General features: G+C 62.1%; 51 protein-coding genes and 2 pseudogenes (2 of these 53 only partly in view). 27 read left to right on the forward strand and 26 right to left on the reverse strand.

The features are described from left to right. The 3 genes in view from KVG91_RS26475 to KVG91_RS26485 are tightly spaced (at most 33 nt apart) and all read right to left on the reverse strand, a layout consistent with a single transcriptional unit that may run on beyond the window. Positions 1–292: the 5' end (the start) of an NAD(P)/FAD-dependent oxidoreductase gene (locus KVG91_RS26475; protein WP_169374771.1), read on the reverse strand. Its footprint begins 923 nt before the window's first position; only the first 292 of its 1215 coding nucleotides appear in the window; it begins with the start codon at positions 290–292; its stop codon lies beyond the left edge, outside the window. A 2-nt stretch (positions 293–294) separates the two neighbouring features. Further along, a complete protein-coding gene (locus KVG91_RS26480) occupies positions 295–615 on the reverse strand; it encodes a MocE family 2Fe-2S type ferredoxin (protein WP_169374770.1) in 321 nt (106 codons plus the stop codon). 33 nt (positions 616–648) lie between these two features. Beyond that, on the reverse strand, positions 649–1743 hold the full coding sequence (locus tag KVG91_RS26485; protein WP_169374769.1) for a fatty acid desaturase family protein: 1095 nt from the start codon (positions 1741–1743) through the stop codon (positions 649–651). 162 nt (positions 1744–1905) lie between these two features. Between KVG91_RS26485 and KVG91_RS26490 the strand changes: the two genes are divergently transcribed. Next, a complete protein-coding gene (locus KVG91_RS26490; protein WP_169374768.1) occupies positions 1906–2949 on the forward strand; it encodes a LacI family DNA-binding transcriptional regulator in 1044 nt (347 codons plus the stop codon). Here KVG91_RS26490 and rtcA read toward each other — a convergent pair. After that, positions 2946–3971, reverse strand: a complete 1026-nt coding sequence (gene rtcA / locus KVG91_RS26495) for an RNA 3'-terminal phosphate cyclase (protein ID WP_169374767.1) — start codon at positions 3969–3971, stop codon at positions 2946–2948. The genes KVG91_RS26490 and rtcA overlap by 4 nt on opposite strands. 51 nt (positions 3972–4022) lie before the next feature. Continuing rightward, a complete protein-coding gene (locus KVG91_RS26500) occupies positions 4023–5249 on the reverse strand; it encodes an RtcB family protein (RefSeq protein WP_169374766.1) in 1227 nt (408 codons plus the stop codon). Positions 5250–5463: 214 nt separating this feature from the next. On the opposite strand from KVG91_RS26500, the gene rtcR reads away from it, so the two are divergent. After that, positions 5464–7044, forward strand: coding sequence for an RNA repair transcriptional activator RtcR (gene rtcR, locus KVG91_RS26505; protein ID WP_169374765.1), 1581 nt, complete (start codon positions 5464–5466; stop codon positions 7042–7044). Positions 7045–7107: 63 nt separating this feature from the next. Here the strand turns inward: rtcR and KVG91_RS26510 are convergent, their stop codons facing one another. The 3 genes from KVG91_RS26510 to KVG91_RS26520 all read right to left on the reverse strand — a co-directional run bounded on the left by KVG91_RS26510 (position 7108) and on the right by KVG91_RS26520 (position 9784). Next, positions 7108–8034, reverse strand: coding sequence for a LysR family transcriptional regulator (locus tag KVG91_RS26510; protein WP_169374764.1), 927 nt, complete (start codon positions 8032–8034; stop codon positions 7108–7110). After that, positions 8034–8882 carry an EamA family transporter gene (locus KVG91_RS26515; protein ID WP_169374763.1) on the reverse strand — a complete coding sequence of 283 codons (849 nt, stop codon included), beginning with the start codon at positions 8880–8882 and terminating at the stop codon, positions 8034–8036. The genes KVG91_RS26510 and KVG91_RS26515 overlap by 1 nt, the downstream gene beginning before the upstream one ends. A 101-nt stretch (positions 8883–8983) precedes the next feature. Continuing rightward, positions 8984–9784: a TauD/TfdA family dioxygenase gene (locus KVG91_RS26520; RefSeq protein ID WP_225927057.1), complete on the reverse strand. Its 801-nt coding sequence runs from the start codon at positions 9782–9784 to the stop codon at positions 8984–8986. Between the two features lie 565 nt (positions 9785–10349). Between KVG91_RS26520 and KVG91_RS26525 the strand changes: the two genes are divergently transcribed. Then, positions 10350–10658: a DUF6124 family protein gene (locus tag KVG91_RS26525; protein ID WP_217894958.1), complete on the forward strand. Its 309-nt coding sequence runs from the start codon at positions 10350–10352 to the stop codon at positions 10656–10658. Between the two features lie 933 nt (positions 10659–11591). Here KVG91_RS26525 and KVG91_RS26530 read toward each other — a convergent pair. Beyond that, entirely contained in the window at positions 11592–12116 is a 525-nt protein-coding gene (locus KVG91_RS26530; RefSeq protein WP_169374743.1) for a DUF2867 domain-containing protein, read from the reverse strand. Positions 12117–12471: 355 nt separating this feature from the next. Next, complete coding sequence (locus KVG91_RS26535) at positions 12472–14433, reverse strand: sigma-54 interaction domain-containing protein (protein WP_169374744.1); 1962 nt, start codon at positions 14431–14433, stop codon at positions 12472–12474. Positions 14434–14619: 186 nt separating this feature from the next. Here KVG91_RS26535 and KVG91_RS26540 point away from each other — a divergent pair, with 186 nt between their 5' ends. From KVG91_RS26540 to KVG91_RS26550, 3 genes are read left to right on the forward strand one after another with little or no spacing between them, the layout of a single operon-like run. Next, complete coding sequence (locus KVG91_RS26540; RefSeq protein ID WP_169374742.1) at positions 14620–15639, forward strand: Gfo/Idh/MocA family oxidoreductase; 1020 nt, start codon at positions 14620–14622, stop codon at positions 15637–15639. Then, entirely contained in the window at positions 15636–16415 is a 780-nt protein-coding gene (locus KVG91_RS26545; RefSeq protein WP_169374741.1) for a TIM barrel protein, read from the forward strand. Before KVG91_RS26540 ends, KVG91_RS26545 begins: the two co-directional genes overlap by 4 nt. Positions 16416–16434: 19 nt before the next feature. Further along, positions 16435–17361, forward strand: a complete 927-nt coding sequence (locus KVG91_RS26550) for a sugar ABC transporter substrate-binding protein (RefSeq protein WP_169374740.1) — start codon at positions 16435–16437, stop codon at positions 17359–17361. 26 nt (positions 17362–17387) lie between these two features. Here KVG91_RS26550 and yghU read toward each other — a convergent pair whose 3' ends face one another. Both yghU and KVG91_RS26560 read right to left on the reverse strand, forming a co-directional pair. Beyond that, a complete protein-coding gene (gene yghU / locus KVG91_RS26555) occupies positions 17388–18221 on the reverse strand; it encodes a glutathione-dependent disulfide-bond oxidoreductase (RefSeq protein WP_169374739.1) in 834 nt (277 codons plus the stop codon). A 425-nt stretch (positions 18222–18646) separates the two neighbouring features. Continuing rightward, on the reverse strand, positions 18647–19414 hold the full coding sequence (locus KVG91_RS26560; protein ID WP_076954331.1) for an SDR family NAD(P)-dependent oxidoreductase: 768 nt from the start codon (positions 19412–19414) through the stop codon (positions 18647–18649). Between the two features lie 136 nt (positions 19415–19550). Between KVG91_RS26560 and KVG91_RS26565 the strand changes: the two genes are divergently transcribed. Then, positions 19551–20699, forward strand: a complete 1149-nt coding sequence (locus KVG91_RS26565) for an aldose epimerase family protein (protein ID WP_169376871.1) — start codon at positions 19551–19553, stop codon at positions 20697–20699. Between the two features lie 117 nt (positions 20700–20816). Here the strand turns inward: KVG91_RS26565 and araH are convergent, their stop codons facing one another. The 7 genes from araH to KVG91_RS26600 all read right to left on the reverse strand — a co-directional run bounded on the left by araH (position 20817) and on the right by KVG91_RS26600 (position 29271). Then, positions 20817–21785 carry an L-arabinose ABC transporter permease AraH gene (gene araH / locus KVG91_RS26570; RefSeq protein ID WP_169376870.1) on the reverse strand — a complete coding sequence of 323 codons (969 nt, stop codon included), beginning with the start codon at positions 21783–21785 and terminating at the stop codon, positions 20817–20819. Between the two features lie 9 nt (positions 21786–21794). Next, positions 21795–23297, reverse strand: coding sequence for an L-arabinose ABC transporter ATP-binding protein AraG (araG, locus tag KVG91_RS26575; protein WP_217894959.1), 1503 nt, complete (start codon positions 23295–23297; stop codon positions 21795–21797). Then, positions 23294–24298, reverse strand: a complete 1005-nt coding sequence (locus tag KVG91_RS26580) for a substrate-binding domain-containing protein (protein WP_057721983.1) — start codon at positions 24296–24298, stop codon at positions 23294–23296. Before KVG91_RS26580 ends, araG begins: the two co-directional genes overlap by 4 nt. Positions 24299–24451: 153 nt before the next feature. Further along, positions 24452–25315: an SMP-30/gluconolactonase/LRE family protein gene (locus tag KVG91_RS26585; protein ID WP_169378107.1), complete on the reverse strand. Its 864-nt coding sequence runs from the start codon at positions 25313–25315 to the stop codon at positions 24452–24454. A gap of 36 nt (positions 25316–25351) precedes the next feature. Then, positions 25352–26932 (reverse strand): aldehyde dehydrogenase (NADP(+)), encoded by a 1581-nt coding sequence (locus tag KVG91_RS26590; protein WP_169378108.1) that lies wholly within the window; start codon positions 26930–26932, stop codon positions 25352–25354. Positions 26933–26943: 11 nt separating this feature from the next. Further along, positions 26944–27933, reverse strand: a complete 990-nt coding sequence (araD1, locus tag KVG91_RS26595; RefSeq protein WP_169378109.1) for an AraD1 family protein — start codon at positions 27931–27933, stop codon at positions 26944–26946. A 15-nt stretch (positions 27934–27948) separates the two neighbouring features. Then, positions 27949–29271 (reverse strand): MFS transporter, encoded by a 1323-nt coding sequence (locus KVG91_RS26600; protein ID WP_217894960.1) that lies wholly within the window; start codon positions 29269–29271, stop codon positions 27949–27951. Positions 29272–29463: 192 nt separating this feature from the next. On the opposite strand from KVG91_RS26600, the gene KVG91_RS26605 reads away from it, so the two are divergent. Together KVG91_RS26605 and KVG91_RS26610 are read left to right on the forward strand one after the other, a co-directional pair. Further along, positions 29464–31200, forward strand: coding sequence for an IlvD/Edd family dehydratase (locus tag KVG91_RS26605; protein WP_169375664.1), 1737 nt, complete (start codon positions 29464–29466; stop codon positions 31198–31200). Between the two features lie 48 nt (positions 31201–31248). Further along, entirely contained in the window at positions 31249–31971 is a 723-nt protein-coding gene (locus KVG91_RS26610) for a FadR/GntR family transcriptional regulator (protein WP_169375665.1), read from the forward strand. A gap of 31 nt (positions 31972–32002) precedes the next feature. Here KVG91_RS26610 and KVG91_RS26615 read toward each other — a convergent pair whose 3' ends face one another. The 3 genes from KVG91_RS26615 to KVG91_RS26625 all read right to left on the reverse strand — a co-directional run bounded on the left by KVG91_RS26615 (position 32003) and on the right by KVG91_RS26625 (position 36981). Then, the gene (locus tag KVG91_RS26615; RefSeq protein WP_169375666.1) at positions 32003–33418 is read right to left on the reverse strand and encodes a hypothetical protein; all 1416 of its coding nucleotides are present in this window, start codon (positions 33416–33418) and stop codon (positions 32003–32005) included. Between the two features lie 149 nt (positions 33419–33567). Next, positions 33568–35700, reverse strand: a complete 2133-nt coding sequence (locus tag KVG91_RS26620; protein ID WP_169375667.1) for a TonB-dependent siderophore receptor — start codon at positions 35698–35700, stop codon at positions 33568–33570. A 189-nt stretch (positions 35701–35889) separates the two neighbouring features. Further along, on the reverse strand, positions 35890–36981 hold the full coding sequence (locus KVG91_RS26625; RefSeq protein ID WP_169375668.1) for an NADH:flavin oxidoreductase/NADH oxidase: 1092 nt from the start codon (positions 36979–36981) through the stop codon (positions 35890–35892). A 90-nt stretch (positions 36982–37071) separates the two neighbouring features. On the opposite strand from KVG91_RS26625, the gene KVG91_RS26630 reads away from it, so the two are divergent. After that, positions 37072–37371: an ArsR/SmtB family transcription factor gene (locus KVG91_RS26630; RefSeq protein WP_169375669.1), complete on the forward strand. Its 300-nt coding sequence runs from the start codon at positions 37072–37074 to the stop codon at positions 37369–37371. Between the two features lie 8 nt (positions 37372–37379). Here the strand turns inward: KVG91_RS26630 and KVG91_RS26635 are convergent, their stop codons facing one another. Continuing rightward, positions 37380–37838, reverse strand: coding sequence for a metallophosphoesterase family protein (locus KVG91_RS26635; RefSeq protein ID WP_169375670.1), 459 nt, complete (start codon positions 37836–37838; stop codon positions 37380–37382). Positions 37839–37975: 137 nt separating this feature from the next. Between KVG91_RS26635 and KVG91_RS26640 the strand changes: the two genes are divergently transcribed. From KVG91_RS26640 to KVG91_RS26680, 10 genes and pseudogenes are all read left to right on the forward strand, one after another. Beyond that, on the forward strand, positions 37976–38866 hold the full coding sequence (locus KVG91_RS26640; protein WP_169375671.1) for a bestrophin family protein: 891 nt from the start codon (positions 37976–37978) through the stop codon (positions 38864–38866). 297 nt (positions 38867–39163) lie between these two features. Further along, positions 39164–40090: pseudogene (locus KVG91_RS28190) on the forward strand (HAMP domain-containing protein); the annotation flags it as partial. A gap of 345 nt (positions 40091–40435) precedes the next feature. Continuing rightward, positions 40436–40951 (forward strand): annotated as a pseudogene (locus KVG91_RS28195) (methyl-accepting chemotaxis protein); the annotation flags it as partial. Positions 40952–41226: 275 nt separating this feature from the next. Continuing rightward, complete coding sequence (locus KVG91_RS26650; RefSeq protein WP_169375673.1) at positions 41227–41817, forward strand: amino acid synthesis family protein; 591 nt, start codon at positions 41227–41229, stop codon at positions 41815–41817. A 39-nt stretch (positions 41818–41856) separates the two neighbouring features. After that, positions 41857–42690: an alpha/beta fold hydrolase gene (locus KVG91_RS26655; RefSeq protein ID WP_169375674.1), complete on the forward strand. Its 834-nt coding sequence runs from the start codon at positions 41857–41859 to the stop codon at positions 42688–42690. Further along, the gene (locus KVG91_RS26660) at positions 42687–44168 is read left to right on the forward strand and encodes an aldehyde dehydrogenase (protein WP_169375675.1); all 1482 of its coding nucleotides are present in this window, start codon (positions 42687–42689) and stop codon (positions 44166–44168) included. The genes KVG91_RS26655 and KVG91_RS26660 overlap by 4 nt, the downstream gene beginning before the upstream one ends. A gap of 12 nt (positions 44169–44180) precedes the next feature. After that, a complete protein-coding gene (locus tag KVG91_RS26665) occupies positions 44181–44666 on the forward strand; it encodes a flavin reductase family protein (protein ID WP_169375676.1) in 486 nt (161 codons plus the stop codon). Between the two features lie 13 nt (positions 44667–44679). Then, on the forward strand, positions 44680–45069 hold the full coding sequence (locus KVG91_RS26670; protein WP_169375677.1) for a carboxymuconolactone decarboxylase family protein: 390 nt from the start codon (positions 44680–44682) through the stop codon (positions 45067–45069). Between the two features lie 23 nt (positions 45070–45092). Next, entirely contained in the window at positions 45093–45845 is a 753-nt protein-coding gene (locus tag KVG91_RS26675; protein ID WP_065952753.1) for a GntR family transcriptional regulator, read from the forward strand. A gap of 2 nt (positions 45846–45847) precedes the next feature. Further along, positions 45848–46411, forward strand: coding sequence for an NUDIX hydrolase (locus KVG91_RS26680; protein WP_169375678.1), 564 nt, complete (start codon positions 45848–45850; stop codon positions 46409–46411). A 173-nt stretch (positions 46412–46584) separates the two neighbouring features. Here the strand turns inward: KVG91_RS26680 and KVG91_RS26685 are convergent, their stop codons facing one another. Continuing rightward, positions 46585–46878, reverse strand: a complete 294-nt coding sequence (locus KVG91_RS26685) for a DUF1330 domain-containing protein (RefSeq protein WP_169375679.1) — start codon at positions 46876–46878, stop codon at positions 46585–46587. A 69-nt stretch (positions 46879–46947) separates the two neighbouring features. On the opposite strand from KVG91_RS26685, the gene ribBA reads away from it, so the two are divergent. The 5 genes from ribBA (at position 46948) to KVG91_RS26710 (ending at position 52158) form a co-directional block, all read left to right on the forward strand. Continuing rightward, a complete protein-coding gene (gene ribBA, locus KVG91_RS26690; RefSeq protein WP_169375680.1) occupies positions 46948–48054 on the forward strand; it encodes a bifunctional 3,4-dihydroxy-2-butanone-4-phosphate synthase/GTP cyclohydrolase II in 1107 nt (368 codons plus the stop codon). 179 nt (positions 48055–48233) lie between these two features. Beyond that, positions 48234–49259 carry an ABC transporter substrate-binding protein gene (locus KVG91_RS26695; protein WP_169375681.1) on the forward strand — a complete coding sequence of 342 codons (1026 nt, stop codon included), beginning with the start codon at positions 48234–48236 and terminating at the stop codon, positions 49257–49259. After that, entirely contained in the window at positions 49244–50173 is a 930-nt protein-coding gene (locus KVG91_RS26700) for an ABC transporter permease (protein WP_178115063.1), read from the forward strand. Before KVG91_RS26695 ends, KVG91_RS26700 begins: the two co-directional genes overlap by 16 nt. Positions 50174–50179: 6 nt before the next feature. Next, a complete protein-coding gene (locus KVG91_RS26705; protein WP_169375683.1) occupies positions 50180–50989 on the forward strand; it encodes an ABC transporter permease in 810 nt (269 codons plus the stop codon). A gap of 17 nt (positions 50990–51006) precedes the next feature. Beyond that, positions 51007–52158: an ABC transporter ATP-binding protein gene (locus KVG91_RS26710; RefSeq protein WP_169375684.1), complete on the forward strand. Its 1152-nt coding sequence runs from the start codon at positions 51007–51009 to the stop codon at positions 52156–52158. Positions 52159–52339: 181 nt separating this feature from the next. Here the strand turns inward: KVG91_RS26710 and KVG91_RS26715 are convergent, their stop codons facing one another. After that, positions 52340–53746 (reverse strand): purine-cytosine permease family protein, encoded by a 1407-nt coding sequence (locus KVG91_RS26715; protein WP_169375685.1) that lies wholly within the window; start codon positions 53744–53746, stop codon positions 52340–52342. Positions 53747–54064: 318 nt separating this feature from the next. Here KVG91_RS26715 and KVG91_RS26720 point away from each other — a divergent pair, with 318 nt between their 5' ends. After that, the gene (locus KVG91_RS26720; protein ID WP_169375686.1) at positions 54065–54550 is read left to right on the forward strand and encodes a flavin reductase family protein; all 486 of its coding nucleotides are present in this window, start codon (positions 54065–54067) and stop codon (positions 54548–54550) included. Between the two features lie 55 nt (positions 54551–54605). After that, positions 54606–55649 carry an LLM class flavin-dependent oxidoreductase gene (locus KVG91_RS26725; RefSeq protein WP_169375687.1) on the forward strand — a complete coding sequence of 348 codons (1044 nt, stop codon included), beginning with the start codon at positions 54606–54608 and terminating at the stop codon, positions 55647–55649. A gap of 51 nt (positions 55650–55700) precedes the next feature. Here the strand turns inward: KVG91_RS26725 and KVG91_RS26730 are convergent, their stop codons facing one another. Then, positions 55701–56588, reverse strand: the 3' portion of a protein-coding gene (locus KVG91_RS26730; protein ID WP_169375688.1) for an Nramp family divalent metal transporter. 414 nt of this gene lie beyond the right edge of the window; only the last 888 of its 1302 coding nucleotides appear in the window; the start codon falls outside the window, past its right edge; its stop codon occupies positions 55701–55703.

Below are 56588 nucleotides of genomic sequence, written 5' to 3' on the forward strand. Positions count from 1 at the left end.
GTTGCAGTCGATGGTGTTGCGGGTCCAGATGAATCACCGGCTTGCCTGCGATGTGCTCGATGCCCAGTTCGGCCAGCCGCGCGCTGTCGCACAAACTGCACCCAGCCAGGTCCGCGGTACCCTGCAACACGCCCTTGGACAGCGGCGGGCGCTCGTAGGGCAAGTGCGGTTCATCGCCGATCAGGATCAGCCGCCCGGCGTAGCCTTCTTCGCGCAAGGTCAGCGCCGCACGGCCACCGGCATGCCCGGCGCCGACGATGATCAAAGCTTGGTTTGCAAGCGCTTCGTTCATGGTCAGGCCGTGACAGCGAGCAACACCCGCCCCGCTTCGACCCGCACCGGGTAGGTCTTGAGGTTGACGCACACGGGCGCGCCCATGGCCTGGCCGTTGCGGTAATCGAAGCGCCCGTTGTGCTTGGGGCACTCGATGATGTGGTCCATCACCAGGCCGTCGGCCAGGTGGACGTTTTCGTGGGTGCACAGGCCAGCGGTAGCGAAAAACTGGTTGTCCGCCGAGCGATACACCGCATAGGTGTGCGCCCCGTGGTCGAAGCGCAGCACGTCTTCTTCGTCTATTTCGCCCACGGCGCAGACGTCGATCCATTGATCGTTCATGGCGTTTTCTCTTGTTATTTTATTGGGTGGGATTCAGCTGGCAGTGGCTTCTGCCCGCACCGCGGTATTGGCGGCCGGTTCGGCGCGCGCGCGGATCGGGCGCTGGATGAAATGGCTGGGGTCGCTGCGCTGTTTCCAGATCGTCGGCAGGATTTCCTTGTACGCCTCGAACAGGTTGGCGTACGGCGGCGGGCAATCGTCGCGGATTTCTTCGTGCAGTTGCGCCAGGGCGTGGTACGGCACCATCGGGTACATGTGGTGTTCGAGGTGGTAGTTCATGTTCATGTAGAGAAAGCGCAGCACGCGGTTCATGTAAATGGTGCGGCAGTTGCTGCGGTGGTCCAGCACGTCTTCGGCCAGGCCCACGTGCTGGGTCAGGCCGAACAGGTAGCCCAGCCAGGCGCCGTAGAGGCTGGGCAGGCCGACCAGCATCAGCGGCAACCAGCTGTGAACGTACAAGGCGGTGCCGATGAGCAGCGCATAGAGGCCGACCCAGATGCGCGCCGCGCGAAACACCTTGGGCCATTCGGAGGCGGGGATGAAGTCAGCCTCCTGGGCGCTCATCCGGCCGACGGCATGGCGCGCGACGCCGCTGAACGTCTTCCAGGCCAGGGGCAGGTTGAACAGGCTGAGAAACATCATCAGCAAGCTCGGCGGGCGCGGCTCGACGATCTCCGGGTCTCGCCCGACGACGATGGTGTCGGTGTGATGGCGGGCATGGCTCCAGCGCCAGACATGGGGTTCGAAGATGCACATGAAACTGGCGACCTGGTACAGCACATCGTTCATCCAGCGGGTCTTGAACGCCGTGCCGTGGCCGGTTTCGTGCCAGCGCGGGTTGGACGCGGTGCCGTACAACACGCCATAGGCCATGAAGAACGGCACGCAGGCCCAGGTGCCCCAGAACCAGTAGCCGCCAAAACCGCTGGCGAACAGGGCGATGACCCACAGGGCGGTGTCGAGCAAGGCCGGGGCATCGCGGCGTTGCATCAGTTCTTTCATGCGTTTGCGCGGGATGGGCGACTGGTACCACTGGGCCGAGACCAGGCCTTTATCGAAGGCGCGGGCGGCTTCGGGGCCTGTGAGGCTGTAGTCGCGCCGGGCGGTATGAGCGGTGTATTTAGACATTGTTATTGTTCTCCGCAAGCGGGTGATTTCTTGTGCTGTACGAAACAGACGATAGAGAACGGCTTATTCGCCTTCAAGGCCTTGAATCCATTCCCTATCAAGCTATCATCCAGGCCCAGCGAGGTTTGATAGTTTTCTATCAAGACGCTCAAAGGGCTTGTCATGAACAACAAAAAGCGCCCAACCATCGCCACCGTCGCCGCCCATGCCGGGCTCAGCGTGGCCACCGTCGACCGCGTATTGAATGCGCGTGCGCCGGTCAATCCGCAGACCGCCGAACAGGTGGTCCAGGCCGCCGAGGCCGTGGGTTATTTTGCGGCGCGGTTGATCGGCCAGCGCATCCGCGAACGCCGGCCGACCTATCGTTTCGGCATCCTGCTGCTGGCCACCGCCCAGGCGTTCTACGCGGGCCTGGCGCAGGCGATCAGCGAGGCCGCCGAGCAACATGCCGGCGCCAACCTGAGCTGCGAGTTCGAATACATCACTGATCGCACCCCCGCCGCCATCGTCGCGCAGATCGAACACCTGGCCGTGAAGTGCGACGGGCTCGCGGTGGTCAGCTTTGCCCATCCGCTGATCAACGCCTGCCTGGCGCAGATCCGCACGGCCGGCGTGCCGGTGGTGGCCTTGCTCTCGGACATTCACGAACGCGCCGATGAACCCTACGTAGGCCAGGACAACCATGTGGTCGGCCGCACCATGGGCTGGCTGCTCGCGCGCACCTGTGGCGCAAGCAAAGGCAGCGTGGGAATCCTGCTCGGCGGCCATCGTTTTCTCGGCCACCACGCGCGGGTCAAAGGCTTGCACGGCTACCTGGCGGAACACGCGCCCGGGCTCAAGCCGCTGGAGCCGTTGATCAACCTGGATAACTGCGACATCACCGAAGAGGCCACCCTCGACCTGATCAGCCGCCACCGCGACCTGCGCGGCCTGTGCGTGGTGGGCGGCGGCGGTGATGGCATCATCAGCGCCCTGGCGCAATTGCCCAAGCGCCCGGCGTTGTGTTGCATCCTGCAGGAGTCGACCGAGCTGTCGCGCCAGGCGCTGGGCCGAGGCCTGGTGGATGTGGTGATCGATTCCCAGCCAAGGCCCACCGCCACGGCGCTGGTGGCGTTGATGGTAGAACTGCAGAGCGCCGAAGCATTCGACCCGGCGCGGCATCGGGTATACATACCGCCGCACATCGTGACTTCGGAGAACCTCTAGCGGGCGCGGCACTCGATCAGCAAGCCGCCCTCTTCGCGCACGTGGCTGTCGATCACCACGGGCAGGAAGCGCTGGATCACGCGCATATTGCTGTGCAGATGGTCACTCATGTGCGACGTGGTGAAACGACCGCCACCGGCCAATGCCATCGGCAACAGCAATTGATCGGCCAGGTGCTCGCCCACCGCCGTGTCGGTTGCTTGCCACGCCATGGCCTGGTCGATCGCCTGGTCGGCCACGGTTTCGGCGCGCAGGTTGGTCAGGCCGAAGGCGCTGAACACTTCAGTGACATGGGCGTGGACGTATTCCAGCATCAGCACATTGCCAGGACCTTGAAGGGGGTCAATCTCGACCGGCAGGCACTGTGCGGCGTCGAATGGCAAACGCTGGCGCACACGCTTGAACTCGCGCTCGCCGACCTGGGCCGGCAACCCGGCGTTGAGCGTTATCGCACGGGCTTCGAGCAGGTTGCCGCGCTGCATCAGCTGTAACGGTGCCAGCACACTGGGCTGGATAAACGCCTCCAACTCACCGCCACCGGCGGGCACAAAGCCATAACGGTTCAGATTCAATTCGATCCGCGCGCCCATGCCTCGCAACAGCGGCAGCCAGGCACGCTGCAGGAAGTCCACGGGCGGCGCCAACGGGTTATGGGTGCCGCCGCAGATCGTCACGCGGCTGGTGTTGGGCGCACACAGTAAAGCCGGCAGCACGGTCTGCAACACCAGGGTGCAACTGCCGGCCGTGCCGATGGCGAAGCGGTAGTCACCGCCTTGAATCGGCCCAGGCGCGAATACCAACGCCTGCGAGCCCAATTGCGCACCGTACACCTTGGCCCCGCAGACTTGCGCCGCCGCCAGTACGGCGGTCAGGTGCTGGCGCATCAAGCCCGGCCGACTGCGCCTGGCGCGAATATTTTTGATACTCAGGGTCCGGCCGGTCACCATCGACAGACTCAGGCCACTGCGCAATACCTGGCCACCGCCGATGGCGCCGTCGAGTTCAATCACGTCCTGTTGCATAGTCATCCTTAAGCGGGTGGCGTTGTTCTTTGTTCATCTTCTGGTCCCCTTTTATCCTTTGACGCACACCACTTGGCGCAAGGTGTGCAGCACCTCCACCAGCTCGCGCTGGGCGTGCATGACTTGGTCGATGTCCTTGTAGGCCATCGGAATTTCATCGATCACATCGGCGTCCTTGCGGCATTCCACGTGGGCGGTGGCGCGGATCTGGTCGGCCACGGTGAAGGTGTTCTTCGCCTTGGTGCGGCTCATGATGCGGCCCGCGCCGTGGCTGCAGGAGCAGAACGATTCTTCGTTGCCCAGGCCGCGCACGATGAAGCTTTTGGCGCCCATGGAGCCCGGAATAATCCCCAGCTCGCCCTTCCTGGCCGATACCGCGCCTTTACGCGTGACCAGAATCTCTTCGCCGAAGTGCCGCTCTTTCTGCACATAGTTGTGATGGCAGTTCACCGCTTCCAGCGCCACGTCGAACGGTTTGCCGATCACCTGGCGCGTGGCCTGGACCACTGCGCGCATCATCAACTCGCGGTTCTGCCGGGCAAAATCCTGGGCCCAGCCCACTGCTTGCACGTAGTCATCGAAGTGCTGGCTGCCTTCTTCGAAATATGCCAGGTCGCGGTCCGGCAGGTTCGCCAGGTGCTGACGCATATCCGCCTGGGCCAACTGGATAAACAGGTTGCCGATGGCGTTGCCCACGCCACGCGAGCCGCTGTGCAACATGAACCAGACGCGGTTGGCTTCATCCAGGCACACCTCGACGAAGTGGTTGCCGGTACCCAGGGTGCCCAGGTGCTGGCGGTGGTTGCTGCGCTCCAGTTGCGGGTACTTGTCGGTGATCGCCTTGAAGCGCGGATGCAGCGCCGCCCACACCTGATCGGCCTGGGCCGGCACGTCTTCCCAGGCGCCTTTGTCACGGCCCTTACGGCTGCGCGTGCGGCCATGGGGCACGGCGGCTTCGATGGCGCAGCGCAGGCCGTGGAGGTTGTCGGGCAAGTCGCCGGCGGTCAGCGTGGTACGCGCGGCGATCATGCCGCAGCCGATGTCCACGCCCACCGCCGCCGGGATGATCGCGCCCACCGTAGGGATCACGCTGCCGATGGTCGAGCCCTTGCCCAGGTGCACATCCGGCATCACCGCCAGGTGCTTGAAGATGAACGGCATCTTAGCGGTGTTCATCAGTTGCTGGCGGGCCTCGGGTTCCACGGGCACGCCCTGGGTCCAGAGCTTGATCGGCTTGCCGTTGGCGACTTCCAGCAGTTGGTAGGTGGTGTCTTGCATGATCTCAATTCTTTTTTGAAAAGCCGGCGCTGCGGCGTTGGTGGGGATATAGCAGCGGGCGTGCCAGGTTTGCTGCTGCCTTGCTGAAAGTTCTTAACCTAATGTTTTAAAACGATATTTTCCATAAAACTGAGAGGAGCGCGTTGAAAACCGATGACAAGCCTATCCGCACATCCCTATCCTTGATTATCGTTATTTATATTTTGGTCCAGCCATGAAACACAAGCGTACAGTCGCCATCGGGTTTATCGGGTCCAAGCTGGATCGCGTCGGCAAGGGTGCCAGCCGCTGGAATCACTGGCGTCCCAGCGTCGGCCTGTGCCAGCAAGACAACCTGCAGATCGATCGCCTGGAACTGATCCACGACCTCGACGCCCGCGACGTCAGCCTGGCCGAGCGGGTGCGCGCCGACATCCAGCACATCTCGCCGACCACCGAGGTGCGCCTGCACCCGATGCCGCTGAGCAACCCCTGGGATTTCGAAGAGGTCTACGGCGCCCTGCACGACTTCACCAGCGCCTACACCTTCGACACCGAACGCGAGGACTACCTGGTCCACATCACCACCGGCACCCACGTGGCGCAGATCTGCTGGTTCCTGCTGACCGAGGCACGCACCCTGCCCGCCCGCCTGATCCAGACCGCGCCCAACCGCCGCCCCGACGACACCGCGCCCGCCACCGGCACCCACACCCTGATCGATCTTGACCTGTCGCGCTACGACCGTATCGCCTCGCGCTTCGCCCATCAGCGCCTGGAAGGCCTGGCGTTTCTGAAGTCGGGGATCGCCACGCGCAACAGCGCCTTCAATGCCAGCATCGAGCAGATCGAGCGCGTGGCCGTGCGCTCCACGGCGCCGATGCTGCTGATCGGCCCCACCGGCGCGGGTAAATCCTTCCTCGCCCGGCGCATCTACGAACTCAAGCGCAGCCGTCATCAACTGCAAGGCCGTTTCGTGGAAGTCAATTGCGCCACCCTGCGCGGCGATGGAGCGATGTCGGCGCTGTTCGGGCACATCAAGGGCGCCTTCACCGGCGCGCAAAACGCCCGGGACGGGCTGCTGCGCGCGGCGGATGGCGGCATGCTGTTCCTTGATGAAATCGGCGAGCTGGGCGCGGATGAACAGGCGATGCTGCTCAAGGCCATCGAAGAAAAACGCTTCTACCCCATGGGCGCCGACCGCGAAGTGGCCAGCGACTTCCTGATCATCGCCGGCACCCACCGCGACCTGCGCGAGCGCGTGGCCCAGGGGGCGTTTCGCGAAGACCTGTATGCACGGGTCAACCTGTGGACCTTTGAACTGCCGGGCCTGGCGGGCCGGCGCGAAGACATCGAGCCCAATATCGATTTCGAGCTGGAGCGCCACGCCCGCGAACACGGCCGCCGCGTGCGCTTCAACCTGCAGGCACGGCGCCGCTACCTGGCGTTTGCCTGCTCCAGCGAAGCGGCGTGGCTGGGCAATTTTCGTGAACTGTCCGCCTCCATCACACGCATGGCGACCCTGGCCGACAGCGGCCGTATCGACGAAGCCCAGGTCGACGCCGAGATCCAGCGCCTGCGTTACGCCTGGGGGCTGTCGGAGCCCGATGCGCTGCTGCCTGCCGACCTGGACCTGTTCGACCGCTTGCAACTCAAGGCGGTGCTCGACGTGTGCCGCCAATCGGACAGCCTCTCCGACGCCGGCCGCCGGCTGTTCGGTGTGTCCCGCCAGGCCAAGGCGCAGCCCAATGATGCGGATCGGTTGCGCAAGTACCTGGCGCGGTTTTCGATTGAGTGGAAGCAGTTGAAGCCCTAGCGAAGACGGCCATCTGAAGGTCAAGCCAATGAGGTACTGAGCTGTTTCAAACTCGCAAATAGATCAGTGGTCTTGGTAAAAAGTCACCTCGCGCACAAACACTTGCGCCTGGGCTTTGAGCCACTCGAACAGTCGGGCGATATCGGGCTCTGACTGGCGTCCATTTCGGCAAATGATGTAGTACGCAGCGGGTGACATCATCACAGGAGCGTTCAGCGCCACCAAGGTGCCGTCTTTCAAAGCGTCATAGACCAATGCCGTACGGCCCAGCGCGATCCCGCCACCTTTGACCGCAAGACTGATCGCCAGGCCAGAGTCCGGAAAGCGTGGCCCATGGTGATATGGCGCAGGTGCCAGCCCCTGGAACGAAAACCAGTTTTCCCAGCTTGGACACACGTGATCATCGACCCGATGAATCAGCGGGTAACGTGCAATATCCGCCAATGCGATATCGCCATTCACCTTTTGAAAACCCGGCGAGAACACGGGGAACACCGCATCGTGCATCAACAGTTCGGCGTAATGATCAGGGTAGTCACCGTCCCCCATCACGATCGCCACATCGAATTGATGAGCCTCTGGATTGGTTCGACTTATATCGGCACTGGTCAGCACCAGCTCGAGATTGAACGAGGCCTCGGTATGAGACCCATGCATCCTGGGAATCAGCCAGGTGGAACAAAGAGAAGACGTGCATGAAAGATAAAGCGGCCGGGGTTTGCTAGGGTTCAGCGAATGCAACACCGCCTCAAGCTCCTGGAAAAAACCATCGACCACCGGAAGCAAGGCCCGCCCTGCAGCCGTGAGTTTAACGCCCCGTGAATGGCGCTCGAATAACTGCACACCCCACCATTCCTCCAGGCCTGCGATTTGATGGCTGATAGCACTGGCGGTAAGGTTCAACTCCGAAGCAGCGCGGGCGAAACTTCCCGTTTGCGCCGCGCTGATGAAGGCCTGAAGCATGGGAGTGGGTGGCGGACGTCGGGCCATCAGGTGCTCACTTTGATCAGGATGATTCCACAAACGATAACGAAGGCTGAAAGCATTCGCCGCCAGCCGAAGCGCTCATGGAAGAACAGCGCGGCGATAATGGCGCCGATAATAACACTGGTTTCCCGCAGTGCTGAGACCTTGGCAACCGCATCCAGCGACAGCGCAAACAACACCAGACCGTAGGAAGCCAAGTAAAAAACGCCGCCCATCACGCCCACGCGCCATTGGCCGCAAACAGCTTGCGCCAGTGCCGGCCGCTGCTTGAAAAAAGCCAGCACGGGAATCGGAATACTCTGAAATATCGTCAAATAAATGATGTATTGCAACACCGTCTCACTGGCTCTGACGCCTATGGCATCCACCACCGTGTAGGACGCAATGAACGCCCCCGCACACACCGCCATCAGAATTGGCTTGAACATCTGCGCAGTCATCCTGCGCACAAATGTCAGGCTGATGATGCCAGCACAGATCAGCAGCACTCCCGCCATTGCCTGGGATGACAATTGTTCGTGGAGCACAAGGCAGGAAACTAGCGCGACCAATACCGGCGGTACACCGCGCATCACCGGGTAGACCTGACCGAAATCGCCGGTCTCGTAGGCTTTGATCAAAAACAATCGGTAGATCGTATTGAGTACCACGGACACCAGCACATAGCCCCACACCTGCGGGCTTGGCACATTGACGAGTGGCAACGCCGCCAGGCAGATGAGTAACGCAGTGCCATCGACCATAGCCAACGTGATGAAGCGGCTGCTGCCAGCGCGGACAACAGCATTCCAGGTGGCGTGCATGAAGGCGGAGATCAAGACAAGGGTGATTGCGATGTCGGAGTTGTCCATGGGGCTCGGCTTTTAGAGAGTGTAAGAGATCGCTGGTTATGAGCGGCTAGCTATCACTTTTTTGCGCAGCCACATCCGCAACATGTATCGATTCAGATCACTCAAAGGCGTCGCATCACTGATCTGCGCATGCGAACATTCCTATCGATGAAATGTGTCCGGGTATGGAGAAATTTGTTATCGGCTGAAATAAGAACCTGCCCAGGCTCAAGCAATACTCGATGCTGCACCGATGATTGATCAAGAACCGTATCTAAAAAGTCCAATGCTTGAGTTTGCGCCAACGTCAACGGCACACCTGCTTTAAGGTGAGCCGATTCAATGTAGACCCGAAAGTACCTGATTAAAGGAACGCCTTCGTCGGAAAAGCTCAGAATGGGCGCTTTAAACAGCTGTTCTTCTTCTGACATACCTCGATTTTCAAAATAGAAATCGCATTTAAGTTCTTCTAGAACTTCTGGAAACGCCATCAGCTCTGCGTATACAGCGCTCGCATCAATCAGAATGCTCTCGCCACCCAATCGAGCCTTCTGCCCACACGCCAGGATCAGATAGTCGATAGGAAGCGGGTCGCTCACCCCGTCGTTGTGTACGTATGCGCCCTGACGGGTTTGATGGTATCTCGCACCCTCTTCAATGCTCATACCCCCTCGGTCATACACTTCAATCACTTTATGACCAAGATGATTTTGCACCATCGGCGCACCCAGCAAGGAGCCAAATGTCCATACCAGTGATTTGAAACCTGCAAGGTCATCCGTCTTGAACCCTTCAAGGATCAGCGCATGGCTTTCATGATCTATCGTGTTCCGTATATGACGTAGTTCCGAACTGAGAGCCTGCGAGTGAAGTGGATCAATGTAGGCAGATGTTGCATCGAATCGATGAGTTTGTGCATCCAACTCAAACTTGGCCTTAGCGCTCTGCAGCTCATGGAACGCCGCTTTTGATAGCCTGACTTTAGATACTTCCTGGCGAAAAATGACTGACGTTAATGCTCATCGCTATCTCATGAGAAAGGTGGTTGGAGCCAATATTTAACTAACCTCACACACCCCGAAAAAGCGAAACATCCTCAGTGCTACCATCAAAATCCGTCATGGCAGACCGCTCCTACGGATAGATCCTCTTATATGTTCATTAGTGGCATCTGGACATGGTTTGTAAAAGGCCAGCAAGGCCTATCGCTTTTAATTGCAGGACGTTTCCTAGACAATCCCTGCCGCCTTGTGCCTGCTGGAATCGGTGGCTAGTCTGCGGTCCGTCACTGCCAATTCAGTGATCGGGTTTAGTCGCCCGGAATGACACAAGGCGCATGGTCACATGAAGTTTTATGGTGGCTGTGCGCAGGGCACCCTCGGGTGCGCCGGATTTTCCTTGTGGCCGGTCGACTAACCTGCGTACAGCCGCCACCCATCGTTTAGTCGCGAAGGGGTGCTGGCTCCTCTTCACACAAGGAACTGCACCATGAACAAAGTCCTACCCGACCCACCCCGCGATCCCGCCAAAGACCGCGCTGCCTTCAACCGCGCCATCGATCACTACCTGCCCACACAAGGCTTTCATTCGGTCAACGAAGACCTGAGCTTCGAAGATGCCCTGCTCTACACCGCCAGTTTGCTCGACAGTGCTTCGGCGACTGCGCTGGATTGCGGCGAGGCGCTGGACAATCCCCAGCGGGCGAAAATTCTGGCGGTGTGGCATTTGCTGGAGATCGCCAGGACCACGGTGGATCACTCCATCGAGTGCCTGAAGCCCTCACCCACCGCTGCCTAATCGCGGTCAACCATGTGGGAGCTGGCTTGCCTGCGATGGCCATGGGTATCTACACAACTTTCAGTTGACCAATTTCCCTGTGGGAGCTGTCGAGCTTTAGCGAGGCTGCGAAAGCGGAGTGTCAGGCGAAAAAAATGCCAGCAGTGCCGCCGCCTTCGCAGCCTCGCTGGGGCTCGACAGCTCCCACATTTTGAACCGAGTTCGACATGAATACCGGTCGGCTCTAAGGCCGCCGCGCTTTGTTTTTGATCTTGATCTGGGGCGCCCCGTCAACCACGCTGGCCGTAATTCGATATTGATTTGGGGGGTAAACCGGCAGGACGCCGGTTTAGCCGCCCCGCGCCATGGATGGCGCGTGGCGGCGGCCCCCCAAATCAATGTCGGATTACGGGCATGCCGAGCCTAGGCGAGGCACCGAGTGGTGGGGCGAAGCGTTTTTGGTTACTTTTTGCGCTCTTCAAAAAGTGACCCGCCGTAAGGGCGGAACCCTAAGCCGCCGTTACCGCAGCAACGGATATGTACTCGGTCAAACCCAAAAAAACGGTCGGCCCGAAGGCCGCCAAGCAAGCTCCTCGCCACACACCGTTGAAAGTTGTGTAGATACCCATGCGGCGATGGCGCAGGGTCAGCCAACTGATCGGGCACAGAGACACCGCAATCGCAGCATAGGTATCTACACAACGTTCAAAGGCTGACAAATCTCCCTGTAGTGAGCGGGCTTGTCCCGCGCTGGGTGGCGAAGCCGCCCCAATAAAGGCATCGCCGAACTAGAGGTAGAACCCGGCCGCCTGGTTTGGGGCCGCTTCGCCGCCCAGCGCGGGACAAGCCCGCTCACTACAAGGATGTGTAGAGACCTATGGCTATCGCAGGCAAGCCAGCTTCCACATCTAACTCACCCGTTGCGAAAATCCGCGGCAGCCAAGCCAAAGCGACTCAGGAAGCCAGCGGCCAACCGATACGCGCTGCACGGCGCAGGCTGGCCTTGACGACCAAGCGGTGAAAGGGCGCTATAACGAACAGGTAGGCCCGACCCAGGCGGTTGTGGTACTGGACCACGGTTGAAAAAACCAGGTGGTGACCGCCTTCTGGCTCGGCCTCTTCAGAACAGAGGACCGATATGCGGAAGTCGAGGTGCGCGTCGTCCTCGCCCAACACGATTTCAGTGCGGTCCGTGCTGTAGACCTGGAAGGCGCCAACCCGGCCAGCAAGGGATGCCAAATGCCTGGCTGTCTTCAGACCAAAACAGACAACGACAGTATCCCGCACCGTCAAGAGCCACCCGATCCAGGCGGGCTGGTGTGAAAGGATGAATCGCGCCAGCAAGTCCGGATCAACGGATGTGCCCGCAGGAAGCCGGATCGCAAAAGCGTCCGCCAGGTTCATTGGCGTGTAAAGGTGGGTAATACCGGACCTTGGGGGCACGGGGACGGACAGAACGCGCTCATATTTTCGGGGCATTGGGGGCTCTCCTGAGTGCATGCCGGTGTATGCAGCGTATCAACGGTTCAATAGGCAGGGCTGCGGCATAATGCCGCGTGCTTCGACAGTTTCCTGCGTCGAGTCTTTTCACTTTTCGACGGGGGGTGGATCGCTCCATCATGTGCCTGAAGCCCATCTCCCCCACTGCCTGGACACGGTCCAAATGTGGGAGCGGGCTTGCTCGCGAATGCAGCCTGCCAGCCACCCATGCACTGACTGATACGCCGCTTTCGCGAGCAAGCCCGCTCCCACATTGGGTCCGCGTTTTGCCAGTTCTACAGCTGCGTCCCGCGCGCTAGTCCCTCGCCAAAGACAAGCCCACCGCATTCGAATCTCAACCGCGACGAAAATCCCCGGCACTCAAGCCAAACCGACTCATCTTGTTGTACAGCCCGCCGCGCGACACATTCAGTTGGCGGGCGGCCAGGCGGATATTGCCGCCGGTGCTGGTGAGCGCGGCGACGATGGCGTGCATTTCGTGGCTGCTCAGGTGCTGGGCGGGCTGCGGTTCGTGGGCGTGCAACGGCGCGCGTTGGCGGCTTTCCAGAGGAAGGTCTGCGGGCACGATCAGCTCTCCCATCGCCAGATTGGTCGCGCGCTCGATGCTGTTTTCCAGCTCGCGCACATTGCCCGGCCAGGCGTAGGCAGACAGCAGCGCCATCGCGTCGGGCGAAAAGCCCTGCACCGGCTTGCGCAGTGAACGGGCGCAGCGGGCAAGAAAATGCCGCGCCAGCAGCGGGATGTCGTCGCGGCGCATGCGCAGCGGCGGTACGGTCAGGTTCAGCACATTGAGGCGGTAGTAGAGGTCTTCGCGAAACGCCCCCTCGGCCACTGCCTGGCTGAGGTTGCGATGGGTAGCGGCGATAATGCGCACATCCACCTGCCGCGACCCCTTCGCCCCCACGCGGGTGACTTCTCCCTCTTGCAGGACCCGCAACAGGCTGACCTGGGCGTCGAAGGACATGTCGCCAATCTCATCCAGGAAAATCGTCCCACCATCGGCCAGTTCGAACTTGCCCGCCGAGCCGCCCCGGGCCGAGCCGGTGAACGCGCCTTCGACATGGCCGAACAGTTCGCTTTGCACCAGGTCCCGTGGAATCGCGCCGCAGTTGACCGCTACAAACGGGCCATCGCAGCGGTTGCTGTCGTTGTGGATGGCCTGGGCGAACAGCTCTTTGCCAGTGCCGCTTTCACCCAGGATCAAGGTGGTGGAGTCACTGCGGCTGGCGATGCGCCCCAGGTGCAGCGCGTCCTGGATCGCACGCGAATGACCCTGGATGGTGTCAAAAGTGTAGCTGGCCTGGGTACCGACAATGCGCCGCGTAATTTCGCGAATGCGGCGGTTTTCGCGCAGCGACACGATCACCCCGCCCTGCTCCAGCGGGCACACCGAGACCAGGCACGCGAGTTGGCTGCGGTCGTGCAGGTGGAAGGTGCAATCACGGTCACGGACCGGCTCGCCGATCACTTCACCCAATTCGCTGCGGCCCAGTTGCTGGAACGGGCGACCGATCAGCTCCAGGCCCACGCCGAACAGTTGCCGGGCATAGCGGTTGAGCGCCTTGATGCAGCCGCGTTCGTCCAGCACCACCAGGCCTTCGTTGAGCACTTCGAGCACGGTTTGCTGCTCTTCCAGCAAGCCTTGCAGGGCCATCTGCCGCGAGACGGCGTCGGCGGCGGCTTGCACCGTGCCGAGGGTATGAAAGTGAAACCAGCCGGGTTCGGCGGTGAGGGTCAGCATGGCCAGCGTCTGGCCCTGGGCATTCTTGATCGGCGCCGCGGCGCAGTGCATGCGGCGCTGGCGCAGGCCGTCGGCGAAATTTTCCTCGGCCAGCACATACACCAGGCGGTCTTCGGCCAGGGCCAGGCCGGTGCAGTTGGTGCCTTGCACGGACTCCAGCAGGCGACTGCCCACCGGGGTGATATCCAGCCCGCAGAAATACAGCGTGGTGCCGTCGGCATCGGTGAGGTTGATATGGCCGCGCGGGTTGTAGGCCAACAAGCCGTGCATGACTTGCGCGGCGGCCGCGATCAGCACGCGGTGGGTGGCCAGGGTAAGCGCCAGCGCCGCGGGGGCGACGAAGCGGTAGGCGTTGTCTGCCGGGTCGATAGCGGCCTCGACACTGCGCCGCCACGAATCCCAGATCACCTGGCGAACCTCGACCGGGCGCTCGACCTGACCCGCCAGGCAGGCCCGCCACGCCTGCTCCAGGGCAGCAATCGGGCCATCATTCAACGCCGCCGGGCCCAGATTTGTCAGGTAGTCGAGGTCTTGCACGCTGAGCGCCAGGGTCATCAGGATGATATCCGTGTTCATGTTTTTGACATGTCAGTATAGACATGTCATCAAAATGAACACTTTTTGTTTATGCACAGTTATTAACTGTTGAATATCAATGACTTGAAAACTGGCACAGCCCTTGCTCATGCTCCCCTGCCTGCCAAGACGTTCCTGAGGCCAATAACAACAAGGGGTCCCCTCATGAGTACACAGAACATTCGCCTGGGCTTGATCGGCGCCGGTCGCATGGGCAGCTTTCACGGCCTGACAGCCGCACGCCACATTCCCGGTGCCAGCCTGGTGGCGATTGCCGACCCCACGCCCGGCCAGGCCGCCCGCCTCGCCGCTGAATTGAGGGTAGACAAGGTCTACACCGATCCTCAGCAACTGCTCGACGACCCGGATATCGACGGCGTACTCATCGCCGCCCCCGCCCGCAGCCACGCCGAACTGGTGATCAGCGCGGCCCGCGCCGGCAAAGGCATCTTCTGCGAAAAACCCATGGCAATCACTCTGGAGGAAGCCGATCGCGCCATCGCCGCCGCCGCCGACGCGCGCGTGCCCTTGCAGGTCGGTTTCAACCGGCGTTTCGCCAAGAGCTTTCGCACCGCCCATCTCGACGTCGCCGCCGGCCGCATCGGCACCCCGCAACTGCTGCGCTCGCTGACCCGCGACCCGGCGCTGAACAACCCCGCCGCGTCGCCGCAATGGGTGATCTTCCTGGAAACCCTGATCCACGACTTCGACACCCTGCGCTACCTCAACCCCGGTGCCGAAGCGGTGCAGGTGTTTGTGATGGCCGACGCACTAATCGCCCCGGCCTACAAGCGCCAGGGTTTCCTCGACACTGCAGTGGTCACGATCCGCTTCGACAACGGTGCGATTGCCACCGCCGAGGCCAACTTCCAGGCGGTGTATGGATACGACGTACGCGGCGAAGTGTTCGGCAGCGCGGGCATGTTGAGCATGGGCAGCCTCAACGACTGCGACCTGGTGCGCTACCTGGCCCAAGGCATCCAGGCCGATACCCAGCGCATGGACACCGACCTGCTGCGCGACGCCTACATCGCCGAGCTCAACCACTTTGTCGACTGCCTGCGCAGCGGCGCCAAGCCCCTGGCCGGCGGCGAAGACGCCCGCGCAGCCCTGGCGATTGCCCGCGCGTGCATCGAGTCGTTCGAAACCGGCAAGGCCGTCGCCATCGCGGGAGCCCGGCAGTGATGCCGTTCAAACTGGCGGTGAGCGCCGAGATGGTGTTTCTCGACCTGCCCTTTGTCGAACGCGTGAAGCGGATTCACGCGTTGGGCTTCAGCGTCGAAATCTGGAGCTGGACCGACAAAGACATCGGCGCCCTGGCGGCGACCGGCGCCGACTTTACCTCGATGACCGGCTACATCAGCGGCACCCTTACCGACCCTGATGGCATTCGCCATTTGCTCGACAGCGCCCGCGAATCCCTGGGGGTCGCCGAGCGACTCAATTGCCCCAGCCTCAACCTGCACGGCACCGGCCTGGGTAACGGCGGTTTGCCGGTTCACCCCGTCAGCCAGACCACCGGGCGCATGTGGCTGAGCGCGTGCAAGGCCTTGGAAAAAATCGCGCGTCTGGGCGAAGACGCCGGCCGGATGTTTCTGCTGGAGAACCTCAACACCGAGGTTGATCACCCCGGTACGCCCTTCGCCCGCGCCGACGACACCCTGGCGCTGATTGAAGCCGTGGGCAGCCCGCACCTGAAGCTGAACCTGGACCTGTACCACGCACAGATCGGCGAAGGAAACCTGATCGAGCTGATCGAACGCGCAGGTGCTGCCATCGGCGAAATCCAGGTGGCCGACGTGCCGGGGCGCAAGGAGCCCGGCACCGGTGAGATCCACTACCCGGCCATCGCCAGGGCGTTGCATGCCATGGGTTACCGCGGCGTGGTCGGCCTGGAAGGCTGGGCCAGCGGCGACAGCCCCTTGGCATTGGAGCGTTTCCGCCAAGCCTTCATCCTATAACAATAAAAGGAACACCCTCATGAACCGCTATTCACTGTTTGTTGCCACGCTGTTACTGCTGTTCAGCCAATGGACCTTTGCCGCGTATCGAATCGGCGTGAGCATCGCCCGGGTGGACGACAACTTCATGACCTACGTGCGCACCGGGCTGGAAGCCGCCGCCAAGCAACAGGACGTGCAGATTCAGTTCGAAGACGCCCAGGGCGACGTGGTGCGCCAGCTCAACCAGGTCGAAGGTTTCCTCAACCAGAAAGTCGACGCGGTGATCGTGCTGCCGGTCGACACCGGCGCCACCGCCAACATCACCCGCGCCGCCGTGGCGGCCAAGACGCCGCTGGTGTACGTCAACCGCCACCCGGATGAGCGCACCCTGCCCAAGGGGGTGGTCACCGTGGCGTCCAACGACATCGAGGCCGGGCAATTGCAGATGCGCTACCTGGCGGAAAAACTCGGGGGCAGAGGCAAGGTGGCGATCATCATGGGCGACCTTGCGCAGAACGCCACCCATGACCGCACCGAAGGCGTCAAACAGGTGCTCAAGGACTTCCCCGGCATTACCGTGGTCGAGCAGCAAAGCGCCGAATGGCAACGCAGCAAAGGCATGGACCTGACCAGCAACTGGCTGCTGGCGGGCACGCCGTTCGATGCCATCGTGGCCAACAACGACGAGATGGCGATTGGTGCGGCCATGGCGCTGCAGCAAGCCGGCAAGGCCAAGGGCGAAGTGGCAATCATAGGGATTGATGGCTTGCCCGATGGGCTGGCGGCGATCAAGCGTGGTCTGCTGACGGCGTCAGTGTTCCAGGACCCCAAGGCCCAGGCGACTCAGGCGGTACAGGCAGCGGTGCGGATGATCAAGGGCGAGCCGATTCAAGCCGAGGTGTGGGTGCCGTTCGAGCTGATCAAGCCTGAGCAGGTAGGCGTATTCGAGCAACGCTACAAATAGCTCGAGAATGTGGAGCTCCCACAGTTTTAGTCCAGGTCGCTCGCAGAATGTCGCTCTGGCAACTGCTCCGCAGGCTCGCCGGAAACCCGATTCACCCTACGCCCACGCTGTACCGCCGGCCGAGCCTCAATCGCTTCCGCCCAACGCACCACATGGGTGTACTCATGCACCGCCAGAAACTCCGCTGCGCCGTAGAGGCGGCCTTTGACCAGCCCGCCATACCACGGCCAGATCGCGATATCGGCGATGGTGTACTCATCACCGGCAATGTACTCGCTCACGGCCAGGCGCTGGTTCAGCACGTCCAACTGACGCTTGGTCTCCATGGCGAACCGGTTGATCGGGTATTCCATCTTGCTCGGCGCATACGCATAGAAATGCCCGAAACCGCCGCCCAGGTAAGGCGCGCTGCCCATCTGCCAGAATAACCACGACAAGCACTCGGCACGGGCTGCAGGCTCAGTGGGGAAGAACGCACCGAATTTTTCCGCCAGGTACTGCAAGATAGCCCCCGACTCGAACACCCGAATCGGCGTGGCGCCGCTGCGGTCCAGCAGCGCCGGGATCTTGGAGTTCGGGTTGACCCCGACAAAGCCGCTGCCGAACTGGTCGCCGTCGCCGATCTTGATCAGCCAGGCATCGTATTCGGCACCGCTGTGCCCCAGGGCCAGCAGCTCTTCGAGCAGGATGGTGACCTTCTGCCCATTGGGCGTGGCCAGGGAATACAGTTGCAGGGGGTGCTGGCCCACCGGCAGTTCCTTGGCATGGGTCGGGCCGGCAATCGGGCGGTTAGTGCTGGCGAACGTGCCGCCATTTTCGGCGTCCCAGGTCCAGACCTTGGGGGGTACGTACTCGGTCATGCTCACTGCTCCAGAAGCGATCAACGAAGCGTTCCAGACTAAACCAAAGGTTGGCGTTGCGGGAACCCATCGAATAAGCACCACTGTTTAATCTGGGAGCGGGCTTGCCCGCGATGGCGGCGTGATCATCAACCCATCTGTTTCTGACCCACCGATATCGCGGCATAGGTACAGCTTTCTAAAACTGACAAATCTCCCTGTAGTGAGCGGGCTTGTCCCGCGCTGGGTGGCGAAGCCGCCCCAAACCAGACGACCTGGTTTCATCTGGAACACTGCGGTGTCCTTGTTGGGGCGGCTTCGCCACCCAGCGCGGGCGGTGCGACGATTCGACAAGCCCGCTCACTACAAGGGTGTGCAGATACCTATGGATATCGCGAGCAAGCCCCACATTTTGGGCTTTCATTGCCTGGACGATTGCGCCGGGCTCAGACCCAACCACCATCCACGATGAAGTTCTGCGCCGAGCACATCGCCGAGGCATCGGAGGCGAGAAACAGCGCCATATTGGCGATGTGTTCCGGCAGGACGCTGCCCGGCAAGCATTGGCTGCGGCTGATCAGTTCCTTGGCGGCATCGTCGACCCACATCGCCAGTTGTTTTTCGGTCATCACCCAACCTGGCACCAGCGTGTTGACGCGGATGCGGCTCGGCCCCAGTTCCCGGGCCAGGGCGCGGGTCATGCCGTGGGCGGCGGCCTTGCTGGCGGCGTACACCGGGTAGCCGGCGGAGGCCATCATCCAGCCCACCGAGCCGAGGTTGATGATCGCCCCGCCACCTGCGTTTTTCATCATCGGCACCACGGCCTTGGCGGCGAAGAAGGCGTGCTTGAGGTTGACCGAGATCAGCCTGTCGAACATTTCCGAGTCGACTTCTTCGAGCGTGTGGCGCACGTCATTGGCCGCGTTGTTCACCAGCACGGTGATCGGCCCCAGTGAGTGCTCGAAGCGGCCGATGGCGGCTTTGTAGCCGATCTCGTCAGTGATGTCGCAATTGACGAACTCCACGGTGTGCCCGCGCGAGCTCAACAGCGCCGCCAGGCGTTCGCCCTGGCTTTGCGCACGGTCCACAAACCCCACCTTGGCGCCCTGGGCGGCGAAGGCCCGGACCATGAATTCGCCGATGCCCGAAGCACCGCCGGAGATCAGCACGGTCTTGCCTTCGAGGTCGGGATAAACCGCGTGTTGAGTCGTCATGAAAGGTTGCCTCGCTCAATTAGTCTTATTTTATTTTGCAAATACGGCGTTTAAGGCTATAAATTCGCTGTCCAACCGACAAAATATCGCTATTAGTAGAACTATTCCACTCAAAACAACAAAAGGAAGTTCGACCATGAAGCACCCTCGTTATCTGTTGTCCGGTCTCGCCATGTCCATGTTGATCGCCAGCGGCGGCGCCCAGGCCGCAGGACTCACCAGCGAACACAAACCCTTCGGTAAAACCAACGACGGCACCGCCGTCGAGCAGTACATCCTGCGCAACAGCCACGGCATGCAAGCCACGGTGATCACCTACGGCGGCGTGCTGCAGTCGCTGAAAGTGCCGGACAAAAACGGCAAGGTCGACGACGTGGTGCTGGGCTTCGACGACGTGCAGGGTTACCAGGCCGGCACGGCGTTTTTTGGCGCAACCATCGGCCGCTTCGGCAATCGCCTGGCCGGCGGTGCCTTTGAGCTGGACGGCAAACGCTACCAGGTGCCGCTCAACGATGGCCCCAACTCACTGCATGGCGGCGCGCAAGGCTTCGACAAGCAGGTGTGGAAGGCCGCCGAGGTCAAGGGCAAGGACTCGGTGGGCGTCACCCTCACCTACCTGTCCAAGGACGGTGAAATGGGCTTTCCCGGTAATCTGAAAACCGAGGTCACCTACAGCCTCAACGATAAAAATGAACTGCACATCGCCTACAAGGCCACCACCGACAAACCGACGGTGCTCAACCTCACCAACCACAGCTACTTCAACCTGGCCGGCGCCGGCAATGGCGACATTCTCAAGCAAGTGGCTACCTTGCACGCCAGCCATTACACGCCGGTGAACGCCACCTTGATTCCGACCGGCGAAGTGGCGCCGGTGAAAGGCACGCCGATGGACTTCCTGAAACCGACGCCGATCGGCCAGCACATCAAGGCCGATCATCCGCAGCTCAAGTTTGCCGAGCCTAAACAGGGCGGGTTTGACTTCAACTGGGCACTGGACACCAAGGGTGACGTGAAGCAACTGGCGGCCGAGGTGCATGATCCTGAGTCGGGGCGCAAATTGCAGCTCTACACCACCGAGCCGGGCGTGCAGTTCTATACCAGCAACTTCCTTGATGGTTCGGTAAAGGGCAAAGGCGGCAAGACTTACCTGCACTGGAGTGGTTTTACCCTGGAGACCCAGCATTTTCCGGATGCACCTAACCAGCCCAAGTTTGCCTCGACCCGTTTGAACCCAGGGCAGACTTACACCCAGAACACCGTTTTCAAATTCTCTGCCGACTAAACCTGTGGGAGCTGGCTTGCCTGCGATAGCGGTGAGCCAGCCAATAAATTTGTCGGCTGATACACCGCTATCGCAGGCAAGCCAGCTCCCACATTTGGATCTTCACATGGCAAGGGTTCAGCGTTGTTTCATGCGGTCGATGACCACGGCCAACAGCAGGATCGAGCCGCGGATCACGTACTGATAGAACGTATCGATGTTCTTCAGGTTCATCGCATTCTCAATGATCGCCAGGATCAACACGCCGGCGATCACATGCCGGATCATGCCGATCCCGCCGCTCAATGACACCCCGCCCAATACGCAGGCCGAGATCACCGTCAGCTCGAAACCCTGGCCGATCATCGGCTGGCCGGAAGTCATGCGCGAGGCCAGGATCACCCCGGCCAATGCGCCGATCACACCGTGCACGGCGAAGATCAGGATTTTGGTGCGATCCACGTTGACGCCCGCCAGCAACGCCGCTTCCGGGTTGCCACCGATGGCCATGGTGTTGCGCCCGTAGGTTGTGTAGTTGAGCAGCCAGCCGAAAAACAAAAAGCAGACGATGGTGATCAGGATCGGCACCGGCACGCCCAGCAATTGGCCGTTGCCGAACACGAAGAATTGATCCTGGGACACGCCCACCGCCTTGCCGTCGGCGAAGATATACGCCAGCCCGCGCACGATCTGCATGGTCGCCAGCGTGGTGATCAGCGCGTTGACCCGCAGTTTGGCGATCACGATGCCGTTGATCAGCCCGACGATCAGGCCCATCCCCAGCGCGGCGCCGATACCGAGCATGACGCTGTCGGTGTCGCGCATCACAATCGCCGCCACCACCCCGGCGCAGGCGATCACCGAGCCCACCGACAGGTCGAAGTGCCCCGACGCCAGGCAAAACAGCATGGTGCAGGCGGCGATGCCTACGGTGGAAATCGCCAGGCCCAGCCCGCGCATGTTCAGCGGCGAGAGGAAGTTATCGATCAGCAAGGCACAGAGCACAAAGATGCCCACGGCAGCCAGCAGCATCGCCCAGTTGTCGAGCAGTGCGCGCATATCCAGGGGTTTGCGTGCCGAGGGCAACGCGTTGTCTTGGGTTGTCATAGTCGTCTCTCAGTTCGCCACGCTGCGTGGCAAGGCCAGTTGCAGCAAGTTGGATTCAGTCGCCTGTTCGCGGGTTTGCTCACCGCGCAGTGCGCCTTCGCAGAGCACCAGGATGCGGTCGGAAATGCCCATCACTTCCATCAGGTCGCTGGACACCACGATCACCGCGATGCCCTGGGCCGCGAGGTTATGGATGATCTGGTAGATCTCGGCCTTGGCGCCGATATCGATGCCACGGGTCGGCTCGTCCAGCAGCAGCACTTTCATCGGCATCGACAGCCAGCGGCCGAGAATGGCCTTTTGCTGATTGCCGCCCGAGAGGTACATGATCTTCTGCCCCGCATTGGGCGTCTTGACCTTCATGGCCTTGATCTGCTGATCGGCGTTGCCCTTCTCCCAGCCGTCACGCAGCAGCCAGCCGAACCGCGAGTGGGCGCCGCGCGCACTGATGTTGATGTTCTCGGCCACGCTGGACAGCGGAATGATGCCTTCCTTCTTGCGGTCTTCAGGGCACAGCAGCACACCGGCGGCGATGGCATCGCGCGGCGAGCGCAGTTGCAGCTGCTCACCGCAGAGTTGCAGGCTGCCGGCGCTGGCGCGCTCCAGGCCGCTGAGCAAGCGGAACAGCTCCGTGCGCCCTGCGCCTACCAGCCCGAACAGGCCGAGGATCTCGCCTTTGCGCACCTCAAAACTGATTGGCTCACGCAAGCCCGGGCCAAGCAAGCCCTCGACCTTGAGCGCCACCTCGCCATGCTCACGCGTGCGGTAGTCGTAGATGTCCTGAATATCGCGGCCGACCATGCACGTCACCAGTTGGTCATGGGTCAGCGCGCTCATGTCCTCGAACGTGCGCACGTAGCGCCCGTCCTTGAACACCGTGACGGCGTTGCAGATGCGGAACACTTCTTCCATGCGGTGCGACACATACAGCACCACTTTGCCCTCATCGCGCAGGCGCGTGATGATCGCCATCAAGCGGTCGATCTCGCGCGCCGAGAGGCTGCTGGTGGGTTCGTCGAAGGCGATCACATGGGCGCCACGGGACAGCGCCTTGGCGATTTCCACCAGTTGGCGCTGGCCGAGGGACAGCCGACCAAGCTTTTCGTCGGGATCGATTTCATCGGCCAGGCCCTTGAGGCAGGCCAGCGCCTGCTTGCGTAGCAGGCTACGATTGACCACGCCGAAGCGCGACGGTAGATGCCCGAGGAACAGGTTCTCGGCGACGGTCATTTCCGGCACCAGATGCAGCTCCTGGTGAATCACCGCCACGCCGCTGGCAATGCTGTCAGCGGCGTTTTTGAAGGCCATGGTCTGTTCGCCGATCTGCAGCGTGCCGCTGTTGGGAATGTAGGCGCCGCCGAGGATTTTCAGCAGCGTCGACTTGCCCGCGCCGTTCTCGCCCATCAAGGCGTGCACCTGCCCCGGGTGGGCGATGAAGCTGATGCCGTCCAGCGCCTTGACCCCGGGAAAGGTTTTGCCGATGCCGTCGAATCGCAAGGCGGCAGCGGTCATTTCCACAGCCCGATTTTGGTCAGTTCTTCCTGGAAGTTGGCGCGGGTGATCAGGGTCACTTCGTCCATGGCCGTGTACTTCGGCGGCTCAGTGCCTTTGGTGACCCATTCGTACATCATCAGCGCGGTGTTGTAGCCTTCGATGTGCGGGCTAGGCAGCATTGAGCCGAAGAAGCCGCTGTCTTTCTTCTTGAGTTCGCCGATGGCGTCGGTGCCATTGATGCCGATGCCGATCACGTTGGCGGCCTTGAAGCCAGCGCTTTCAGTGGCGCGCACGCCGCCGAGCACGGTGTTGTCGTTCATGCCGCCGATGATCAGGTTCTTCGCGCCGCTGGGCAGCTTGACCAGGGCCGAGTTGGTGGCGTCCATGCTGCCGGGCACGTCGAGGGTTTTAAGCGCGGCGGTAAGGATGTGGTCCTTGGGAATGCCGGCTTCCTCCAAGGATTTGATCGAGCCGTCGGTGCGCTTCTTGCCGGTGTCGAGTTCGTTGAAGGTGTTGATCACCGCGTAGGTGTCCTTCCAGTCCCAGCCGCGTTTTTTCGCTTCGGCGGCCATCGCGGCGCCCTGCTTCTGGCCCACTTCAAACGCGGCCATGCCCAGGTACGGCACGTCTTCCATAAAGGCGCCTTTGGCGTCGACAAAACGGTCGTCCACGGCGATCACTTTAAGGCCATTGGCCTTGGCCTTGGCGACGATGGCCGGGCCCAGGGACACGTCCGGCGGGCAGATCACGAAGCCCTTGGCGCCGTTGGCGGCCAGGCTGTCGATGGCCGACAGGGTTTTTTCGCCATCCGGCACGGCGATCTTGATCACGGTGAACCCGTGTTCCTTGCCGGCTTTTTCGGCGAAGGCCCATTCGGTCTGGAACCACGGTTCTTCAGCCTGCTTGACCAGAAAACCGATCTTCACTTCTTCAGCGGCCAGCAACAGCCCGCTCAAGCTCATGGCCGAGACCGCCACAGCGGCGCAGCACAGGGAACGCAAACCACGACGACGATTCATACGGGTGACTCCTTGTTGTTGTTTTAAGGCTTGCATAAACACTGTAGGAGCGAGCTTGCTCGCGAAAAACCCGAGAGCGCCGCGCTCATTCAGGATGACCGCGTTATCGTTAACGACCTTCGCGGGCAAGCCCGCTCCTACAGGGGTTTTGGTTTAACCGGCAAAGCGGTGACAGGGCTTGCCTGGCACGTCGACCTCGATGGCCAGCACCGCACCATCCAAGGGGTGATCCAATGGGCTCGCGGCGCTGGTGATATACAGGGTGGTGAGGTGGGGGCCACCGAACACGCAGCTGGTGGGACGGCTGACCGGCAGTTCGATGATGCGGTCCACCTGGCCGTCAGGCGCAAGGCGCAGCAGGCAACTGCCGTCCCAGCGCGCGTTCCAGATATAGCCCTCCACGTCCATGGCCGAGCCGTCCGGCCCGCCGCGTTCGTGCGGACCGAACCAGACCTGCGCCGGATGCAGCTGGCCGTCCGGCGCAATCCCGTGCCGGTACAGCGTGCCGTCCAGGCTGTCGCCAAAATGCACCTGGGTGCCGTCATCGCTCCACAGCAGGGTATTGGGAATGCCCAGCCCGCTGAGCAACGGCGTAACCTGCGCATCGGCATCGATGCGAAACAGGCCGCCGGAGCGTCGGGTGATGGGCAGGTCTTCACCCTGCTCGCCGATGTTGTTCTGCATGGTGCCCAGCCACAGCCGGCCCTGGGCATCGCAACGGGCTTCATTGCCCCGGTTGCCCGCTTGCGGGTCGGCCACGCACAGCAGCGTCAGGGCTTCGGTGACCAGGTCGAGGCGATACACGCCGCTGCTCAAGGTCACCAGCGCATCGCCGCTTTCACAGGGGATGAACGCCGAAACATGCTCGGGCAACTGCCACACCTGCAAGTGCCCGTCCATCAGGCGCAGCGCCTGTTTGCCGGCGATATTGACCCAGTACAGCGCCTGGGTGGGCGCGTCCCAGAACGGGCCCTCCCCCAGTTGCGCGCGATGCGCGGTGACAGCGTGAAACGACATGGTGCCTCCTGGAGTGTTGTTGTTCTCAGGCGTGCTTTACAGCGATTCGCGCGATGGCGTGCCGTCCACCAGCCGCTGGATACGCAACGGATTGGCGTTTTTCAACGCATCGGGCAGCAGGCTGTCGGGGTAGTTCTGGAAGCACACCGGACGCAGGAAACGGTCGATGGCCAGGGTGCCGACCGAGGTGCCACGGGCATCGGATGTCGCGGGGTACGGCCCGCCGTGCACCATCGAATCGCAGACTTCCACGCCGGTCGGGTAACCGTTGAGCAGGATGCGCCCGACTTTTTGTTCCAGCAGCGGCGTGAGTTCGGCGAACTGTTGCAAGTCGTCCGGCTCGCCGATGATCGTGGCGGTCAATTGCCCGTGCAGGCCGTGCAAGGCGGCGCTGAGCTGGGCCTGGTCGGCGACTTCGACAAACACCGTGGTGGGGCCGAAGACTTCTTCCTGCAGCACTTCGTCGCCGTCGATCAACAGGCGCACATCGGCCTTGAACAGTTGCGGCTGCGCCTGGTTGCCCGCCTGGGCATTGCCCGCAAGGTGCTGGATACCGGCGTGCGCCAGGAGTTTTTCCAGGCCCTTGCCGTAGCTGCCCAGGGTGCCGGCGTTGAGCATGGTTTGCGCCGGTTGCTCGCCGATCAGTTGCGCCACTTGTTGGGTGAACGCGGTAAATTCAGGCGATGCGATACCGATCACCAGCCCAGGGTTGGTGCAGAACTGGCCGCACCCCTGCACCACCGAAGCGGTCAGGTCGCGGGCCACGCTTTCGGCCCGCGCCGTGAGGGCCTGGGGCAATACGATCACCGGGTTGATGCTCGACATCTCGGCGAACACCGGGATCGGCTGCGGACGCGCCGCGGCCATGTCGCACAAGGCACGACCACCCTTGAGCGAACCGGTGAAGCCCACGGCCTGGATGGCCGGGTGCTTGACCAGCGCTTCGCCGACGCCACCGCCGAAGATCATGTTGAACACGCCGGCCGGCATCTCGGTCGCTTCAGCGGCGCGAATAATTGCATCGGCGACCTGTTCAGCCGTCGCCATATGGCCGCTGTGGGCCTTGAACACCACCGGGCAACCGGCCGCCAGCGCTGCGGCGGTGTCGCCACCGGCTGTGGAAAACGCCAGGGGGAAGTTGCTGGCCCCAAACACCGCCACCGGGCCCAGACCGATGCGGTATTGGCGCAGGTCCGGGCGTGGCAGTGGCTGGCGATCCGGCAGGGCCTTGTCGATGCGCGCACCGTAGAAATCCCCGCGACGCAGCACGGTGGCGAACAAGCGCATCTGGCCGCTGGTACGCCCGCGCTCGCCTTTGATGCGCGCGGCCGGCAGTGCGGTTTCGCGGCACACCAACTCAATGAAGTTATCGCTCAGGGCATCCAGTTCGTCAGCGATCGCATCCAAAAACTGTGCGCGGCGCGCGGCACTCAAGGCGCGGTACGCCGGGTAAGCCTGCGCGGCGGCCTTGGCAGCGGCGTCGACTTCCTCCGGGGTGGCCTGGTAGAAATCCTGGGGCAAGGCTTCGCCAGTGGTCGCGTCGACGCTTTGCAGCTTGACGCTGCCCTTGGCGCTGCGCTGGCCGCCGATGTAGTTGTGGCCGAGATACTGGGTCATGAGGCTCTCCTTTAAAGGGTGATGACGTTGCCGGGTTCGAATGCCGCATCGCTGCTGCCGACGCGGTTGACCAGCGGCGCGCCGAACTCAGCCTGGCTGATCTCGAACACGTCGCCGGCCTGGGTACGTATACCATCGGCGAATGACAGCGTGGCGGTGCCGAAGAAGTGGATATGCACATCGCCGGGCTTGAGGAACTGGCGGTATTTGAAGTGATGGTATTCGAGGTTTTCCAGGCTGTGGCACATATTGGCCTCGCCGCTGAGGAATTCGTTCCGCCAGATTTCCTCGCCGTTACGCAGGATACGGCTGGTGCCTGCCAGGTGCTGGGGCAATTCGCCCACGCGCACTTCCGGGCCATAGCTGCAACTGCGCAGTTTGGAATGGGCCAGGTACAGGTAGTTCTTGCGCTCCATGATGTGGTCGGAGAACTCGTTGCCCACCGCATAGCCCACACGGTAAGGCTTGCTGTCCGGGCCGATCACGTAAAGGCCACCGATTTCCGGCTCTTCACCGGCATCTTCGGCAAACGGCGGCACCGGGAACGCGGCGCCCGGGCGCACGACGGTGCTTCCGTCGCCCTTGTAGAACCACTCCGGTTGCACGCCTGCCTGGCCGGCCGCCGGTTTGCCGCCTTCCACGCCCCATTTGAAGATGCGCATGGTGTCGGTCAAGGCGGTTTCGTCGCCGGCCTGGTGCATCTTGTCGCGGGCCGAGGCGCTGCCCAGGTGGGTCAGGCCGGTGCCGCTGATCAGCATGTGCGCAGGGTCCGGGTGATCCAGCGGCGGCAGAATCTTCAGGTCGGCCAGCAGGCTTGCGTAGTCGTGGCTGTCGCCCAGGCCGAGGCTGTTCACCTGCTGTTCCAGGCCCACGCCCGCTTCGATGGCGGCCAACGCCAACTCGCGCACGCTGCGCGCCGTCTGGACTTCGCGCAGGCTATTGCCCTCTACAACGCCGACGCGGCGTTCGCCGTTGCTTGTCTCGAACTGAACTAAACGCATGGATTTTCTCCCAGATTAAGGTCGTGTGGCGCCACGGGCGCTGGCGGCGAATTGATCGGCGGGCAGCACGTGCTTGCGCTCCAGCAGGCGATAGACCACGCCGGTCAGGACCAGCCCGAACAGCATCACCGCCGACAGGAAATACAAGCCCGACGCCAGGTTGCCGGTGTATTCCTTGAGCGCGCCGATCACGAACGGGCCGATATAGCCGCCGAGATTGCCCACCGAGTTGATCAATGCGATACCGGCCGCCGCGCTGGCGCCGGCGAAGAACCGCCCAGGCAGGGTCCAGAACACCGCCGTGCAGGAAAACATCGCGAACGCCGCCAGGCACAGCGCGGCCATCTGCAGCACCGGCACACTGAGCCAGGCACTGAAGAACAGGCCGATGGCGCCGAGCACATAAAGCACCGCCAGGTGGCCGTAGCGATCGTTCAAACGGTCGGAACTGCGCGGGATGATCAGCAGGCCGATGATGCCGAAGATGTACGGCACGGCCGAGATGAAACCGGTGGTGAGGTCGCTGCCGCCGAATTGCTTGATCAGGGTCGGCAGCCACAGGCCCAGGCCGTAGATGCTCAGGGTCACCGGCAGGTAGAACAGCGCCAGCAGCAACACACGCTTGTCTTTCAAGGCATGCAGCGGGTTGCCGTGACGGGTCTGGCCGTAGGCTTGCAGGTCTTTGTTCAGTTCGCCGGTGAGCCAGGCTTTTTCCTCCTCGCTCATCCATTTGACCTGTTTGGGGCCATCCGGCAGGTAGCGCAGCACCGGCCAGGTCAGCAGGATCGCCGGGGCGCCGATCACGATAAACAGCCACTGCCAGCCGTGCAGGCCGAGAATGCCGTCCATGCCCAGCAGGCCGCCGGACACAGGCCCGGTGATCATCATGGCGATGGGTTGCGAGAGGATGAACAGCCCGAGGATCTTGCCGCGATGGCGCACCGGGAACCACTGGGTGATGTAGTACAGGACGCCCGGAAAGAAGCCCGCTTCGGCCGCGCCGAGCAGAAAACGCATCACGTAGAAGCTGTGCGGCCCCTGCACAAAGGCCATGCCGATGGTGATGGCGCCCCAGGTGAGCATGATCCGTGCAAACCAGCGTCGTGCGCCGAAGCGGTCGAGCAGCAGGTTGCTGGGGATCTCAAACAGGAAGTAGCCGATGAAGAACAACCCCGCGCCCAGGCCATAGGCGGCGTCGCCAATGCCGACGTCGGCGCCCATGTGCAATTTGGCAAAGCCCACGGCGGAGCGGTCGACGTAGGCGATCAGGTACAGCAGGATCAGGAAGGGAATCAGTTTCAGCGTGATGCGCCGAATAAGCCGCAGTTCCTGGCTCATGGGGTCGATCTCCGATTGTTGTTCTTATAGAAGCTCGGGGGACGCCTCTCGCGAAAATCCGCCAGGGTCATACCTCAGTTGAGGCTGACTATATAGTAGGACTATTTGCAAAACAACTCTTCCAAAGCAGCGATTTTGCGCTTATGTTTAAGCACGCATAGAATATATAGTCATACAATAAGAGAATCGATCATGTCTGATAAAAAGCCCGGCCTACGCTCCGCCCAGTGGTTTGGTACCGCCGACAAGAACGGCTTCATGTACCGCAGCTGGATGAAGAACCAGGGCATTGCCGACCATCAGTTCCATGGCAAGCCGATCATCGGCATCTGCAACACCTGGTCGGAGCTGACCCCGTGCAACGCGCATTTCCGCCAGATCGCCGAGCACGTCAAACGCGGCGTGATCGAGGCCGGCGGCTTCCCGGTGGAATTCCCGGTGTTTTCCAACGGTGAATCGAACCTGCGCCCTACCGCCATGCTCACCCGCAACCTGGCGAGCATGGACGTTGAAGAAGCGATTCGCGGCAACCCGATTGACGGCGTGGTACTGCTGACCGGCTGCGACAAGACCACCCCGGCCCTGCTGATGGGGGCCGCAAGTTGCGACGTGCCGGCCATCGTGGTGACCGGCGGGCCGATGCTCAACGGCAAGCACAAGGGCCAGGACATCGGCTCGGGCACCGTGGTGTGGCAGCTCAGCGAACAGGTGAAAGCCGGCACCATAACCCTGGATGATTTCCTCGCGGCCGAGGGCGGCATGTCGCGCTCGGCGGGCACCTGCAACACCATGGGCACGGCTTCGACCATGGCCTGCATGGCCGAAGCACTGGGCACGTCCCTGCCCCACAACGCGGCGATCCCGGCGGTGGATGCGCGGCGTTATGTGCTGGCGCATATGTCGGGCATGCGCGCGGTAGAGATGGTGCGCGAAGACTTGAAGCTCTCCAAGATCCTCACCAAAGAGGCGTTCGAAAACGCGATTCGCGTGAACGCGGCCATCGGCGGTTCGACCAACGCCGTCATCCACCTCAAGGCCATCGCCGGGCGCATCGGCGTGGAGCTGGACCTGGATGACTGGACCCGCATGGGCCGTGGCATGCCGACCATTGTCGACCTGCAGCCGTCGGGGCGTTTCCTGATGGAAGAGTTCTACTACGCCGGCGGCCTGCCCGCCGTGCTGCGCCGCCTCGGTGAGGCCAACCTGATCCCGCACCCGAATGCCTTGACCGTGAACGGCAAGTCCCTGGGCGAGAACACCAAGGATTCGCCGATCTACGGCCAGGATGAAGTGATCCGCACCCTTGATAACCCGATCCGCGCCGACGGTGGCATCTGCGTGCTGCGCGGCAACCTGGCGCCGCTGGGTGCGGTGCTCAAGCCGTCCGCCGCCAGCGCGGAGCTGATGCAGCATCGCGGCCGCGCGGTGGTGTTCGAGAACTTCGACATGTACAAGGCACGCATCAACGACCCGGAGCTGGAGGTGGACGCCAATTCGATCCTGGTCATGAAAAACTGCGGGCCCAAGGGTTACCCAGGCATGGCCGAAGTCGGCAACATGGGCCTGCCGGCCAAGCTGCTGGCCCAGGGCGTGACGGATATGGTGCGTATTTCCGATGCGCGCATGAGCGGCACGGCGTACGGCACGGTGGTGTTGCACGTGGCCCCGGAAGCCGCAGCCGGCGGGCCGTTGGCCGCGGTGAAGGAAGGCGACTGGATCGAACTGGACTGCGCCAACGGCCGCCTGCACCTGGACATTCCCGACGCAGAGCTGGCGGCGCGCATGGCGGACCTGGCGCCCACCGAAAAACTCATCGTCGGCGGCTATCGCCAGCTGTACATCGACCATGTGTTGCAGGCCGACCAGGGTTGCGACTTCGACTTCCTAGTGGGTTGCCGCGGGGCGGAAGTCCCACGGCATTCCCACTAATTGGGATGCTATGATGCCGCGAATCTAAGTCAGAGCCTTCCCGTCGTTATGGATCACCAGCCGCCCAAGCCGCGCAAGAGTATGCATGCCCAGATCGTCCAGGACTTGGGCATGCACATCGTTTCCGGCCGCTTCAAGCCCGAAGAACGGCTGCCCATGGAGGCCACGCTCTGCGAGGAGTACAAGGTCAGCCGCTCGGTGTTGCGTGAGGCGACGCGGGTGCTCAGCGCCAAGGGCCTGGTGTACTCCAAACCACGGGTCGGCGCGGTGGTGCGGCCCCGCTTGAAATGGCACCTGCTCGACCCGGACGTGTTGTCCTGGTTGATGCAGTCCACGCCCCACAGCGAATTCTTCAACACCCTGGCGGGCGTGCGGCGCATTCTCGAACCGGAAATCGCGGCCATGGCCGCGACCACGGCAACCGACGAAGACATCGCCATCATCGAGAAGGCTTACGCCGGCATGGAAACCGCGAAGACCCACGAGGACCTGCTGCAGGCCGACCTGGACTTCCACCGCGCCATTGCCGACGCCACGCGCAACGACCTGCTCGCCTATATGTGCAACATGCTGTCGTTGCCGCTGCGCGAGTCGATCAATATCACCAACCGCCGCCCGGATATCCAGGGCCTGAGCCTGCCCCGGCACAAGGCGATCCTGACCGCGATCCAGAACCGCGATGCGCTGGGTGCCCGGCATGCGTCACTGGTGCAGCTGGATGACACGCGGGTGGCGTTGGATACGGTGATGAATGTGCTCACTCCGCTCTGAAGCCGTTCACCACTGCGACTCAAGGTCCGCTTTAACGCAAGCCGTAGGTATGAATGCCGACACCATCACGCTGACTTGGCTTGGCCCAGAATACCCGGTCGCTGGCAGCGTCGAAGCCGAGCACGCCGTGGTCGTCCAGGGCCAGGCGTCTCCAGCCCTGCCCCCCATCCCTGGAATAAAACACCGCCCCGGCTGAAATATTCGCATCGCCCCACCAGTACAGCCAACGCGGTGGGTGGTGTTCGCTGTAGGTGCTGATCATCAAGCTATCGCGCCCCACCCACAACCTCTGGGCCTGGGTGCTGGCGGCCAGTGGCGAAAACACATTGGGCACCTCACCCAGGGGTTGCCAGGCCAGGGTAGTGGTGTTCATTTCAGCGACCACGGCCTGTCCACGCGAGCCCTGGTCGATCAGGCCGAGCACACGCCCCTCGCCGTTACTGCCCAGGTCGGTGATGTACAGGCCGTCTTCACGTTGGATCGTGCTCACTTGCCATGTCCCGGCCGTGCGCGTGAGTGCCACCCGGGTGGTGACGCTGACCGCCACGTTGCCGCCCTTGTCATCCGGGGAACTGCCCCAGAAGCGCTGGGACACCCAGATATAGGCGCGTCGGGCATCCAATTGCAGCACGTGGGTCACTTGGTCGCTTGAATCGTGCCATTGCTTGATATCCGGGCGTTTGCCGCTTGCGTACTCAGACCCTACCAACAGGGAGTGTGGGGTCATGATCGGCGTACTGTGCAGGCCGCCGGCGCTGGAGTAGTACACCCCGGTCGATACGCTGTTGGACTCGTCCTCGATCTCCTCGGGGAGGCCCCAGGCCCAGACCTCGTCCTTGCTGTAAAAGTACGGATCAAGGAGCACCAGCGCGCTCCCTATCCTGGGGAAGAAATCATCGGCCAACAAGGTCCAGGTCTTGCCCTGGTCATCACTGCTGAACACCACTTGGCCATCGGCGCCCTTGGGACGCTGCAGGTCGGTGAGCAGAAACACACGGGCGCCATCGGCACTGGCCACCAAGGACGCGCCGCCACTGAGCCGGGCTACCGGCTTGAACTCGCCGTCAGCCCCCAGGCGCGACACAAAGGTGGTCTGGGGTTTGCTGCCGGAGAAGAAGCCGGAATAAGTGCTTTCCTCTTGCGGCGCCTTCGGGGTCTTGCCGTAGAGCTGTTCGGTCAGGTTGACCTCTTCGGCGCTCGGTTCGAACCTGTGATATTCGTCATCGACCCGCCCTACCAACCACGTCCCTTGGGCCGTCACCACAACGCCGGTACCCGAGTCGCCGAAGTCATACGGACTCAGGCCCTGCAAGGTGCCCAACTGCTGTTGATCCGGGCTGGCACCGCCGATTTCCAGCTTGGGGCTGGCGATGATCCAGATGTACCACAGCGCGGCGCCGATCAGCAGGCCAACGACCAGGCGGGTGATGAAGACTGAGCGAGGCATGGGATGTCCATCTCCGGGAAAATGGGCATGCTTTTCTCATCTATCGGGGGAGGCGTAAACGCTTATTTAAGCGCAGGCGGGGTTTTCTGCCGGGGTTGTGACGTGGCGTGCAATCACCAGTTGGAGGATTGCACGCCGACGGGCAGCCGTTACAAGGTGTACGAGATGCCTACCTGCACGGTACGCGGCTCACCAGGGTAGGCATAGAAGTTCTGGAACGAACCCTCTTCGTACTCGCGGTTGAATAGGTTTTTCACATCCAGGTTGAGCCGTACGTTCTCGTTGACCTTGTAGTAACCCAGCAGGTCGACCACCGTGTAAGCATCCATGGTGAATGTGGTGTTGGTGGTCTGCCCGGCACGATCCGCCACGTATTTTGTACCTGCGCCAAGGCCCAGTCCCTTGAGCGTGCCGTCCTGGAACTCATACACGTTAAGCAGGCTGAAGCTGTTGCGCGGGATGTTGGCCAGGCGCGTCCCTGTACGAACCGCCGTGTCCTTGGTGACCGCCGCATCCACGTATGCATAGCCGCCGATCACCCGCCATTCAGGCGTCAGGTTACCGGCCACATTCAGGTCGAAACCGCGGCTGCGCACCTGACCGGTCGCTACGTTGAAAGCGGAGTCAAGCGGGTCGACACCCTGGACGTTTTTCTTTTCGATCTGGTAGATCGCCGCGTCGACGCTCAGCTGTTTATCCAGCGCTTCCCATTTCACGCCCATCTCATAGGACTTGCCTTTCTCCGGCTCGAACCCGCCACCCTGGCGGCTGGCACCGGTGTTCGGCTTGAAGGAGCGGGCGGCATCGGCATAAATCGCGACGGTGTCGGTGAGGTCGTACATCACGCCGACGCGCGGGGTGACGGCATTATCGGCCGCGTTCCAGTTCGGGGCGCCTGCGTAGGATTCATACTTATGCTCGAAACGCTCAAAGCGTGCACCGGCGAGAACTTTCAAACGCTCGGTCAGCGCCACCTGGTCCTGGACGAAGGCCGCGTAGGTCTTGAGGTTTTCCTTGTCATGGGTGGGCGTGCGGGTCAGCGCCGGACGCGGCTGGCCGTAGACCGGGTTGAAGATATCGATCGGAAAGGTGCCCGTCGCAGCGCTGGAACGCTGGATGATCGATTTATAATCGTAGTCTTCGTACTCGACGCCGGTCAGCAGGGTGTGATCAAAACCACCAGTAGAGAAGTGCCCGGTCAAGTTGAGCTGATAGTCCTTGTCGGTCCATTCCAGCTTGCGGTAGTTGAAGTTGCGCTGCAGGGTGCGGCCGTCGGCGCCCAGGCTGGTCGCGCCGTTGGCCTCCACGCCATTGCCCTTCATCGTGCCGTCGAGCCACTGGAAACCACCGCCCAGGGTCCAGTTGTCGTTGAGCATATGCTCGAAGCGCAACTGCGCGGTGTTGTTATCGTTGTGCAGGTCGCCGGCGTATTTTTCACCCCAGAAGGTGTCGCGCGACGGCGTCCCGCGTTGGTTGGCAAAGCGCGTCAGGCCGCGATCCAGCGGGTGGTTGTTGCGGATGAAGTCGCCTTCGAAGATCAACTTCGTGGCGTCATTGACCTGCCAGCTCAACACCGGGGCCACGCCGTAACGTTCGGTGGAGACATGGTCGCGGAAGGTATCGCCGCCCTCGCCCACCACGTTCAGGCGGTAGGCCAGGCGCCCTTCGTCGTCCAACGGGCCGGAGGCATCCAGGGTGCCGCGCTTCATGCCCTGATCATCCAACTGGCTGCCCAACGTGACCGTACGCTCGGCCAGCGGCTGCTTGGACACCACGTTGAAGGTGCCACCGGGATCGCCGCGGCCGTACAGCATGGTCGCTGGACCACGCAGCACTTCGAGGCGTTCGATGGTGTTGGCGTCGGGCATGGCCGGGTAGCCGCGGTTGACGGGAAAACCGTTGCGATAGAACTCTGCGGTGGTAAAGCCACGCACGGTGAAACTGGTAAGCCCCTGCCCACCAAAGTTGTTCGCCCGGCCCACGCCGCCGGCGTAATCGAGGGCATCCTGCAATCGGGTCGCGCCGATGTCCTCGACCACGTCTTTGGACACAACGGTGATCGACTGCGGTGTTTCATGAATCGAGGTGTCGGTACGCGTCGCACTCGCCGAACGTGTGGCGTGGTAACCCTTGACCGGCCCTTGCGCCGTTTCGACATCCGCCATGCCGGTCACGCTGGTCGCTTGCAACTCCAGGCTGGCTTTTTCGGTGGGGGCAACGTCTGCCCAACTGAAGGGGGAAAACGCCTGCAGCACACAGATGGAAATCAGGGTACGACGCATGAATGTGAGACCTAGTGAATGAGCCAGATGGGACGGCAAACCTGCCAAGAATTCGGCGGGCATGGTATACCAACCCATTCTCGTTTGACATCTATTCTCATTCGTTATTTTTTTGGTATCCGGCTTGTATCAAAATCTGGCCGAAAAAAAGCCACTCAAACGAGTGGCTCATTACACGCTTGGCTCGCCTCAGCGATAGCGTTCCAGCCAATGCGCATACGGCGCCGGCAGGGTCCACGAGGACTTCTCGACACCCAGTTCCTTGGCCGCGAAATACGCCCAATGCGGGTCAGCCAGGTGTGCACGGCCAACCGAAACCAGGTCCAGGTGCCCGGCCTGCAACGCGCCTTCGGCCAGTTGCGGCGTACCAAAACCCCACGCCGAGGTCACCGGGATACCGGCTTCGCGGCGCACGCGTTCGGCGATCGGGCCCATGAACGCCGGGCCCCACGGGATGTTGGTCTCAGGGATGGTGAAGCCCACGCTGACGCTCAACAGGTCCAGGCCACCGGCCTTGAAGTGACGGGCCAGCTCGATCGATTCGGTGAGGGTCTGCTCGTCGCGGCCGTCGTATTCGATCACGCCGAAACGCGCGGTCAGCGGCAGGTTTTCCGGCCACACTTCGCGCACGGCGGCCAGGGTTTCCAGGAGGAAACGGCTGCGGTTGTCGAAGCTGCCGCCGTAGGCGTCGGTACGCTGGTTGGCGTGTTCGCTGAAGAAGCTCTGGCCCAGGTAGCCGTGGGCGAAATGCAGCTCGATCCACTCAAAACCGGCGTCACGCGCACGACGGGCGGCGTCGACGAAATCCTGTTTGACCCGGGCGATGTCGTCCAGGGTCATGGCGCGCGGCACGTTTGGCAGGTTGGCACCAAAGGCAATGGCCGACGGCGCGATGGTTTCCCAGCTGCGCGCGTCAGAGGCCGCCATGTGGTCATCGCCTTCCCATGGACGATTGGCGCTGGCTTTACGCCCGGCGTGGGCGATCTGGATGCCCGGCACCGAGCCTGCGGCCTTGATCGCCTGGACCATCGGCACGAACGCCTCGGCGTGGGCATCGCTCCAGATACCGGCGCAGCCCGGTGTGATGCGGCCTTCAGGGGACACGGCGGTGGCTTCTACCACCAGCAGGCCGGCGCCGCCACGGGCCATGCCGGCCAGGTGCACATGGTGCCAATCGTTGACCATGCCATCATCGGCCATGTATTGGCACATCGGTGGAATGGCGATACGGTTACGCAGGGTGACGTCTTTGAGGGTGAAGGGTTCGAACAATGCCGACATGGGGGACTCCAGCAACAGATGAGTGATTCGATAGTTCGATGGTAATCGAACTATGGTGTTCAGCGATACCCCCCTGTTATCATCCGCGCCATGCGAGCCTTCAAACACCCCACTCCTCAAGACCTGACTCTCGAACGCGTGCTCTACGCCCTGAGTGACCCGGTGCGCCTGGAAATCGTGCGTTGCCTGGCCGGCGTGCCGGAGGCGACCTGCGGCGAATTGGACGGTGGGCGGCCAAAATCCAGCATGTCCCATCACTTCCGGGTTTTACGCGATGCCGGCCTGGTGCACACCCGCAGCGTGGGCACCACCCACATGAACTCGTTGCGCGGCGATGAGCTGGAGAGCCGGTTTCCCGGACTGCTGGCCAGCGTTCTCGCCCAGCGGTAAGTGTCGTATCAGTCCAGCAGCGCAATCAAACGCGGCTCGATGCTTGTTCTCTGCACCTCCAGCACCGCCAGGGTCACCGGCAGCTTGAAGCGCCGCCGCCCTGCGCTGCCGGGGTTCACATACAGCGTCTCGGCCCGCCACTCGATCAGCGGTTTATGCGAGTGGCCGGTGATCACCAGGCGCGTACCGCGGTCGAGCAAGGCCGGTACGTCGGCGATGTCATGCACGACCAAGGCCTGCCAACCGTTCAGATCGATCATCAGATGATCAGGCACCTGCTGCGCCCACGCCGCGCCTTGATCGTTATTGCCGCGTACAACATGCAGCGGCGCGATGCGCGCCAACTGGTCGAGAATCTCGGGGCCGCCGATATCGCCGGCATGGATGATCTGCTCGCAGCCCTCCAACGCCGCCACGGCTTCAGGCCGCAACAGGCCGTGGGTGTCGGAAATCACGCCGATTTTCATGAAACCTCCAGGATTTTGGATCCAACAGCAGGCAACCGACGAGCAGCTTAAACGATTCAGGCCCACAGCGAACCTTCCCCATTCACTGGCGTCCGAGCTAAGGCACTGTTGCTTACCGCTCGCCGCGAGGTCCTCGTTTGAAAGCTGCCATCATCAAAAAATACCGTTTGATTATCAAGACCATGGGCTACGTAGGCTGGGCGCTGTTCTGGCTGCTGCTGTGGGACGTGGCCGTCACCGTGGATTTCATGCTGTTTCTCACCGCCAAGATAAACTTGCCGCTGATGCCCTTGACCCTGCTGGGTTCGGCGCTGGTGGTGCTGATCAGTTTTCGTAACAGCAGCGCCTACAACCGCTGGTGGGAAGCGCGCACGCTGTGGGGCGCAATGGTGAACAACTCGCGCAGCTTTGCGCGCCAGGTCTTGACCCTGCTGGACGACCCCGACGGCGAGGTGAACCCGGTCAAATCCACCCTGCTACGCCGGCATGTCGCCTACGTGAACTGCCTGGCCGCGCACCTCAAGGGCGAGCCGTGTCCCGAAGAAGTGCGTGCGTTTATCCCCGCCGAAGAATTCGCCCGCAATGGCGCCACCAATAACTTTGCCAACGATATTCTCACCGGCTCCGCCGCCTTGCTGGCCAAGGAATACAAAACCGGTCACCTGGACAGCATCCGCCTGGCGCGGCTTGAGTCGACCCTGGTGGACTTGTCCAACGCCCAGGGCGGCATGGAGCGCATCGCCAACACGCCGCTGCCCTACCCCTACGTGTATTTCCCGCGCCTGTTTATCTCGCTGTTTTGCCTGATCGTGCCGGTGGGCCTGGTGGAATCCCTCGGCTGGTTCACCCCGCTGGCCTCGACGGTGGTGGGCTTCATGCTGCTGGCCATCGAACGCATCGGCACCGACCTGCAAAGCCCGTTCAGTTCCAGTGAGCACCAGATCCAGATGGAAACCATCTGCGAAACCATCGAGAAAAACCTGCAGTCGATGCAGCGCGACGCGCTGGGTGGCGAGCGCATCGGTTAAACACCCCCTGGTCCTCAAGTGCGTGCCCGCGCAGTCGATATACAAAGGGTACGCATGGGCCACACCCCTCAAAAAACACATGCGACGCTCGACGCCACTGTTTTCCCCTTGCCAAAATTATAAATACCCGCGGGTGAAGTCATGAATATCAAGCAAAAGCTGACCTGGGCGTTTGCCGCCATCGCGTGTGTCCCGGTTATTCTGGTCGCTGTGTTGGTTGTACTGAATCTGCGCGAAGGGGCCCTGGCCAACTTCCTCGACAGCAGCGGTCGCGAGATCCGCCAGATCGATAATGGCATGAAGCAATTCTTCGACGGCATCAGCCAGAACGTCGAGTTCGTGGCCAAGGACCCGCGCGTTGTCGCGGCCAAGGAGCTCAAGAGCTATGCCGGTGCCGACGCGACGCAAATCCCGCTGACCCCGACCAACAAAGAGCTGCTGGCGATTTTCGACCAGTTCGCCAAAAGCCATCCGAGCACCGCTTACCTATCCCTGGGCCTGGCCGACGGCGGCTACGCCAGCTGGCCTGACGACACCAAACTAACCAACTACGACCCCCGCGTGCGCCCCTGGTACAAGGCGGCCATCGCTGCGCCGGGCAGTACCGTGCGCACCGGTGCCTATTACTGGGCGCCCGACGATGTGGTGCTGATCGGCACCGTGCACACGGTTGCCGACGCCACCGGCAACATTCTCGGCGTGGTCGGGCTGGACGTGTCGCTCAAGCAGCTCACTGAGCTGGTGCGCAACATCAAGCTCGGTCACAGCGGCTACCTGATGCTGATCGAAGGCAACGGCAACGTGCTGGTGGACCCCAGCGATGCCAAGCACAACTTCAAGCCCCTTGCCGACCTGGGCCCGAACTACGCTGAACTGGCCAAGCACGGCGACGGCGTGACCCAGATCGATATCGACGGCGTGGCCTACATGGCCAACCTGGTCAGCTCCAAAGACCTGGGCTGGCGCTTTATCGGGCTGATCAAGCGCGATGAAGTGATGGCCGGCGCCACCAGCCTGACCTGGTTGATCGCGGCCATCGCCGCCGCCCTGGCCGTGGTGTTCGCCATTGTCGGCGCCAGTTTCGCCAGCATGATCGTGCGCCCGATTCGCGGCGTGGCCGACGGCCTGCAAGAGATCGCCGAAGGTGAAGGCGACCTGACCCGCCAGCTCAAAGTACAAGGCAAGGACGAAACCGCCAGCCTGGCCGGCTGGTTCAACCAGTTCCTGGGCATGATCGCCCAATTGGTGCAGCGTATCGGCAACGCCTCCTCCGACCTGCAGACCGCCGCCGCCGACACCAGCGAAGTGGCCCACAATATGAACCAGGCCGCCGGCCGTCAACGCGAAGCCGTGGAGCTGGTGAGCACTGCGTTCAATGAAATGGTGGCCACCGCCAACGAAGTCGCGCGCTCCTGCAGCGCCGCCGCCGTCAGTGCCGACGAAGGCTACCGCGACGTGCACGACGGCCAGCAGCATATCGGCGAAGCCACCGGCAGCGTGCTCAAGCTCAGCGAAGACTTGCAGAAGTCGACCCAGACCATGCAACTGCTGGAGCAGGACAGCCAAAACATCAACACCATCCTCGACACCATCCGTTCGATTGCCGAACAGACCAACCTGCTGGCGCTCAACGCTGCCATCGAGGCCGCACGTGCCGGTGACCAGGGCCGTGGCTTCGCAGTGGTCGCCGATGAGGTCCGCGCCCTCGCCCGCCGCACCGCCGACTCCACGGGCGAAATCGACAGCCTGCTCGGCAACCTCGCCCGCCGCACCCAGGAAGTCACGCAGCAGATGCAAGGCAGCCTGCTGGTGTCGCACACCAGCGTGGAACGCATCCAGCAGGCCCGCGACAGCTTCGACAAGATCCGTGGCTCGGTGGACTCCATCCGCGACCAGAATACCCAGATCGCCACTGCCGCCGAAGAACAGCACCAAGTCGCTGAGGAGATCAACCGGCACATCGCGCAGATCCATGCCGATGCGCAACTGGTCGAAGAGTTTGCCCACACGGCGCAAACCGGGTCGGGTCGGTTGACGGATATTTCCGGCCAACTCAAGGGCCTGGTGGGCCGCTTCAAGTTCTGACGTCCCCTCCCAAAGCAGGCGGTGAGCCTTTCACCGCCTGATCGCCACACCCCTTCACCCTCTTTTAGGCATTTGCCCTTATATCTGTTGCGAGCGATCCGATGGAGTCTCTGTAGGAGCGAGCTTGCTCGCGAAAAACTTCAACGATAACGCGTGTATTCAGGATAAACGCGGCGCCTGTGAGATCTTCGCGAGCAAGCTCGCTCCTACAGCTATTGCGCTTCTCGTATTATGGTATACCATCATACGCAGACCCTCACTTAGACGGAGCAGCCATGAGTTTCGAAATCCGCAAGATCGTCAGTTATGTAGAAGAAACCTTTATCGAGGGCGGCAAAGCCTCCGACACGCCCGTGAAGATGGTCGGCTTGGCCGTGGTGCTGAAAAACCCTTGGTTGGGCCGTGGTTTCGTCGAAGACCTGAAGCCGGAGATCCGCGCCAACTGCTCCGATCTCGGCGCACTCATGGTCGAGCGCCTGGTGGGCATCATCGGTGGCGCCGAGAACATCGAGGCCTACGGCAAAGCAGCCGTGGTGGGTGCCGATGGCGAGATCGAACACGCGAGCGCGATCATCCATACCCTGCGCTTCGGCAACCACTACCGTGAAGCGGTCAAGGCCAAGAGCTACCTGAGCTTCACCAACAAGCGCGGCGGCCCGGGCACCTCGATCCAGATTCCGATGATGCACAAGGACGACGAAGGCCTGCGCTCGCACTACATCACCCTGGAAATGCAGATCGAAGACGCGCCGCGTGCTGACGAAATCGTCGTCGTGCTGGGCTGCGCCGATGGCGGTCGCCTGCACCCACGGATCGGCAACCGTTACATCGACCTGGAAGAGCTGGCGGCTGAACAAGCCCAGTAAGCGACACCGGCCATAACAAAAAGCATGCAGGAGCGCTCCATGATTCGGCTCACCGCTGAACGCACCCCGGCCGGCACCAGTTATCTGGCGACCGGCCAAGGCCAGCCTGTGGTTTTGATCCACGGCGTGGGCCTGAATAAAGAAATGTGGGGCGGGCAAGTCGTTGGCCTGGCCACCCATTACCACGTGATCAGCTATGACATGCTCGGCCATGGCGCCAGCCCGCGCCCGGCCGTCGGCACGCCGTTGCTCGGCTATGCGGACCAGTTGCTGGAACTGCTCGACCACCTGCAACTGGCCCAGGCCACGGTGATCGGGTTTTCCATGGGCGGCCTGGTCGCACGGGCGTTTGCCCTGCATTACCCCGACCGTCTCAAAAGCCTGGTGGTGCTCAACAGTGTGTTCAACCGCAGTCCCGAACAGCGTGCTGCTGTGATTGCGCGCACGGCCCAGGCTGCCGAGCACGGGCCGGATGCCAATGCCCAAGCGGCGCTGTCGCGCTGGTTCAGCCGTGAATACCAGGCGGCCAACCCGGCGCAGATCGCCGCGCTGCGCCAGACCCTGGCGGGCAATGACCCCCAGGGCTACCTCACCACCTATGAGCTGTTTGCCACCCAGGACATGTACCGCGCCGATGACCTCAAGGGCCTGCGCGCGCCCACCCTGGTCGCCACCGGCGAACTGGACCCCGGCTCAACGCCGGAAATGGCCCGGCAACTGGCCGACCGCATTCCCGGTGCCACGGTTGCGGTGCTGGCCGAGCAACGGCATATGATGCCGGTGGAATCACCTCGCATGGTCAACAGCCTGCTGCTGGGGTTTCTGAATACCGTGTACGCCCAAAACACTCCAATAAAGGGGATCGTTGCATGACACTCGCACGCTTCCAGATGTGCATCGGCGGTGAATGGGTCGATGCCCTGTCCGGCAAGACTTTCGACAGCCTCAACCCTGCCCTGGCCGAACCCTGGGCGCAACTGCCCGATGCCGATGAAGCCGACGTGGACCGCGCCGTACAGGCCGCGCAAACAGCTTTCGAAAGCCCGGCCTGGCGTGGCCTCACCGCCACCGCACGGGGCAAGTTACTGCGCCGCCTGGGTGATTTGATCGCCCAGAACACCGAGCAACTGGCGCAACTGGAAAGCCGCGACAACGGCAAGCTGATCCGCGAAACCCGCGGCCAGGTCAGCTACCTGCCGGAGTTCTTCCACTACACCGCAGGCCTGGCCGACAAGCTCGAAGGCGGCACCTTGCCGCTGGACAAACCGGACCTGTTCGCCTACACGGTCCACGAAGCCATGGGCGTGGTTGCCGCGATCATTCCGTGGAACAGCCCGCTGTACCTGACCGCGATCAAGCTCGCGCCGGCGCTCGCGGCGGGCAATACCATCGTGATCAAACCGTCAGAGCACGCTTCGGCGACCATTTTGGAACTGGCGCGCCTGGCCCTCGAAGCCGGGATTCCACCGGGCGTGGTCAACGTGGTGACCGGCTACGGCCCGAGTACCGGCGCCGCCCTCACCCGCCACCCACTGGTGCGCAAAATCGCCTTCACCGGCGGCGCGGCCACCGCAAGGCATGTGGTGCGCAGCAGCGCGGAGAACTTCGCCAAGCTGTCGCTGGAGCTGGGCGGTAAGTCGCCGAATATCATTTTTGCCGACGCCGACCTCGACAGCGCCATCAACGGTGCGATTGCCGGCATCTATGCCGCGTCCGGGCAAAGCTGCGTGTCGGGCTCGCGCTTGCTGGTGCAGGATGAAATCTACGACGAATTTGTGGAGCGCCTGGTGCAGCGCGCCGAGCGCATCCGCATCGGCAACCCCCAGGACGATGCCAGCGAAATGGGCCCCATGGCCACCGCCCAGCAACTGGCCGTGGTCGAAGGCCTGGTGGCGGATGCCATCGCCGAAGGCGCACGCCTGCGCACCGGCGGCAAGCGCCCGCAGAACCTCGGTGCAGGCTGGTTCTATGAGCCGACGTTGTTCGAGTGCGACACCAACTCGATGAAAATCATGCAGGAAGAAGTTTTCGGCCCAGTGGCTTCGGTGATCCGTTTCAAGGACGAGGCCCAAGCGCTGGCGATTGCCAACGACTCGCAGTTCGGCCTCGCCGCCGGCATCTGGACCCGCGACCTGGGCCGCGCCCATCGACTGGCCCGGGACGTGCGCTCGGGGATCATCTGGGTCAACACCTACCGCGCCGTCTCGGCCATGGCGCCCATCGGCGGCTTCAAGAACAGCGGCTACGGGCGCGAAAGCGGCATCGATTCGGTGCTGGCCTACACCGAGCTGAAGACGGTGTGGATCAACTTGTCCCAGGCGCCCATGCCTGATCCCTTTGTGATGCGTTAAGAGTCCACAACCATGATCGAACCCGGCATTTACAAAGACGTCATGAGCTCGTTCCCTTCGGGCGTCACGGTGGTCACCACCCTCGACCCGGACGGCGGCATCGTCGGCATCACCGCCAGCGCATTCAGTGCGCTGTCGATCGAGCCGGCCCTGGTGCTGTTCTGCCCCAACTACGCGTCGGACACTTACCCGGTCCTGCGCGACAGCAAGCGCTTCGCGATCCACCTGCTGTCCGCCGACCAGACCGCCGAAGCCTATGCCTTCGCCAGCAAAGGCAAGGAAAAGGCCAAGGGCATCGAATGGCACCTCAGCGAATTGGGCAACCCGCTGCTGGCCAACGCCACGGCCATCATCGAGTGCGAGCTGTGGCGCGAATACGACGGCGGTGACCACGCGATCATTGTCGGCGCGGTGAAGAACCTGATCCTGCCCGCGCAGCCGGTCACACCGATGATCTACCACAAGGGCAAGCTGGGCCCGCTGCCGACCCTGGCCTGAGGAGCGCTGAAGCATGAGCAACGAAAAATATGAACAGGGCCTGAAAATTCGTACGCAGGTATTGGGTGACGCCTACGTACGGCGTTCAATCGACAAGGCCGATGACTTCACCCGGCCGCTGCAGGAGCTGGTCACCGAGTACTGCTGGGGCCATGTGTGGGGCCGGGAGGGTTTGTCGCTTAAAGAACGCAGCATGATAAACTTGGCAATGATTTCGGCCCTCAATCGGCCTCACGAACTCAAGCTGCACGTGCGCGGCGCCTTGCGCAACGGGCTGAGTCGTGAACAAATACGCGAAATTCTGCTTCAGGTCGGCATTTACTGCGGAGTTCCCGCTGCCGTGGACAGCTTCCGGCTGGCCCGTGAAGCCTTCGCCGAAGCCGATGCCGAGGCCTCCAGTTAACCGCCACATTCAGAGCAGACCCCATGAAACGCGCGCCCCTCGACGACAGCTTCAAGGTCAATCACAACCCGGTCACCCTGCGCGAAATCGTGCTGGAGAAACTGCGCAGCGCCATCATGAATTTCCAGCTGCTGCCCGGTGACCGCCTGGTGGAGCGCGACCTGTGCGACCGCCTCGGCGTCAGTCGCACGTCGGTGCGCGAAGCCTTGCGCCACCTGGAGTCCGAAGGCCTGGTAGAGTTCGCCGACGCCAAAGGCCCGCAGGTGGCGATCATCACCCTGGCCGATGCCGTCGATATCTATGAACTGCGCTGTGTGCTCGAAGGCTTGATCGTGCAACTGTTCACCCTGCGCGCCAAGGCCAAGGACATCAAGGCCCTGGAAAAAGCCCTCGAGGAAAACCGCAAGGCCCTCAAGGAAGGCGAACTGCAGCAAGTGATCGATTCCGTGCAGGGCTTCTACGACGTGTTGCTCGAAGGCTCCGGCAACCACGTGGCCGCCACCCAGTTGCGCCAGTTGCAGGCGCGTATCAGCTACCTGCGCGCGACCTCGGTGTCCCAGCAGAACCGGCGTGGCGCCAGCAACCAGGAAATGGAACGCATGGTCCAGGCGATCAAGAGCGGTGACCCCCTCGCCGCCCACCAGGCCTGCGTCGACCACGTGCGTGCAGCGGCGGCCGTGGCCCTGGATTACCTCAAGCGCAAACAGGAAGAAACCGGCAAGCTCCCCGAGATCACCCTGCCCATCGCACTCAAAGAACCGCGCATAGGTCACTGACCGTGCCCAGCCCCAGCTTCTGCCCGACCTGCGGCGGCCATGACCTCGGTCACCAGCTGCCACCGGGCGACACCCACGAGCGCCTGATGTGCCGGGGCTGCGGCTATATCCACTACATCAACCCCAAGATTATCGCCGGCTGCATCATCGAGCAGGACGGCAAGTACCTGCTGTGCCAGCGCGCAATCCCCCCGCGCCCCGGCACCTGGACGCTGCCGGCCGGCTTCATGGAAGGTGGCGAAACCACCGAAGAAGCGGCGTTGCGCGAAGTCTGGGAAGAGAGCGGCGTGCGCGCCGAGATCGTGTCGCCCTACTCGATCTTCAGCGTGCCCAGAATCAGCGAGGTGTACATCATCTTCCGCGCCATCGCGCTGGAGATCACCGGCCAGTTCGGGCCGGAAACCCTGGCCTACACATTCTTCGCCCCCGAGGACATCCCTTGGGACAGTATCTACTACCCGGCGATCCGGCAGATCCTTGAACGTTACATCGAGGAACGCCAGGCGGGAGTGTATGGCATGTACATGGGGAATGATGACAGCGGCAAGATTCACTTCATGCGCTGAGTCCGGCCCGAATGTGGTTCAACCTGTGCTGACTGGCCTTTGTGGGAGCTGGCTTGCCTGCGATTCAGGCACCTCGGTAGATCAGGCACACCGAGTTGATGTCATCGCAGGCAAGCCAGCTCCCACAGAAAAGCAGATCGGCGCAATTCATCCAACCTGCTTTTGATCTTGATCTAAGGCGCCAGCCCTTCCACGATAATGATCTGCGCCTGCGCCACGCCTTCCCGTTGCGCCTTTGCCTCTTGATATTCCACAGACGCGTAGCACGCCACCGCCTGCTCGTAGCTATCAAACTCAATCACCACGTTGCGCTGCCGCGCCGGCCCACCTTCCAGTGCCTCGCTGCGCCCGCCCCTGGCCAGAAAGCGCCCGCCAAACTTGGCGAACGCCGCTGGCGCACGGCTCGTGTACTGCGTGTATTGCTCGGCATCCGCCACATCGACATGGGCAATCCAGTAAGCCTTCATCCTGACCTCCTCTTGTTTGAGTTTTGTGGTATACCATAATACATACAACCAACAACACGAGCATTCCCTATGCCCTTCAACAGCATCGCAGACATCATCGAAGACTACCGCCAGGGCAAGATGGTGTTGCTGGTGGACGACGAAGACCGGGAAAACGAAGGCGACTTGTTGCTACCCGCAGCGTGCTGCACCGCCGAGACTATCAGTTTCATGGCCCGCGAAGCCCGTGGCCTGATCTGCCTGACGCTCACCGACGAACACTGCCAACGCCTGGGCCTGGAACAGATGGTGCCCAGCAACGGCAGCGTGTTCAGCACCGCGTTTACCGTGTCCATCGAAGCCGCCACCGGCGTCACCACCGGCATCTCCGCGGCCGACCGCGCACGCACCGTGGCGGCGGCCGTCGACATCAACGCCGGCCCCGCCGACATCGTGCAGCCGGGGCATATCTTCCCGCTGCGTGCCAAGGATGGCGGCGTGCTGACCCGCGCCGGCCACACCGAAGCCGGTTGCGACCTGGCGCGCCTGGCCGGGCACACACCGGCCTCGGTGATCGTCGAAGTGATGAACGATGACGGCACCATGGCCCGCCGCCCCGAGCTGGAAGCCTTTGCCCACAAGCACGGGATCAAGATCGGCACCATCGCCGACCTGATCCACTACCGTCTCAGCACCGAACGCACCGTGGTGCGCATCGGCGAACGCGACCTGCCCACGGTGCACGGCACCTTCCGCCTGATCACCTTTGAAGACCGCATCGACGGCGGCGTGCACATGGCCATGGTCATGGGCCAACTGCGCCGCGATGAACCGGCGCTGGTGCGTGTGCATGTGATCGACCCACTGCGCGACCTGGTCGGCGCCGATTACAGTGGCCCCTCCAACTGGACCTTGTGGGCCGCCCTGCAACGCGTGGCGGCAGAAGGCAGCGGCGTGGTGGTGGTGCTGGCCAACCATGAGTCGTCCCAGGCATTGCTGGAGCGCGTACCGCAGTTGACCCAGGCACCGCGTCAGTTCAGCCGGTCGCAGTCGCGGATTTATTCGGAAGTCGGCACCGGGGCGCAGATATTGCAGGACCTGGGCGTTGGCAAGCTGCGTCACCTCGGACCACCGTTGAAATACGCAGGCTTGACCGGTTACGACCTGGAAGTCGTGGAAAGCATCCCCTTCATCTGAGTCTGGAAACCCAGCGTTGGCGGATAACCGGTATGGCAAAGTGCTTGCGCAAAGCTTGGAATACCATAATATGATATTCCATAGGCCGGACAACCTTGACCAGGTAATCCGGACCGACTGCTCCCGATAGGCGGGCACTCCAAAGCCCCGCTCATAAACACAACAATGAGGGCGTAAAAATGGTGTTGAACAAAGGTGCAACCGCGGCGCTGTTCGCGGGGTTGTTGAGCGTGGCCAGCCAGGCGGCGCTGGCGGCGGAAAGTGTCAACTTCGTCAGCTGGGGCGGCAGCACCCAGGATGCGCAGAAGCAAGCGTGGGCTGACCCGTTCAGCAAAGCCAGCGGCATCACCGTGGTCCAGGACGGTCCCACCGACTACGGCAAACTCAAGGCCATGGTCGAAAGCGGCAACGTGCAGTGGGACGTGGTGGATGTCGAAGCCGACTTCGCCCTGCGCGCCGCCGCCGAAGGCCTGCTCGAGCCCCTCGACTTCTCGGTGATCCAGCGCGACAAGATCGACCCGCGCTTCGTCTCCGACCATGGCGTCGGTTCGTTCTTCTTCTCCTTCGTGCTCGGCTATAACGAAGGCAAGCTCGGCGCCGGCAAACCGCAGGACTGGAGCGCCTTGTTCGACACCAAGACCTACCCCGGCAAACGCGCCCTCTATAAATGGCCAAGCCCAGGCGTGCTGGAACTGGCGCTGCTGGCCGACGGTGTTGCAGCCGACAAGCTCTACCCCCTGGACCTGGACCGCGCCTTCAAAAAACTCGACACCCTCAAGAAAGACATCGTCTGGTGGGGCGGCGGCGCGCAGTCGCAACAGTTGCTGGCGTCCGGTGAAGTCAGCATGGGCCAGTTCTGGAACGGCCGCATCCACGCCTTGCAGGAAGACGGCGCACCGGTGGGCGTGAGCTGGAAGCAGAACCTGGTGATGGCCGACATTCTCGTGGTGCCTAAAGGCTCGAAAAACAAAGCGGCCGCGATGAAGTTCCTGGCCAATGCCAGCAGCGCCAAGGGCCAGGCGGATTTCTCCAACCTGACCGCCTACGCGCCGGTGAACATCGACAGCGTGCAGCGCCTGGATTCGGTCCTGGCGCCCAACCTGCCGACGGCCTATGCAAAGGATCAGATCACTCTCGATTTCGCCTACTGGGCCAAGAACGGTCCGGCCATTGCGACACGGTGGAATGAATGGCTAGTCAAATGAAAATGACGGCAACCACGCCGACCGGAGGCGCCCTCGGCGCCTCTGGTGCAGTTGGCGCCAAGGCCGGGGCGCCGTCCCTGGCGCAGCGTTGGCGCGGGTCGAGCAACCTGATTCCGGCGCTGCTGTTCCTCGGCCTGTTCTTCCTGGCGCCGCTGATCGGCCTGCTGCTGCGCGGCGTGCTGGAGCCGGTGCCGGGCCTTGGCAACTACGAACAGCTGTTCGCCAACTCGGCGTATGCGCGGGTGCTGCTTAATACCTTTTCGGTGGCCGGCCTGGTGACCCTGTTCAGCCTGCTGCTGGGCTTTCCGCTGGCCTGGGCGATTACCCTGGTGCCGCGCGGCTGGGGCCGCTGGATCCTGAATATCGTGCTGTTGTCGATGTGGACCAGCCTGCTCGCCCGCACCTATTCCTGGCTGGTATTGCTGCAAGCCTCGGGAGTGATCAACAAGGCGCTGATGGCCATGGGCATCATCGATCAACCGCTGGAAATGGTGCATAACCTCACCGGCGTGGTGATCGGCATGAGCTACATCATGATTCCGTTCATCGTGTTGCCGCTGCAGGCGACCATGCAGGCCATCGACCCGATGATCCTGCAGGCCGGTTCCATCTGTGGCGCCAGCCCATGGACCAACTTCTTCCGGGTGTTCCTGCCGCTGTGCCGGCCGGGGTTGTTTTCCGGCGGGTTGATGGTGTTTGTGATGTCCCTCGGTTACTACGTCACCCCCGCCCTGTTGGGCGGTGCGCAGAACATGATGCTGCCCGAGTTCATCATTCAGCAGGTGCAATCGTTCCTCAATTGGGGCCTGGCCAGTGCCGGTGCGGCATTGCTGATTTTCATCACGCTGGTGCTGTTCTACTTCTACCTGAAGCTCCAGCCGGAATCTCCGGTTGGCGCCAGCAACGCGAGGTAAGCCGTCATGCTCCTGACCCCCAACGCCATGAGCCGCAGGATGCGCCTGGGACTGTACACCACCACCGGTTTGATTGGCCTGTTCCTGCTCCTGCCGATCGTGTTTATCGTGCTGCTGTCGTTCGGCTCGTCGCAATGGCTGGTGTTCCCGCCGCCCGGTTGGACGCTGAAATGGTACGGCCAGTTCTTCTCCAACCCCGACTGGATGAACGCGGCGATGGCCAGCCTCAAGGTGGCGGTGCTGACCACGATTTTCGCCGTCGCGCTGGGGCTGCCGACAGCCTTTGCCCTGGTGCGCGGGCGCTTCCCCGGCCGCGAGCTGCTCTACGGCCTGTTCACCCTGCCGATGATCGTGCCGCTGGTGATCATCGCCGTGGCGGTGTACGCGCTGTTCCTCAAGCTCGGCTACACCGGCACGATGTTCGCCTTTGTGGTCAGCCATGTGATCGTCGCGCTGCCGTTCACCATCATCTCGATCATCAACTCGCTGAAGCTGTTCGACCAGTCGATTGAAGACGCCGCGGTGATCTGCGGCGCCTCGCGCTTGCAGGCGGTGTTCAAGGTGACCTTCCCGGCAATTCGCCCAGGGATGGTGGCCGGTGCGCTGTTCGCCTTTCTCGTCTCGTGGGACGAAGTGGTGCTCAGCGTGATGATGGCCAGCCCGACCCTGCAAACCCTTCCCGTGAAAATGTGGACCACCCTGCGCCAGGACCTGACGCCTGTGATCGCCGTCGCCTCGACGTTGCTGATCGGCCTGTCGGTACTGGTCATGGTGATTGCCGCCGCCCTTCGTCGGCGCACCGAACCGAGCGCCTAAGCGCCCAGGAGCAGAACATGAGTGCAGTGATCCAAGATGTGCGCAACCCTGGCCAACCCCTGGTCAGCCTGCGCAACCTGAACAAGTACTACGGCGACTTTGCCGCCGTGGACAACATCTCCCTGGACATCCAGGACGGCGAGTTCCTCACCTTCCTCGGCTCCAGCGGCTCGGGCAAGAGTACCACCCTGTCGATGCTCGCCGGCTTTGAAACGCCGAGCAGCGGCGAGATCCTGGTGAGCGGGCAATCCCTGGTCAACGTGCCGCCGCACAAGCGCGACATCGGCATGGTGTTCCAACGCTACTCGCTGTTCCCGCACTTGTCGGTGCGCGACAACATCGCCTTTCCCCTGGCCATCCGCAAACTGGCCAGCGCCGAACGCGAGAAACGCGTCGACGCCATGCTCAAGCTGGTACAGCTTGAGCAGTTTGCGCATCGCCGCCCTTCGCAACTCTCCGGCGGCCAGCAACAACGCGTCGCCATCGCCCGCGCGCTGGTGTACGAGCCGCGCATCCTGCTGATGGATGAACCCCTGGGCGCCCTCGACAAGAAGCTGCGTGAAGACCTGCAGGACGAACTGCGCCAGTTGCACCGGCGCCTGGGCATCACCATCGTCTACGTGACCCACGACCAGGAAGAAGCCATGCGCCTGTCCCAGCGCATCGCGATTTTCAGCCACGGCAAGATCGTCGGTCTGGGCAGCGGTTTCGACCTGTACCAGAACCCGCCGAACGCGTTTGTCGCGTCGTTCCTCGGCAACTCCAACTTCCTCAAGCTCAAGGCCCAGGGCAATGCGGCGGCGTCCTTCGAAGGCCAGTCGCTGTCAATCCGCCTGACCAGCGGGCTGCGCACCGAGCAGGATGTATTGCTGATGGTGCGCCCGGAAAAGGCCCTGGCGCTGAGCGTCGAACAGGCCGCCGAGCAACCGTTGGCCGCAGGCTGGAATGAAGTGTCGGCGATTGTCGGGGAGGTGTTGTTTCTTGGCGAAAGCCAGACCTGCGCGGTGAAGACCCACGGCGGCACCTCGATGACCGTCAAGGCGCTGTCTGCCGCCGGCATGCCGCTCAAGGCCGGTGACCCGGTGCGGGTGCGCTGGGCGACGGCGGATGCGTGTGTGTATACGCAGTGGACCGAGAGTGATTTGAACAAGGCGGCCGGGGCGCACTGACCCTTAACGAAGCATCACCTTCGGGTCGCCATGGCGTCGGGTCATGGCGGCCTTTTTTATTTTTAACGCTCCCACGCTCCGCGTGGAACGATCAAAGCTTGCCATGACATCCCGTTGTGGCGCGCCCGCGCGAGATACAAAAATGCCCGGCACTGGCCGGGCACTTGAGTTGATTCAGGGTCTAGTCGGTGTAACCCAGCTTCACCGCCCTGACCTTCTGCGCCTGCTTGCGCGTCGCCAGGCAGTAATACAACGGACAGGTCACCACCAACCCCACCAGCCACGACAGGTCCGCGCCTTCCACCAGGTTGGCCCACGGCCCCACATACAAGGACGTATTGGCAAACGGCAGTTGCACGATAATGCCGATGAAATACGCCACGATTGCATGCAGGTTAAACCGCCCATACACCCCGCCGTCGGCCTGGAAAATCGAGGCGATGTCGTACACCCCGCGTTTGATGATGTAGAAATCGATGAGGTTGATCGAGGCCCACGGCACCAGCACCAGCAACAGCGCAAGAATCAGCCCGATAAATTGCGCGATGAAGTCCGCCGACGCACCCAGCGCCACCAAGCAGCAACCGGCGAGGATCACGCCCGACAGCCCCACGCGCACCTTGATGCTCGGGGTCCAGTGGCTGGCGAAGGTCTGGATCGAGGTGATGATCGAAAGCACCGCGCCGTACAGGTTCAGGGCGTTGTGGCTGATGATATTGAGCAGGAACAGCACCATCAGGATCGGCCCCAGCGCGCCGGTGGCCTGTTTGACCGCGACCATCGCTTCGGTGCCTTCCGGTGTCGCCAGCGCCGCCACCAGGCCGAAGGCGAACGACAGGATGGTGCCCAGGGTCGCGCCCAGGTAGGTGGCGATAAACGGCCGGGCGATGCCGATGTCCACCGGCAGATAGCGCGAATAGTCACTGGTGTAGGGCGAGAAGCTGATCTGCCAGATCACCCCCAGCGATACCGTGGCCAGCCAGCCGGCGGCGTTGAAACTGCCGCGGGTGAGGAAATCCGCCGGCAGCTCATGGGCAAAGATGTAGACGAAACCGGCGAGCAACGCGCTGCCCATTACCCAGGTGCCGATGCGGTTCAAGGTATGGATAAAGCGGTAGCCGATCACACCGATGGCCGTAGCACTGAGCGCGCCGATCAGGATGCTCGCCGGCACCGGGACCGACGGCACGATGCCGACGATGGATTTGCCGGCCAGCACGATGTTGGAGATGAAAAAACCGATGTAGATCAGTGCCGCGAAAAACACGATCAGCAGCGCGCCATAGCGCCCGAACTGGCCGCGGCTCTGCACCATCTGCGGGATGCCCATACGCGGGCCCTGGGCCGAGGCAAGGGCAATCACCACACCGCCGAGCAGATGCCCGAGAACAATCGCCAGCAGCCCCCACATCAGGTTGAGGTGAAACACCTGGGCCACCATCGCGCCGGTGACGATGGGCAGCGGCGCAATATTGGTACTGAACCACAACGTGAACAGGTCGCGGGCCTTCCCGTGGCGCTCTGCGAGGGGGACGTAGTCGACCGTGTGATGCTCGATCAGGGGGTCTTGCCGGGACATCTGAGGCATAGGAATAACTCGCGTTTGTCTGATCTTATAGTTGTTTGACGCCAACCGGGGGCGCTCTACGGCCGCCCCTCAGATGAACACCATATTATGGTATTCCAAGCTTTTAACAAGGCTGATCCGCTGTTTTAGCCTGCCTCTGATCCGGCTATCCCGACCCGAAAACACCCGCCATTAAGAGAAGAACCCCCGCAATAGAGGGTTCTGGCGGGTTTTGAACACGTTCATCGCTTGTTCAAAAAAGCCCTTGCAACTGCTGTATTACGGTATACCATCAGACCTATAAATTTAAAAAACCGCTTCACAGCAGAGGACCATCCCATGATCGATGCCGCCATCTACAAACAAGTGATGGGTTCGTTTCCGTCCGGGGTCACCGTGATCACCACGCTCGATGACGACGGGCAAATCGTCGGCCTCACGGCGAGTGCGTTCAGCTCGCTGTCCATGGACCCGGCCCTGGTGCTCTTCTGCCCCAACTACAGCTCCGACTCCTACCCCGTGCTGATCAAGAACAAGCGCTTTGCCATCCATGTGTTGTCCGGCGGGCAGCAAAGCGAAGCCTACGCCTTTGCTCGCAAAGGCAAGGACAAGGCCCAAGGCATCGAGTGGACCCTGAGTGCATTGGGCAATCCGATCCTGGCCAACGCCACGGCCGTCATTGAATGCGAGTTGTGGCGCGAATACGAAGGCGGCGACCACGCCATCATGGTTGGCTCGGTCAAGAACCTGATCGTGCCGGCGCAGCCCAATGGGCCCCTGGTGTATTGCCACGGCAAAATGGGTACCCTGCCGGTGCCTGCCTGATCCCCCGCCGAACCCGTTTTTTGCGGAAAATAACAATAGATCCGAGGTAAGCGTCATGAAATTTTCGCTGTTCGTACACATGGAGCGCTGGGATGAAAGCGTCAGCCACCGTCAGTTGTTCGAAGACTTGACCGAACTGACCCTGATGGCCGAAGCCGGTGGCTTCAGCACCGTGTGGATTGGCGAACACCACGCGATGGAATACACCATATCGCCAAGCCCGATGCCGCTGCTGGCTTACCTGGCGGCCAAGACCACCACTATTCATCTGGGCGCCGGCACCATCATCGCGCCGTTCTGGCACCCGTTGCGGGTGGCGGGCGAGTGCGCATTGCTCGACGTGATCAGCAACGGGCGCATGGAGGTGGGCCTGGCCCGTGGCGCTTACCAGGTGGAATTCGACCGCATGGCCGGCGGCATGCCCGCCTCGAGCGGCGGCCAGGCCCTGCGTGAGATGGTGCCGGTAGTGCGCGCCTTGTGGAAAGGCGACTACGCCCACGATGGCGACATCTGGAAATTCCCTACCTCCACCAGCGTGCCCAAGCCGATCCAGCAGCCCAACCCACCGATGTGGATCGCCGCCCGTGACCCCGACTCGCACAACTTCGCCGTGGCCAACGGCTGCAACGTGATGGTCACGCCGCTGATGAAGGGCGACGAAGAAGTCCTGGACCTTAAAAACAAATTCCAGGCCGCCCTGGACAACAACCCTGGCGTGCCCCGCCCGCAATTGATGGTGCTGCGGCACACCCACGTGCACGCCGCCGATGACCCGGAAGGCTGGAAGGTTGGGGCCAAGGCGATCTCGAAGTTCTATCGCACCTTCGATGCCTGGTTCGGCAATAAGAACGTGCCGGTCAACGGCTTCCTGGCGCCAAGCCCGGAAGAGAAGTTCGCCGCACGCCCAGAGTTCGAACTGGAGAGCCTGCACAGAACCGCGATGATCGGCACCGCAGAAGAGATCATCCCGCGCATCCGGTACTACCAGGAACTGGGCGTGGATGAGTTCAGCTTCTGGTGCGACAACAGCCTGCCCCATGCCGAGAAGAAAAAGTCTTTGGCACTGTTTATCGAGCAGGTGGTGCCGGCGTTTCGTTGACCGCCTGCAGGCGTCGCATCAACCGGTGCGACGCCTGCATTCACCCGCTCGTCAGCTGAATAGTTCGACACCCAGCTGGAACGCGACCCAAAGCGCGAGCCCCGTGGCAAACAGCAACGCAATGTTCTCGAACAGGTTATTACGGTACTCCTTGCTGAGCAGCGACTTCTGGTTGGACATGATCAGCAAGCCGAGGGAAATCACCGGCAGGCCAATGATGTTCAGCGCGCTGACACCGATGGTCAGCGTGACGAAGTCCGGCATGCCCGGCAGCGACCAGATCAGCGGCGTCACCAGGATGAACAGCATGAACCACTTGTGCATCGGGTCATGGTGGAACTCTTTGCCGTAGCGTTCCCGGCGTCCGGGGCGCACGTGCTGGAACGCATCGGTGATCAGCATCGGGAAGGCCGTGGTCTTGCCCGAGATGCTGGCGAACAGCGTCGCGAACACACCGATAAAGAAGATGTACCAGCCGATCGGGCCGAAGAAGATCTCCAGCGCTTTGCCCAGGTCGCCCAAGGTCTTCACTTCAATGCCGTTGGGCCGCAGGATCTCGGCGCCGACAATCCAGATCGCCAGGTTGATCACGATGCCGATGAACACGGCGAACAGCAGGTCGTTACGCTGGATGCGCTTGTGCTGCGGGCCGACCCAGCCTTTCTGGCGCATCACGTAGGGGTGCACGAAGTTGGCGATCGAGCCCGCCACCGCGCCGATCACCGAGACCGCTACCAGCAGAGCGCCATGCACGCCCTCATCCGGCGGAATGCTGAAACCGATCGTGCCTCTGACAATGCCCGCCATATCCGGCCCGGACATCACCGCCAGAGCAATGAACGCCAGGGTCATGATCGCCAGCAGGCCTTTCATCACGCCTTCGATCATCGAATAGATATTGCGCCCGACCAGCAGCCACACCGCCAACACCACCGCCAC

The organism is Pseudomonas azadiae (genome assembly GCF_019145355.1).
Classification (GTDB): domain Bacteria; phylum Pseudomonadota; class Gammaproteobacteria; order Pseudomonadales; family Pseudomonadaceae; genus Aquipseudomonas; species Aquipseudomonas azadiae.

What these genes read in the sequence shown, in the direction of transcription:
- KVG91_RS26480 (WP_169374770.1), bottom strand. Translation starts at nt 615, where the DNA reads ATGAACGATCAATGGATCGACGTCTGCGCCGTGGGCGAAATAGACGAA.
- KVG91_RS26485 (WP_169374769.1), bottom strand. Translation starts at nt 1,743, where the DNA reads ATGTCTAAATACACCGCTCATACCGCCCGGCGCGACTACAGCCTCACA.
- KVG91_RS26490 (WP_169374768.1), top strand. Translation starts at nt 1,906, where the DNA reads ATGAACAACAAAAAGCGCCCAACCATCGCCACCGTCGCCGCCCATGCC.
- rtcA (WP_169374767.1), bottom strand. Translation starts at nt 3,971, where the DNA reads ATGCAACAGGACGTGATTGAACTCGACGGCGCCATCGGCGGTGGCCAG.
- KVG91_RS26500 (WP_169374766.1), bottom strand. Translation starts at nt 5,249, where the DNA reads ATGCAAGACACCACCTACCAACTGCTGGAAGTCGCCAACGGCAAGCCG.
- rtcR (WP_169374765.1), top strand. Translation starts at nt 5,464, where the DNA reads ATGAAACACAAGCGTACAGTCGCCATCGGGTTTATCGGGTCCAAGCTG.
- KVG91_RS26510 (WP_169374764.1), bottom strand. Translation starts at nt 8,034, where the DNA reads ATGGCCCGACGTCCGCCACCCACTCCCATGCTTCAGGCCTTCATCAGC.
- KVG91_RS26515 (WP_169374763.1), bottom strand. Translation starts at nt 8,882, where the DNA reads ATGGACAACTCCGACATCGCAATCACCCTTGTCTTGATCTCCGCCTTC.
- KVG91_RS26525 (WP_217894958.1), top strand. Translation starts at nt 10,350, where the DNA reads ATGAACAAAGTCCTACCCGACCCACCCCGCGATCCCGCCAAAGACCGC.
- KVG91_RS26530 (WP_169374743.1), bottom strand. Translation starts at nt 12,116, where the DNA reads ATGCCCCGAAAATATGAGCGCGTTCTGTCCGTCCCCGTGCCCCCAAGG.
- KVG91_RS26535 (WP_169374744.1), bottom strand. Translation starts at nt 14,433, where the DNA reads ATGACCCTGGCGCTCAGCGTGCAAGACCTCGACTACCTGACAAATCTG.
- KVG91_RS26540 (WP_169374742.1), top strand. Translation starts at nt 14,620, where the DNA reads ATGAGTACACAGAACATTCGCCTGGGCTTGATCGGCGCCGGTCGCATG.
- KVG91_RS26550 (WP_169374740.1), top strand. Translation starts at nt 16,435, where the DNA reads ATGAACCGCTATTCACTGTTTGTTGCCACGCTGTTACTGCTGTTCAGC.
- yghU (WP_169374739.1), bottom strand. Translation starts at nt 18,221, where the DNA reads ATGACCGAGTACGTACCCCCCAAGGTCTGGACCTGGGACGCCGAAAAT.
- KVG91_RS26560 (WP_076954331.1), bottom strand. Translation starts at nt 19,414, where the DNA reads ATGACGACTCAACACGCGGTTTATCCCGACCTCGAAGGCAAGACCGTG.
- KVG91_RS26565 (WP_169376871.1), top strand. Translation starts at nt 19,551, where the DNA reads ATGAAGCACCCTCGTTATCTGTTGTCCGGTCTCGCCATGTCCATGTTG.
- araH (WP_169376870.1), bottom strand. Translation starts at nt 21,785, where the DNA reads ATGACAACCCAAGACAACGCGTTGCCCTCGGCACGCAAACCCCTGGAT.
- araG (WP_217894959.1), bottom strand. Translation starts at nt 23,297, where the DNA reads ATGACCGCTGCCGCCTTGCGATTCGACGGCATCGGCAAAACCTTTCCC.
- KVG91_RS26580 (WP_057721983.1), bottom strand. Translation starts at nt 24,298, where the DNA reads ATGAATCGTCGTCGTGGTTTGCGTTCCCTGTGCTGCGCCGCTGTGGCG.
- KVG91_RS26585 (WP_169378107.1), bottom strand. Translation starts at nt 25,315, where the DNA reads ATGTCGTTTCACGCTGTCACCGCGCATCGCGCGCAACTGGGGGAGGGC.
- KVG91_RS26590 (WP_169378108.1), bottom strand. Translation starts at nt 26,932, where the DNA reads ATGACCCAGTATCTCGGCCACAACTACATCGGCGGCCAGCGCAGCGCC.
- araD1 (WP_169378109.1), bottom strand. Translation starts at nt 27,933, where the DNA reads ATGCGTTTAGTTCAGTTCGAGACAAGCAACGGCGAACGCCGCGTCGGC.
- KVG91_RS26600 (WP_217894960.1), bottom strand. Translation starts at nt 29,271, where the DNA reads ATGAGCCAGGAACTGCGGCTTATTCGGCGCATCACGCTGAAACTGATT.
- KVG91_RS26605 (WP_169375664.1), top strand. Translation starts at nt 29,464, where the DNA reads ATGTCTGATAAAAAGCCCGGCCTACGCTCCGCCCAGTGGTTTGGTACC.
- KVG91_RS26610 (WP_169375665.1), top strand. Translation starts at nt 31,249, where the DNA reads ATGGATCACCAGCCGCCCAAGCCGCGCAAGAGTATGCATGCCCAGATC.
- KVG91_RS26615 (WP_169375666.1), bottom strand. Translation starts at nt 33,418, where the DNA reads ATGCCTCGCTCAGTCTTCATCACCCGCCTGGTCGTTGGCCTGCTGATC.
- KVG91_RS26620 (WP_169375667.1), bottom strand. Translation starts at nt 35,700, where the DNA reads ATGCGTCGTACCCTGATTTCCATCTGTGTGCTGCAGGCGTTTTCCCCC.
- KVG91_RS26625 (WP_169375668.1), bottom strand. Translation starts at nt 36,981, where the DNA reads ATGTCGGCATTGTTCGAACCCTTCACCCTCAAAGACGTCACCCTGCGT.
- KVG91_RS26630 (WP_169375669.1), top strand. Translation starts at nt 37,072, where the DNA reads ATGCGAGCCTTCAAACACCCCACTCCTCAAGACCTGACTCTCGAACGC.
- KVG91_RS26635 (WP_169375670.1), bottom strand. Translation starts at nt 37,838, where the DNA reads ATGAAAATCGGCGTGATTTCCGACACCCACGGCCTGTTGCGGCCTGAA.
- KVG91_RS26650 (WP_169375673.1), top strand. Translation starts at nt 41,227, where the DNA reads ATGAGTTTCGAAATCCGCAAGATCGTCAGTTATGTAGAAGAAACCTTT.
- KVG91_RS26655 (WP_169375674.1), top strand. Translation starts at nt 41,857, where the DNA reads ATGATTCGGCTCACCGCTGAACGCACCCCGGCCGGCACCAGTTATCTG.
- KVG91_RS26660 (WP_169375675.1), top strand. Translation starts at nt 42,687, where the DNA reads ATGACACTCGCACGCTTCCAGATGTGCATCGGCGGTGAATGGGTCGAT.
- KVG91_RS26665 (WP_169375676.1), top strand. Translation starts at nt 44,181, where the DNA reads ATGATCGAACCCGGCATTTACAAAGACGTCATGAGCTCGTTCCCTTCG.
- KVG91_RS26670 (WP_169375677.1), top strand. Translation starts at nt 44,680, where the DNA reads ATGAGCAACGAAAAATATGAACAGGGCCTGAAAATTCGTACGCAGGTA.
- KVG91_RS26675 (WP_065952753.1), top strand. Translation starts at nt 45,093, where the DNA reads ATGAAACGCGCGCCCCTCGACGACAGCTTCAAGGTCAATCACAACCCG.
- KVG91_RS26685 (WP_169375679.1), bottom strand. Translation starts at nt 46,878, where the DNA reads ATGAAGGCTTACTGGATTGCCCATGTCGATGTGGCGGATGCCGAGCAA.
- ribBA (WP_169375680.1), top strand. Translation starts at nt 46,948, where the DNA reads ATGCCCTTCAACAGCATCGCAGACATCATCGAAGACTACCGCCAGGGC.
- KVG91_RS26695 (WP_169375681.1), top strand. Translation starts at nt 48,234, where the DNA reads ATGGTGTTGAACAAAGGTGCAACCGCGGCGCTGTTCGCGGGGTTGTTG.
- KVG91_RS26700 (WP_178115063.1), top strand. Translation starts at nt 49,244, where the DNA reads ATGGCTAGTCAAATGAAAATGACGGCAACCACGCCGACCGGAGGCGCC.
- KVG91_RS26705 (WP_169375683.1), top strand. Translation starts at nt 50,180, where the DNA reads ATGCTCCTGACCCCCAACGCCATGAGCCGCAGGATGCGCCTGGGACTG.
- KVG91_RS26710 (WP_169375684.1), top strand. Translation starts at nt 51,007, where the DNA reads ATGAGTGCAGTGATCCAAGATGTGCGCAACCCTGGCCAACCCCTGGTC.
- KVG91_RS26715 (WP_169375685.1), bottom strand. Translation starts at nt 53,746, where the DNA reads ATGCCTCAGATGTCCCGGCAAGACCCCCTGATCGAGCATCACACGGTC.
- KVG91_RS26720 (WP_169375686.1), top strand. Translation starts at nt 54,065, where the DNA reads ATGATCGATGCCGCCATCTACAAACAAGTGATGGGTTCGTTTCCGTCC.
- KVG91_RS26725 (WP_169375687.1), top strand. Translation starts at nt 54,606, where the DNA reads ATGAAATTTTCGCTGTTCGTACACATGGAGCGCTGGGATGAAAGCGTC.